Source organism: Sphingomonas pruni NBRC 15498, assembly GCF_001598455.1.
Taxonomy (GTDB): Bacteria; Pseudomonadota; Alphaproteobacteria; order Sphingomonadales; family Sphingomonadaceae; genus Sphingomonas; species Sphingomonas pruni.
In genome coordinates this window covers 1-46,823 of record NZ_BCYZ01000033.1, presented here as the reverse complement: position 1 = coordinate 46,823, position 46,823 = coordinate 1, and the positions used below count along the sequence as shown (strand labels likewise).

General features: G+C 64.9%; 48 protein-coding genes. 27 read left to right on the top strand and 21 right to left on the bottom strand.

The annotated features are described in order from the left end of the window. Positions 1-98: 98 nt before the first annotated feature. The gene (locus tag SPR01S_RS11610; RefSeq protein ID WP_369405271.1) at positions 99-1,451 is read right to left on the bottom strand and encodes an ATP-binding protein; all 1,353 of its coding nucleotides are present in this window, start codon (positions 1,449-1,451) and stop codon (positions 99-101) included. A 5-nt stretch (positions 1,452-1,456) separates the two neighbouring features. Further along, complete coding sequence (locus tag SPR01S_RS11605) at positions 1,457-2,134, bottom strand: response regulator (RefSeq protein ID WP_066589771.1); 678 nt, start codon at positions 2,132-2,134, stop codon at positions 1,457-1,459. A 125-nt stretch (positions 2,135-2,259) separates the two neighbouring features. Here SPR01S_RS11605 and SPR01S_RS11600 point away from each other — a divergent pair, with 125 nt between their 5' ends. Beyond that, the gene (locus SPR01S_RS11600; RefSeq protein ID WP_066589769.1) at positions 2,260-2,814 is read left to right on the top strand and encodes a hypothetical protein; all 555 of its coding nucleotides are present in this window, start codon (positions 2,260-2,262) and stop codon (positions 2,812-2,814) included. 34 nt (positions 2,815-2,848) lie between these two features. On the opposite strand, the gene SPR01S_RS11595 is transcribed toward SPR01S_RS11600, so the two are convergent. Continuing rightward, positions 2,849-5,488 (bottom strand): putative bifunctional diguanylate cyclase/phosphodiesterase, encoded by a 2,640-nt coding sequence (locus SPR01S_RS11595; protein WP_369405270.1) that lies wholly within the window; start codon positions 5,486-5,488, stop codon positions 2,849-2,851. An 83-nt stretch (positions 5,489-5,571) separates the two neighbouring features. Then, positions 5,572-6,471, bottom strand: a complete 900-nt coding sequence (locus tag SPR01S_RS11590; RefSeq protein WP_066589768.1) for a LysR family transcriptional regulator — start codon at positions 6,469-6,471, stop codon at positions 5,572-5,574. Between the two features lie 93 nt (positions 6,472-6,564). Here SPR01S_RS11590 and SPR01S_RS11585 point away from each other — a divergent pair, with 93 nt between their 5' ends. Next, a complete protein-coding gene (locus SPR01S_RS11585; protein WP_066589765.1) occupies positions 6,565-7,563 on the top strand; it encodes an aldo/keto reductase in 999 nt (332 codons plus the stop codon). 8 nt (positions 7,564-7,571) lie between these two features. Here SPR01S_RS11585 and SPR01S_RS11580 read toward each other — a convergent pair whose 3' ends face one another. Both SPR01S_RS11580 and SPR01S_RS11575 read right to left on the bottom strand, forming a co-directional pair. Next, positions 7,572-8,756 carry a serine hydrolase domain-containing protein gene (locus SPR01S_RS11580; RefSeq protein ID WP_084251127.1) on the bottom strand — a complete coding sequence of 395 codons (1,185 nt, stop codon included), beginning with the start codon at positions 8,754-8,756 and terminating at the stop codon, positions 7,572-7,574. A 17-nt stretch (positions 8,757-8,773) separates the two neighbouring features. Further along, the gene (locus tag SPR01S_RS11575; protein WP_066589762.1) at positions 8,774-9,268 is read right to left on the bottom strand and encodes a winged helix-turn-helix transcriptional regulator; all 495 of its coding nucleotides are present in this window, start codon (positions 9,266-9,268) and stop codon (positions 8,774-8,776) included. A gap of 98 nt (positions 9,269-9,366) precedes the next feature. Here SPR01S_RS11575 and SPR01S_RS11570 point away from each other — a divergent pair, with 98 nt between their 5' ends. Genes SPR01S_RS11570 through SPR01S_RS11555 form a run of 4 tightly spaced genes read left to right on the top strand, consistent with a single transcriptional unit; the run spans position 9,367 to position 11,621 of the window. Continuing rightward, a complete protein-coding gene (locus SPR01S_RS11570) occupies positions 9,367-9,741 on the top strand; it encodes a YciI family protein (RefSeq protein ID WP_169803424.1) in 375 nt (124 codons plus the stop codon). Between the two features lie 14 nt (positions 9,742-9,755). Continuing rightward, entirely contained in the window at positions 9,756-10,403 is a 648-nt protein-coding gene (locus SPR01S_RS11565) for a dihydrofolate reductase family protein (RefSeq protein ID WP_066589780.1), read from the top strand. A 1-nt stretch (position 10,404) separates the two neighbouring features. Further along, positions 10,405-11,064 carry a glutathione S-transferase family protein gene (locus SPR01S_RS11560; RefSeq protein ID WP_066589754.1) on the top strand — a complete coding sequence of 220 codons (660 nt, stop codon included), beginning with the start codon at positions 10,405-10,407 and terminating at the stop codon, positions 11,062-11,064. Between the two features lie 23 nt (positions 11,065-11,087). Continuing rightward, positions 11,088-11,621: a DUF1993 domain-containing protein gene (locus tag SPR01S_RS11555; RefSeq protein ID WP_066589747.1), complete on the top strand. Its 534-nt coding sequence runs from the start codon at positions 11,088-11,090 to the stop codon at positions 11,619-11,621. Between the two features lie 178 nt (positions 11,622-11,799). On the opposite strand, the gene SPR01S_RS11550 is transcribed toward SPR01S_RS11555, so the two are convergent. Then, on the bottom strand, positions 11,800-12,516 hold the full coding sequence (locus SPR01S_RS11550) for a haloacid dehalogenase type II (protein WP_066589779.1): 717 nt from the start codon (positions 12,514-12,516) through the stop codon (positions 11,800-11,802). A gap of 47 nt (positions 12,517-12,563) precedes the next feature. Here SPR01S_RS11550 and SPR01S_RS11545 point away from each other — a divergent pair, with 47 nt between their 5' ends. From SPR01S_RS11545 to SPR01S_RS11515, 7 genes are all read left to right on the top strand, one after another. Next, a complete protein-coding gene (locus tag SPR01S_RS11545) occupies positions 12,564-14,087 on the top strand; it encodes a fumarate hydratase (RefSeq protein WP_066589739.1) in 1,524 nt (507 codons plus the stop codon). Further along, positions 14,017-14,634 carry an endonuclease domain-containing protein gene (locus SPR01S_RS11540; protein WP_369405269.1) on the top strand — a complete coding sequence of 206 codons (618 nt, stop codon included), beginning with the start codon at positions 14,017-14,019 and terminating at the stop codon, positions 14,632-14,634. Before SPR01S_RS11545 ends, SPR01S_RS11540 begins: the two co-directional genes overlap by 71 nt. Next, complete coding sequence (locus SPR01S_RS11535) at positions 14,635-15,117, top strand: hypothetical protein (protein WP_066589734.1); 483 nt, start codon at positions 14,635-14,637, stop codon at positions 15,115-15,117. Then, positions 15,114-16,031 (top strand): EamA family transporter, encoded by a 918-nt coding sequence (locus SPR01S_RS11530; RefSeq protein WP_066589731.1) that lies wholly within the window; start codon positions 15,114-15,116, stop codon positions 16,029-16,031. The genes SPR01S_RS11535 and SPR01S_RS11530 overlap by 4 nt, the downstream gene beginning before the upstream one ends. Before the next feature lie 9 nt (positions 16,032-16,040). Next, positions 16,041-16,505 carry an SAM-dependent methyltransferase gene (locus tag SPR01S_RS11525; RefSeq protein ID WP_066589729.1) on the top strand — a complete coding sequence of 155 codons (465 nt, stop codon included), beginning with the start codon at positions 16,041-16,043 and terminating at the stop codon, positions 16,503-16,505. Next, positions 16,502-17,866: an MFS transporter gene (locus SPR01S_RS11520; protein ID WP_066589727.1), complete on the top strand. Its 1,365-nt coding sequence runs from the start codon at positions 16,502-16,504 to the stop codon at positions 17,864-17,866. The genes SPR01S_RS11525 and SPR01S_RS11520 overlap by 4 nt, the downstream gene beginning before the upstream one ends. A gap of 95 nt (positions 17,867-17,961) precedes the next feature. Continuing rightward, positions 17,962-19,308, top strand: coding sequence for a methyl-accepting chemotaxis protein (locus SPR01S_RS11515; RefSeq protein WP_066589724.1), 1,347 nt, complete (start codon positions 17,962-17,964; stop codon positions 19,306-19,308). 1 nt (position 19,309) lies between these two features. On the opposite strand, the gene SPR01S_RS11510 is transcribed toward SPR01S_RS11515, so the two are convergent. Both SPR01S_RS11510 and SPR01S_RS11505 read right to left on the bottom strand, forming a co-directional pair. Continuing rightward, positions 19,310-19,816, bottom strand: a complete 507-nt coding sequence (locus tag SPR01S_RS11510; protein ID WP_066589721.1) for a hypothetical protein — start codon at positions 19,814-19,816, stop codon at positions 19,310-19,312. Beyond that, positions 19,813-20,055, bottom strand: a complete 243-nt coding sequence (locus SPR01S_RS11505; RefSeq protein WP_066589719.1) for a helix-turn-helix transcriptional regulator — start codon at positions 20,053-20,055, stop codon at positions 19,813-19,815. Before SPR01S_RS11505 ends, SPR01S_RS11510 begins: the two co-directional genes overlap by 4 nt. A gap of 100 nt (positions 20,056-20,155) precedes the next feature. Here SPR01S_RS11505 and SPR01S_RS11500 point away from each other — a divergent pair, with 100 nt between their 5' ends. Together SPR01S_RS11500 and SPR01S_RS11495 are read left to right on the top strand one after the other, a co-directional pair. Beyond that, positions 20,156-21,313 (top strand): MBL fold metallo-hydrolase, encoded by a 1,158-nt coding sequence (locus SPR01S_RS11500; protein WP_066589714.1) that lies wholly within the window; start codon positions 20,156-20,158, stop codon positions 21,311-21,313. Positions 21,314-21,391: 78 nt separating this feature from the next. Continuing rightward, positions 21,392-21,850 carry a hypothetical protein gene (locus SPR01S_RS11495; RefSeq protein ID WP_245661966.1) on the top strand — a complete coding sequence of 153 codons (459 nt, stop codon included), beginning with the start codon at positions 21,392-21,394 and terminating at the stop codon, positions 21,848-21,850. A 66-nt stretch (positions 21,851-21,916) separates the two neighbouring features. On the opposite strand, the gene SPR01S_RS11490 is transcribed toward SPR01S_RS11495, so the two are convergent. Further along, entirely contained in the window at positions 21,917-22,462 is a 546-nt protein-coding gene (locus SPR01S_RS11490; RefSeq protein WP_066589708.1) for a DUF3617 domain-containing protein, read from the bottom strand. 82 nt (positions 22,463-22,544) lie between these two features. Between SPR01S_RS11490 and uvrB the strand changes: the two genes are divergently transcribed. Next, a complete protein-coding gene (gene uvrB / locus SPR01S_RS11485; RefSeq protein ID WP_066589705.1) occupies positions 22,545-24,740 on the top strand; it encodes an excinuclease ABC subunit UvrB in 2,196 nt (731 codons plus the stop codon). A 187-nt stretch (positions 24,741-24,927) separates the two neighbouring features. After that, a complete protein-coding gene (locus SPR01S_RS11480; RefSeq protein WP_157082176.1) occupies positions 24,928-25,653 on the top strand; it encodes a hypothetical protein in 726 nt (241 codons plus the stop codon). A 1-nt stretch (position 25,654) separates the two neighbouring features. Here SPR01S_RS11480 and SPR01S_RS11475 read toward each other — a convergent pair whose 3' ends face one another. Continuing rightward, the gene (locus SPR01S_RS11475) at positions 25,655-26,023 is read right to left on the bottom strand and encodes a PRC-barrel domain-containing protein (RefSeq protein WP_066589699.1); all 369 of its coding nucleotides are present in this window, start codon (positions 26,021-26,023) and stop codon (positions 25,655-25,657) included. 115 nt (positions 26,024-26,138) lie between these two features. On the opposite strand from SPR01S_RS11475, the gene SPR01S_RS11470 reads away from it, so the two are divergent. From SPR01S_RS11470 to SPR01S_RS11465, 3 genes are all read left to right on the top strand, one after another. Continuing rightward, complete coding sequence (locus SPR01S_RS11470) at positions 26,139-26,675, top strand: hypothetical protein (protein ID WP_066589696.1); 537 nt, start codon at positions 26,139-26,141, stop codon at positions 26,673-26,675. A 100-nt stretch (positions 26,676-26,775) separates the two neighbouring features. Next, complete coding sequence (locus SPR01S_RS21565) at positions 26,776-26,925, top strand: hypothetical protein (RefSeq protein ID WP_157082174.1); 150 nt, start codon at positions 26,776-26,778, stop codon at positions 26,923-26,925. Between the two features lie 3 nt (positions 26,926-26,928). Continuing rightward, complete coding sequence (locus tag SPR01S_RS11465) at positions 26,929-27,204, top strand: DUF3175 domain-containing protein (protein ID WP_066589684.1); 276 nt, start codon at positions 26,929-26,931, stop codon at positions 27,202-27,204. Positions 27,205-27,568: 364 nt separating this feature from the next. Here the strand turns inward: SPR01S_RS11465 and SPR01S_RS11460 are convergent, their stop codons facing one another. Further along, on the bottom strand, positions 27,569-29,026 hold the full coding sequence (locus SPR01S_RS11460) for a flavin-containing monooxygenase (protein WP_066589681.1): 1,458 nt from the start codon (positions 29,024-29,026) through the stop codon (positions 27,569-27,571). 51 nt (positions 29,027-29,077) lie between these two features. Between SPR01S_RS11460 and SPR01S_RS11455 the strand changes: the two genes are divergently transcribed. Further along, positions 29,078-30,691 (top strand): amidase, encoded by a 1,614-nt coding sequence (locus SPR01S_RS11455; protein WP_439646731.1) that lies wholly within the window; start codon positions 29,078-29,080, stop codon positions 30,689-30,691. A gap of 12 nt (positions 30,692-30,703) precedes the next feature. On the opposite strand, the gene SPR01S_RS11450 is transcribed toward SPR01S_RS11455, so the two are convergent. Continuing rightward, the gene (locus tag SPR01S_RS11450; RefSeq protein ID WP_066589678.1) at positions 30,704-31,162 is read right to left on the bottom strand and encodes a DUF2721 domain-containing protein; all 459 of its coding nucleotides are present in this window, start codon (positions 31,160-31,162) and stop codon (positions 30,704-30,706) included. A gap of 54 nt (positions 31,163-31,216) precedes the next feature. Here SPR01S_RS11450 and SPR01S_RS11445 point away from each other — a divergent pair, with 54 nt between their 5' ends. After that, positions 31,217-31,576 carry a SpoIIAA family protein gene (locus SPR01S_RS11445; protein ID WP_066589675.1) on the top strand — a complete coding sequence of 120 codons (360 nt, stop codon included), beginning with the start codon at positions 31,217-31,219 and terminating at the stop codon, positions 31,574-31,576. 50 nt (positions 31,577-31,626) lie between these two features. After that, the gene (locus SPR01S_RS11440) at positions 31,627-32,754 is read left to right on the top strand and encodes a GNAT family N-acetyltransferase (protein WP_066589673.1); all 1,128 of its coding nucleotides are present in this window, start codon (positions 31,627-31,629) and stop codon (positions 32,752-32,754) included. On the opposite strand, the gene SPR01S_RS11435 is transcribed toward SPR01S_RS11440, so the two are convergent. After that, a complete protein-coding gene (locus tag SPR01S_RS11435) occupies positions 32,751-33,809 on the bottom strand; it encodes a ParB/RepB/Spo0J family partition protein (RefSeq protein ID WP_084251125.1) in 1,059 nt (352 codons plus the stop codon). The two genes, SPR01S_RS11440 and SPR01S_RS11435, sit on opposite strands and share 4 nt — an antisense overlap. 257 nt (positions 33,810-34,066) lie before the next feature. On the opposite strand from SPR01S_RS11435, the gene SPR01S_RS11430 reads away from it, so the two are divergent. Continuing rightward, complete coding sequence (locus SPR01S_RS11430; protein ID WP_066589670.1) at positions 34,067-35,260, top strand: acyltransferase family protein; 1,194 nt, start codon at positions 34,067-34,069, stop codon at positions 35,258-35,260. 11 nt (positions 35,261-35,271) lie between these two features. Here SPR01S_RS11430 and trmB read toward each other — a convergent pair whose 3' ends face one another. From trmB to lnt, 4 genes are all read right to left on the bottom strand, one after another. Then, positions 35,272-35,952, bottom strand: coding sequence for a tRNA (guanosine(46)-N7)-methyltransferase TrmB (trmB, locus tag SPR01S_RS11425; RefSeq protein WP_066589668.1), 681 nt, complete (start codon positions 35,950-35,952; stop codon positions 35,272-35,274). Between the two features lie 54 nt (positions 35,953-36,006). After that, complete coding sequence (locus tag SPR01S_RS11420) at positions 36,007-37,050, bottom strand: hypothetical protein (RefSeq protein ID WP_066589666.1); 1,044 nt, start codon at positions 37,048-37,050, stop codon at positions 36,007-36,009. A 114-nt stretch (positions 37,051-37,164) separates the two neighbouring features. Beyond that, complete coding sequence (gene metK / locus SPR01S_RS11415) at positions 37,165-38,376, bottom strand: methionine adenosyltransferase (RefSeq protein ID WP_066589664.1); 1,212 nt, start codon at positions 38,374-38,376, stop codon at positions 37,165-37,167. 80 nt (positions 38,377-38,456) lie between these two features. Then, the gene (gene lnt / locus SPR01S_RS11410; protein WP_369405268.1) at positions 38,457-40,004 is read right to left on the bottom strand and encodes an apolipoprotein N-acyltransferase; all 1,548 of its coding nucleotides are present in this window, start codon (positions 40,002-40,004) and stop codon (positions 38,457-38,459) included. A gap of 151 nt (positions 40,005-40,155) precedes the next feature. Here lnt and SPR01S_RS11405 point away from each other — a divergent pair, with 151 nt between their 5' ends. Next, a complete protein-coding gene (locus SPR01S_RS11405; RefSeq protein WP_066589661.1) occupies positions 40,156-40,572 on the top strand; it encodes a VOC family protein in 417 nt (138 codons plus the stop codon). Between the two features lie 22 nt (positions 40,573-40,594). After that, positions 40,595-40,897 carry a polyhydroxyalkanoic acid system family protein gene (locus tag SPR01S_RS11400; RefSeq protein ID WP_066589658.1) on the top strand — a complete coding sequence of 101 codons (303 nt, stop codon included), beginning with the start codon at positions 40,595-40,597 and terminating at the stop codon, positions 40,895-40,897. A gap of 38 nt (positions 40,898-40,935) precedes the next feature. Here SPR01S_RS11400 and SPR01S_RS11395 read toward each other — a convergent pair whose 3' ends face one another. From SPR01S_RS11395 to katG, 3 genes are all read right to left on the bottom strand, one after another. Continuing rightward, on the bottom strand, positions 40,936-41,364 hold the full coding sequence (locus SPR01S_RS11395; RefSeq protein ID WP_169803423.1) for a helix-turn-helix domain-containing protein: 429 nt from the start codon (positions 41,362-41,364) through the stop codon (positions 40,936-40,938). A 258-nt stretch (positions 41,365-41,622) separates the two neighbouring features. Then, complete coding sequence (locus SPR01S_RS11390; protein WP_066589655.1) at positions 41,623-43,008, bottom strand: PQQ-dependent sugar dehydrogenase; 1,386 nt, start codon at positions 43,006-43,008, stop codon at positions 41,623-41,625. Between the two features lie 291 nt (positions 43,009-43,299). Further along, a complete protein-coding gene (katG, locus tag SPR01S_RS11385; protein WP_066589650.1) occupies positions 43,300-45,510 on the bottom strand; it encodes a catalase/peroxidase HPI in 2,211 nt (736 codons plus the stop codon). 255 nt (positions 45,511-45,765) lie between these two features. Here katG and nagZ point away from each other — a divergent pair, with 255 nt between their 5' ends. Then, positions 45,766-46,773, top strand: a complete 1,008-nt coding sequence (gene nagZ, locus SPR01S_RS11380; protein WP_066589646.1) for a beta-N-acetylhexosaminidase — start codon at positions 45,766-45,768, stop codon at positions 46,771-46,773. Positions 46,774-46,823: the final 50 nt, after the last annotated feature.

Sequence of the window (46,823 nt, the reverse complement as noted above, 5' to 3'; positions counted from 1 at the left end):
GGTCGACGACCAACTGGCCGCCTTGCTTCCTCCCCCTCCGTCAGGCTGCGCCTGACACCTCCCCCTGGCGGGGGAGGATTGGTAAAAGTCGATCCAAGTTACTGCTGGATTGAGCGCGCAAGCGGCAAGGTGAGCGTCGCCGTCAGGCCGCCGCCGGGCGCATCGCCCAGGGTCAGGTCGCCGCCATAGAGGATCGCCAGTTCGTGCGCGATCGCCAGCCCGAAGCCATGTCCTTCGCCGCGCTCGTCGAGCCGGGCCCCTTTGGCCAGCGCCCGCTCGCGCTCGATCGCCGGAATACCCGGGCCATCGTCCGAGATCGTGACGATCGCCGAGCTCGACGCGACGCGGGCACCGATTACGACCCGCGATCGTGCCCATCGCATGGCATTGTCGGCCAGATTGCCGATCATCTCGTCCAGGTCGGTGCGGTCGACCGCGACCGCCAGGTCGGCCGAAACCGCGACCTCAATCACGACGCCATGCTCGGCATGGATGCGGCGCAAGGCGGTGGCGAGACCCTCGGCGACCGCGGCGACCGGGGTCACGACCCGCGCACTCGCAATGCCGGCGCGCGCGCGGCCGAGGTGATGGCGCACCGTCGCGTCCAGTCGCGCGACCAACGCCGCCAGCCGCCCGTCGGGATCGCGCCCGGGCTCGCCGGCGACCAAGGCGAGCGTGGCGATCGGCGTCTTCAGCCCATGCGCCAAATTGGCCGCGCTCCCCCGCGCCGCTGCGAGCGCCGCCTGGTTATCGGCGACCAGCGCATTGAGTTCGCTGGCGAGCGGGGCGAGTTCGGCGGGCTGGTCGTCCGGAAGCCGCTCGGCACGGCCATTGCGCACCGCAGCGATATCGTCGCGCAACCGGTCGAGCGGGCGCAGGCCGATGCGTAGTTGCACCAGTGTCGCAATGGCGAGCAGGACGCCCAGCGCGAGCAACGACAGGATGAGCGGCGCCATAGCGCCGAGGATCGGGCGCGTGATCGTCTCGCGCGGCGTGGCGACCGCGACCATTGCGGGTCCGGCGTCGGTCAGCACGGTGCGCCAGCGGCCATGCACCGGCGCGCCGTCGGTCAGGTCGCTATCGAACGGCCGCCAGGGCGACACACCGTGATCGTGCCTGCGGTCGGGACGGGGCGGCGGCAGGCGATCGAGCGTCGCCTCGGTCAACGGAGGCAGCCCTCCGCGCGACAGCGAACCGGTCGGCGTATCGATCCGCCAGACGTCGCCCGGCGCAAATCCGGCCTCGATCTCGGTGGCGCGGGCGCGATCTATCCCGCCATCGCGCTTCACTAGGCTGGCGAGAACGAAGCCTTCATTATCCAGCCGCTGATCGGCGCCGTGGACGACGAACCGTTCGAGGATGCCGCCGATCGCGACGCCAGCGACGACCAGCGCGAGCAGGGTGGCGACGGCGGACAGCGCTAGCAGTCGTCCGCGGATCGATCGCGGCATCAGCCTCATTGCGGCGCCGCCGGCGCGTCGGCGGTCAGCCGATAGCCGCGTCCGCGCACCGTCTCGATCAAGTCGCGCCCGATCTTCCGCCGCAGCCGGGCAATGATCACCTCGAGCGAGTTCGAATCGGGGTCGGCGTCATTCTCATAGACGCGGTCGAGCAATTCGAGCCGCTCGATGACGCTTTCCTTGCGCAGGACCAGCGCCGACAAGACGCGCCATTCGAGCGCGGTCAGGCGAAGCGGCAGCCCATCGAGCTCGAACTGGCCGGTCTGCGCGTCGTAACTGAGCGGTCCGCAGATGACGCGCGGCGCGGCGTGCCCCGCGGCACGGCGCGCGAGCGCGCGCAGCCGCATCACCAATTCCTCGACGCGGAACGGCTTGGTCAGATAATCGTCGGCGCCGGCACGGAATCCCTCGACCTTGTCCGACCATCCGTCGCGTGCGGTCAGGATCAGCACCGGCAACGTACGGCCCGCGGCGCGCCATTCGTTGAGCACGGCGATCCCCGATTTGATCGGCAGGCCCAGGTCGAGCACCGCCGCGTCATATTGGCCGGTATCGCCGAGATGCGCGCCGTCCTCGCCGTTCGTCGCGTGGTCGACGGCGAAGTTCTCCGCCCTCAGCGCGCGCAGGATCGCGGCGGCCAGATCGGCATCGTCCTCGACCAGCAGGATGCGCATCGTCTTCCTTTCGCCGGCGGAGCTACGCCATCCGCTTAAACCGAAACTGAACGCCGGGGTTCAGCGCGGCGTGTCGACGTATCGCTACGACTCGCGACCATCGCAATCACGAAGGAGATCGAACGATGACCGATGTAAAGAACCTGATGAGCCGCCCGGCGATGCTGTGGATCGGCGGTGCGGCGTTGCTCGCGGCCGGCGCCGCAGCCGGGGCAGGAGCGGTCGGACTGACGCGGCCCGGGATCGAAGTGGCGCCGATCCGGCCGGTCGCCATCGCCTCGCTGGCACGAGGTGGCGACGGGCTGGTGACGGTGCGCGGCAAGGTCGCCGAAATCTATGGCGACCGCTTCACGATCGCCGACGGCAGCGGCAAGACGATGGTCGATGCCGGCCGCGACGGCGACAATGCGGTCACGGCGGGACAGGACCTGCTGGTCCAGGGCCGCTATGATGATGGTCAGTTGCATGCGTCCTTCCTGGTCGATGGCAATGGACGCGTGCGCGCTGTCGGGCCGTTCTTCGCCCATGGGCCGCGCCGGGGCGGGCCCAGGGAGCGGCACGGTCCCGGTGACGTCGGTCCGGGTCATGACGGTCCGCCGCCGCCCGGATGCGATGCGCCGCCTCCGCCTCCGCCTCCGCCGGCATCGGTATCGCCGCCGCCCGTTGCTCCGAAGCAATAGCCATTGCGCGCGGTCACCTCGGTGGCCGCGTCGCTCAACTCGCCTTGCGGATTTTGCTCACAGGGACCGGAGCGTTGAGCCGCTCCAGGTTGAAATTCTGGGCAAATTCCAGGCCTGCGCGGCCATGTTTGGCCCAGCGCACGGTGGCCGGGAACATCTGCCCTTCGAGCAACTCGATCTGGACGTCGACGCCCGACGGGTCGACCGGGAATTCGATGCCGTCGATCAGCGCACCGGTCGACGAGATGTTGCGGATGCGCACCTCGCCCTTGGCAATGCCGAGGTCGAGTATCGCGGACCGCAGCATCGTGGACCGGGGGCTGCGGCTGGCCTTGTAGCCCAACGGGGTGGCATGGCCGCCGGCGGCTTGCAACTGGCGGACGACCTCTTCGCTCCGCGCCGGCTTGCCATAGACGTAGCCCTGGATGTGGCTGCAGCCGAGTTCGCGGATCAGTTCGACTTCATCCTGAAGCTCGACGCCTTCGGCGGTGGTTTCCATGTAGAGTGTGTTGGCCAGCGTCACGATCGCCTTGATGATCGCGGCGTTGCGGTTGCCCGGCACCGCGGCCCCACGCACGAAGCTCTGGTCGATCTTGATCTTGTCGAACGGCGCCTTTTTCAGATAGCCGAGCGACGAATAGCCGGTGCCGAAATCGTCGAGCGCCAGGCGGACGCCGATCCCCTTGAGCGATTTGAACATCTGTTCCGAGCTGGCGGTTTCGTTGACGAACACGCCTTCGGTGATCTCGAGTTCGAGCCGGTGCGGCGCCAGGCCCGAATTGGCGAGGGCCGAGGTGACGATCGCGGGCAAGGCCGGATTGGCGAACTGGATCGGGGAGACGTTGACCGCGACGCGGACATGGTTGGGCCAGCCCGCCGCCTCACGGCAAGCGGTCCGCAATACCCATTCGCCGATCGTTTCGATCATCCCGCATTCCTCGGCGATCGGGATGAATTCGGCCGGGCTGATCGCGCCGCGCGTCGGGTGATCCCATCGGATCAGCGCTTCATAGCCGACGATCTGCTCGCCCTGGGTCGAGACGACGGGCTGGTAGGCGACGTAGAATTGGTTGCCGACCAAGGCGTGCCGCAGATCGTCTTCGAGCTGTTTCTTGGATTGAGCGCCGGCGAGCAACTCGCCGCGGAAGAAGCGGTGGACACCGCGGCCGTCGCCTTTCGCTTCATACAGCGCGAGGTCGGCGTTGCGGATCAACGTCTCGGAGTCATTGCCGTCTTCGGGCGAGATCGCGATGCCGATCGAACAGCCGATGGTGATCGACGATCCTTCGATGAAATAAGGCTGAGAAAGCGATCCGATCACTGCTCGCGCCAGCTCGCTCAGCCGGTCGCGATTGCCTTCGCCCGGCAGCACGACCTTGAATTCGTCGCCCCCCAAACGGCCGACCAGACCGGCCTCGCCGACCGCCCGCTGCAGCCGCTGCCCAACCTGCTTCAACAGCGCGTCGCCCATCTGGTGGCCGAGCGTGTCGTTGACCGCCTTGAAGCGATCGAGGTCGAGCAGGAACAGCGACGTGATGGCATGGCCCGATTGCGGCGCCAGCGTCTTGTCGAGCGAGGCGCGCATGCGCTGACGGTTGGCAAGGCCGGTCAGGCCGTCGAACAGCGCCAGCCGCGTGATCTCGGCTTCGGACCGGCGCTTTTCGGTGAGATCGCGGCCCGATCCGACAAAGCCCTGGAATCGCCCGAGTTCGTCGATCATCGGCCGGCCGGAAATCGACCACCAGCGCTCACTGTCCTCGTCGGCGGTAGGGCAGACCGAATAGTCGGAAAAGCTGGTGCGCGAGGAAAGGTGGAAACTCAACGTGCGTTCGGTGTCCCCGGCTTCGGTATCCATGCGGAAGATGTCGTTGAGCCGGCCCCCGACCGGTTCGACGCCGAGCCGCGCGAATTCGCGCCCAACCTTGGCCGACAGATAAGTGATCTGGCCGTAGCGATCGGTCTGCCAGAACCAGCCGTCGCCATGATCCTCGACTTCGCGCACCAATTGCGCGGCAAGGCGGCCCGAACTGTTCTCGGCCTCGTCGAGCCGGTTGCGTTCGACATCGTTGCGGGCAAGTCGCACGGTCGAGATCGCCAGGCTGGCGAGCGCCAGGAAAGCGATCGCCGTCGGCAGGCCGAGTCCGGTATGGAGGAGCACCATGCCGGCGAGCGCGGCAGCGAATGCCAGGGTCGCCGCCCGCAGCGGATGGATGGCGACCGCGGTAATCGTCACGCCGGCAAATACCGCGATGAACCCGGCGAGATGATATTCGCCGACCGGAAATCCTGCGACCAACGGCAGCAGCGACAACAGGCCGACGCCGAGCGCGCCCGAACAGAGCGTCAGGGTGCGGATCTGGACATGAGTCGGCCAGAAACGCGCGAACTTCAGCTTGAGCTGGGCTAAAGCGGCGAGCGACGCCGCGGCGATCACGCCGCCGCGGAGCACCGCGAGGCCGATCAGATCGTCGCGCCCGAAATAATGTGCGATCAGGCCGACCGCGAACGGCGCGAGCAATTGGGCGAACAGCACGAACGGCCAAACCGCGCCCAATTCGCCGATGCGCTGCAACCGCGCCTCGATCGTCTCCGGCGTAGCATCGGCGTCAAGCGCCAGTGCGCCCCAGGTGGAACGCGTCGCATTGACTACAGATCGGCTCGGACGAACGGACATGGCCATGCCCGTAATGCGAAGATGTTAGGAAGTGCTTTCAGCGAAACCTAAAATAGCTGGCCAGGTCGAGGCGAACAGTGCGGTCAGCTGGCGTCGTCCGTGCGAATGAAGTCGATGAATGCGCGCAGCGGGGCCGGCATCAAGCGGCGGCTGTGATAATAAAGCGAGGGTCCGGGAAACGGCTCCATCCAGTCGGCCAGTATCTCGACCAGAGACCCGCGCGCCAGTTCGGCGGCAAAGAATTCGTGGAATCCCGTGGCGATGCCCAGTCCGGCGACAGCAGCGGCGGTCGCCATTTCGATCGAATTGGAAACCAGCGGGCCTTCCGGCGCGAGGCGATACCGTCGGCCGCCGCGCTCGAAGTCCCAAACGATCATGCGCCCGCTGGCGAAACGATGGCCGATCCGCTGATGCGCGGAGAGATCGCGCGGGTGCCGCGGCGTGCCGTGACGCTCGAGATAGGCGGGGGCAGCGACGCAGACGAAGCGCTGGCGGCGCGGTCCGATCGGGACCGCGATCATGTCGCGGTCGATACTCTCCTCATAGCGTATGCCCGCGTCGAACCCGGCGGCGAGAATGTCGACGAAATCGTCCTGCGCGGAGATTTCCAGGCGAACGCCCGGGTGCGCGGCGAGGAAACGTGCGGCGATTGGCGGCAGGACGTGGCGCGCGACGATGCCGGGGACATTGAGCCGTAACGTGCCGGTGGTTCGGCCGCTTTCCGCCGCCAGCTCGTCGGCGGCATGCGCCAATTCTGCCAGCGCAGGCGTCAATCGATCGAGCAACCGCCGGCCGGCCTCGGTCGGGGTGACGCTGCGCGTCGTGCGGTTGAGCAGACGGACGCCGAGATCGCCTTCCAGGCGGCGCACCGCCTCGGAAAGGGACGAGGCGGAAAGATTGCGCGCCTGCGCGGCAGCGCGAAACCCGCCCGCCTCGGCCACCGCGGCGAATTGCGCGAAATCGTCGAGATTGGGCGAAGCCATTGTACGGAATTTCGCACGGGCCGTTCCCGTTGTCACGGCTTATCGTACGATATTCGCCGTCGCATATACGCCCTGCGAACAGGAGTTTGAGTCATGGAACAAAGAAAGCTTGGCGATACCGGCCCGATGACCTCGGCGATCGGATTGGGCTGCATGGGTATGTCCGGCACATATGGTCCTGCCGACCGCGACGAGGCGATCGCGACGATCCATGCTGCGCTCGACGCCGGTGTTACGTTGCTCGATACCGGGGATTTCTACGGTCAGGGCCATAACGAGATGCTGATCGCGGAGGCGGTCGCCGGCCTGCCGCGCGACGCCTATCAACTCAGTGTCAAATATGGCGGCCTGCGCGATCCTGCTGGGGCGTTTATCGGCTTCGATGCGAGCCCGCGCTCGACGAAGAACTTCCTTCACTACACGCTGCAACGGCTGCGGGTCGACCATATCGACATCTACCGCCCCGCACGGCTCGACCCCGACGTGCCGATCGAGGAGACGATCGGCGCGATCGCCGAGATGGTGCAGGCTGGGTATGTCCGCCATATCGGCTTGTCGGAAGTCGGGTCGGAGACGATCCGCCGCGCCGCCGCCGTGCACCCAATCGTCGATCTGCAGATCGAATATGCCCTGGTCAGCCGCGGACCGGAGGACAGCATCTTGCCGACGCTGCGCGAGCTCGGGATCGGCGTTACGGCTTATGGCGTGCTGTCGCGCGGGTTGATCAGCGGACATTGGCAAGCGTCGAGCGAGGCGCGGCAGGACGATTTCCGCGCGCATTCGCCGCGTTTCCAGGCGGGCAATGTCGAGACGAATCTGCAGATCACCGACCGGCTCAAGGCGATTGCCGACGCCAAGGGCATCACCACCGCGCAACTCGCCATCGCCTGGGTCGCGGCACAAGGGCAGGACATCGTGCCGCTGGTCGGAGCCAAGACGCTCACGCGGCTCGGGGAAGCCCTGGGCGCGCTCGACGTGGAGCTCAGCGCCGACGATCTCGCGGCGATCGAGGCGGCGGTGCCGCGCGACGCGGTGCGCGGCGACCGTTATCCGGCGCAGGGCATGGCCTCGCTCGACAGCGAGCGCGGCTGAATTAGACGCTAGGGTCGGTAGCCTTCCCATTCGGCGGGGAGGCCGACCGGCCCGAGCAATTGGTCGGTCAATGGGACGAAGATCGCCGCCGCGCGATTATCGTTGGCCATCAGCAGGATGCAGCTCTGCCGTTTGTCGACGCACATCGCGTAATTCTCGGTGCCGTCGTCATGCCCTTCCTTGAAATAAGCGTGGCCGAACCGGCTTTCGAACGTGCCCCAGCCGACGCCATAGCCCAGCTTCATGCCTTTCCAGCGATCGGTGCGATCGTCGCGCAGCGTCGGAAACTGGGTCGGGCTGTCGATCAAGATGGTGGGGCGGACCATCGCCGTATGCGCGGCCAGCCCCAGCCCGTCACTGCGCGAGACCGCGGCGAGAAAACGCGCCCAGTCGGCCAGCGTCGTATCCATCGATCCCGCGACGTCGACCTTGCGCCGACGCGCAAAAGGCTGGCGCTGGCCGTTCGCGGTGTAGCCATAGGCAAAGCGGCCGTCATAATTGTCGCGCCAGGTCATCGACGTGTCGCCCATCCGGAAGCGGTCGAATATGCGCGCCTGCATTTCCTTGCCGACGTCGATCCCCAGACCCTTTTCGAGCACGAACTGAGCCAATTGGACGCCTTCGCCCGAATAGCCGTAGCGAGCGCCCGGATCGCGATGGAAACGCAGCTTCTTGTCGTCTTCGAAGAAGCGGAAATTGGCGAAGCCGCTGCTATGGTTCATCAGTATCCGCAGGGTTAGCTTGCGCCAGCGCTCGTCACCCTTGAGATCGGCATAAGCGGCATAGTCGGGCAGCGGCTTGGCCAGATATTGGTCGATCGGCTTGTCGAGATCGACTTTCCCTTCGACGACCAATTGCATCAGCGTCCAGGCGAAGGTTGCCTTGGTCAGCGACGCGCCGGGCATGATCGTCGCCGGCGTCATCGGCGTCTTGTTCTCGGCGATCGCGTAGCCATAGCTCTTGATGAAGACGATCTTGCCCTTGCGGATTATCGCGACGCCAAGTCCGGTGACCTGATGGCTGGTCATCATCCGCTGGACCAGCCCGTCGACGGCACTTTCCGACAGCCGCCGGTTGTCGAGTGTGTCGAACACGCGCTGCGGTCGATCGGCGGCCCCGATCGCGAATAGCGCCAAAGCGGCGGTCAATAGTCGCAACGATCGGCCGGACGGCATGTGAGTCTCCCAGAACATCGGCGCTCTATCGCCGCTCAGGCGCGATTAGCCAATTCTTCGTATGCGGCGGTCAGGCGCGGCAGCACCGGTTCGTGCTTCGGCGGCAATGGCGCGCCGAGATGTTCATGGCGCAGCTCGGCCATGAAGGCCTCCCACAAAGGCGGTCCCCCTTCTTCGAGCAATTGCGCGCGGATCGCGAGTTCGGGTGTGGTCGGCAAATGTCGCCGCCCCCAGGCGCCGATCTGGGCGAGTACCGGCAGCAACTGAATCGCTGGCTCGGTCAGGCTGTAGATCGCTTTTTGCTTGTGGCTGGGGTCGTCGCGCTTGGTCAGCAATCCGCGCTCGACCAGCTTTTTCAGGCGATCGGCCAGGATGTTGGAAGCGATCCGTTCCTGAGAATGAAAGAGCAGCTCGCGATAATGGCGGCGGTTGCCGAACATGATGTCGCGGATCACGATCAGGCTCCAGCGATCGCCCACTATCTCCATCGTCAGGTTGATCGGACAGCCCGATCGTTTCGCTTCCGCCATGGCGGCAATTTAGGAAACTGCTTGCAATATGCAACTGCTTAATTTAGCCGATGCAGATACCGCTTGCGAAATGCAAGCGGTATTGCGAGGAGGATGCGATGAAGTTCTTGTGCTTGTGCCACTATGAATCGGCGCGTTTCGCCGAGCTGAAGCCTGCCGATTTCGAGGAGATCGGCGCGATCTGTGCGCCGCACGACGCGGCGCTGAAAGCGAGCGGGAAGGTCGAACTGATCGGTGCGCTGGGCATGCCGGAACAATCGCGGACCTTGCGTGTCGAGAATGGCGCCGTGGTCGCAAAGGCCGGCCCTTATGCCGTGACGCCGGAGCCGTTCGGTGCCTTCTTCGTCGTCGAGGCCGATGATATCGACGACGCAGTCGAGATCGCGAAACTGCATCCGGAAACGCGTCTCGGCGACAAATTCGGACGCGGCGGAATCGAAGTGCGCCCGATCGATTTCATCGAGCGGCCGTGAGTGGGAGAGAGATGATGGGTAAGGTACGTGTCGGTGCGTTTTCGGTATCGGTTGATGGCTTCGGTGCCGGACCCGAGCAGAGCCTCGACGATCCGCTCGGCAAGAACGGCCGCGAGGTGCACGGCTGGTTCTTCCCGACGCGCTTCTTCCAGACCATGATCGGGAAAGGGGACGGCGAGACTGGGATCGACAACGATTTCGGCGAGCGGGCGATGACCGGGTTTGGCGCGTTCATCCTGGGCCGCAACATGTACGGGCCGATCCGCGGCGAGTGGAACGGCACCGATTGGAAAGGCTGGTGGGGCGACAACCCGCCTTATCATGCGCCGACCTATATTCTGACCCATCACCCGCATCCGCCGATCGAGATGGAAGGCGGCACCACCTTCATCTTCGTCACCGACGGAATCGAAAGCGCCCTCGAACAGGCGCGCGCCGCGGCAGGCGATCTAGACGTCAAGATCGGCGGCGGGGTGTCCACCGTGCGGCAATATCTGCAGGCGGGGTTGATCGACGAACTCCATTACGCCGTGTCGCCGGTCGTGCTGGGGCAGGGCGAGGCGATGTTCGAGGGGATCGACCTGCGCGCGCTCGGCTACGCCCCGACCGAGCAGGTAATGGGCGAGCGCGCTCTCCACATCGTGCTGGCGAAGGGAAAGTGACGTGACACTGAAGCTCTACGCGCATCCCTTCTCGTCCTACTGCCAAAAAGCCAAGACGGCGTTCTATGAAAAGGGCGTGGCGTTCGAGGAAGTGATGCTCGACGGCAGCGAGCCGGCGGCAAGCGAGTTCGCCGCGCTGTGGCCGATCGGGCGGTTTCCGGTACTGACCGATGGAGCCGATGAAAATGACAGGCGAGTGGTGTTCGAGACCACCACGATCATCGAATATCTCGACGCAAAATATCCCGACAAGCCGTTGATCCCCGGCGATCCCATCGCTGCTGTCGAGGCGCGGATGTGGGACCGCTTCTTCGACAATTATGTCAGCTATCCGCAGCAACGTCTTGTCTATGGCGCACTTGGCCGCGAGGCGAAAGACGATGCCAGATGGCACGGCGCGCTCGACACAGCCTATGCCGTGCTCGACAAGCACCTGGCGGGGCGCGAATGGGTGGCGGGCGATGCGTTCAGCCTGGCCGATTGCGCGGCGGCGCCAGCATTGCTCTACGCCGATTGGAGCCATGCGATCCCCAAGTCGTTCGCCAACGTCTGGGCCTATCGCGACCGACTGCTCGCGCGGCCGAGCTACGCCCGCGCGCTCGATGAGGCGCGGCCCTATCGCCACTATTTCCCGCTCGGCGCACCGGAGGGACGCGACTAGCTCGCCCGACGAGAGAGAAACTGATGGCGACTTCACTCTACGACCTCAGCGTGCCGACCTTTCTGCAGACGGTGAGCGCCGTCGCGGGATTCCTCGATCGCGCGGTCAGTCACTGCGAACGGAACGGCGCCGACCCCGACGATTTCGTCGAGGCTCGTCTCTATCCCGACATGGCCCCGTTTCATTTTCAGATCGAGGCGCTGTCGCATCACGCCGCCTGGGGGGTGGAAACGCTGAAGACCGGTGTGTTCGATCCGCCCGGGCTGATCGGCTCGATGCCGTTCGCCGATCTTCAGGCGATGGTCGGGCGCGCGGAAACCATGCTGCGGGCATTCACGCGCGAGGAGATCGATGCCTGCGCCGGCAGGGATCTCGACCTCCAGATCGGCCCGCGCCAGCTTGCCTTCACGGCGGAGGAGTTCATCCTCTCCTTCTCGCTACCGAACTTCCATTTTCACGCCGTCACCGCTTACGACATATTGCGCTCGCGCGGCGTGCCGATCGGCAAGCGGGACTATGAGGGGCGGTTGCGAACTTCGGCGGTCGGCGAGTTTTAGCGGCACCCGCTTGACCCTATCGTCACCCCGGCGAAGGCCGGGGCCGTTGTGTTTCACGCAACGCCTTCGCCTGACAACCCGGCGGCCCCGGCCTTCGCCGGGGCGACGAACTGGTGGTGGCGCGGTCGAAAGTTGATCATGTCAGATCAGGCGCGGCAGACCTCGCCGCGCGGTTCGACTAGGCGCCGAGCAAGTCCGCCAACTCGATCAGGCTCCCAACGCTCCATTCCCAATTCTGCGCGAAATGCCGGTCGGGCGCTGGTCGCCCGCCATATTCCATCGGGCGATCGACATAAGCGGTCATCAGACCGCAATCGCGGGCCGCGGCGAGATCGCTATGGTGCGCGGCGACGAGACAGAGTTCATCGGGCTGGATGCCGAGTTGCCGAGCGGTCGCGAGATAGGCCTCGGGGTCCGGCTTGTAATGCCCGCTGACTTCCGCGCCCAGGATCGCGTCCCAGGGCAGTCCGGCGCGGCGGGCCATGTCGAGCATCAGGGCGATGTTGCCGTTGGACAGGGTGACGATCGGGAATCGCGCCTTGAGCCGCGTCAGTCCGGCAACCGCATCGGGCCACGGATCGAGCCGGTGCCAGGCGAGCGTCAGCCCGTGCAATCGCGCGTCGCCGACCGCGGCGGAGTCGATATCGAGACTGATCAGCAAATCTTCCAGTGTCTCGCGATGAAGCGTGTCGAGGATCACGAACGGACGTTCGCCCGACCGCACGCACGCCATCGCAGGCTGATACCGCGCGCGCCAGCCGTCGGCGAATGCTTCGGGCGTGATGTCGGTGCGGCCCAGCAGATCGAGCAACGGCGCGGCCTCGCGAGCTATTCCGCCACGCCAGTCCACCACCGTGCCGAACACGTCGAAGGCAAGGGCCTTGGGGAGTTTCATCGCGCCTTCTTGTTTCATCGCCGCGCTCGGCGCTAGAGGGCCCGTTCATGACCACGACCATCCGCGCAGCCGATCTGATCGAGAGCGTCGCCGACGCGCTCCAGTTCATCTCCTACTACCACCCGATGGATTATATCCGCGCGCTCGGCGTGGCGTACGAAGCGGAGCAATCGCCCGCGGCCAAGGATGCGATCGCGCAGATCCTGACCAACAGCCGGATGTGCGCGGAGGGGCACCGGCCGATCTGCCAAGATACCGGCATCGTCAATGTGTTCGTCAAATGGGGCATGGATTGCCGCCTCGACGACACGTCCCGCTCGATGCAGGAGGTCGTCGATGAGGGCGTGCGGCTCGCATACCTCAATCCCGAGAACAAGTTGCGCGCGTCGGTGCTGGCCGACCCGGCGTTCACGCGGCGCAACACCAAGGACAATACACCGTGCGTGCTCCATGTCGAAATGGTGCCCGGCAGCCGGGTGTCGGTCGACGTAGCGGCCAAGGGCGGCGGTTCGGAGAACAAGTCCAAGTTCAAGATGATGAACCCGTCCGATTCGATCGTCGACTGGGTGCTCGAGATGTTGCCGCAAATGGGCGCCGGCTGGTGCCCGCCGGGCATGCTCGGCATCGGCATCGGCGGGACGGCGGAACATTGCGTGCTGCTCGCCAAGAAGGCGCTGATGGAACAGATCGACATGGCGACGTTGAAAGAGCGCGGGCCGAAGACCGATATCGAGGCGCTACGCATCGAAATTTTCGACAAGGTCAACGCGCTCGGCATCGGCGCGCAGGGACTGGGCGGCCTATCCACCATCCTCGACGTCAAGATCATGGACGCGCCGTGCCATGCCGCGGGCAAGCCGGTGGCGATGATCCCCAATTGTGCCGCGACGCGCCACGCGCATTTCACGCTCGACGGGTCGGGCCCGGCTTTTCTCGAAGCGCCCAAGCTTGACGAATGGCCCGACGTCAATTGGACGCCGGACAAGGCGGCGATCCGCGTCGACCTCGACACGCTGACGCCGGAAGTGGTGCAGTCGTGGAAGCAGGGCGATCGCTTGTTGCTCAACGGCAAGATGCTGACCGGCCGCGATGCCGCGCACAAGCGCATCGCCGACATGCTGGCCAAGGGCGAGGAACTGCCGGTGAGCTTCAAGGGCCGGGTGATCTATTATGTCGGCCCGGTCGATCCGGTCGGCGAGGAGATTGTCGGCCCGGCGGGCCCGACCACCGCGACCCGGATGGACAAATTCATGCGCATGATGCTCGATCAGGGCCTGTTGGCGTGCGTCGGCAAGGCCGAGCGCGGCCCCGCCGCGACTGAGGCGATAAAGGACGCCAAGTCGGCCTATCTGATGGCGGTCGGCGGCGCGGCCTATCTGGTGGCGCGGGCGATCAAGGGATCGAAGGTCGTCGGGTTCGAGGATCTGGGGATGGAAGCGATCTACGAATTCGAGGTGGTCGATTTCCCGGTGACGGTCGCGGTGGATAGCGAAGGCAACAATGTCCACCAGCTGGCGCCGTTGGTGTGGCGCGAGAAGATCGCGAAAGAGAAGCTGTTGGAGCGGGTATAAGGGAAGGGTGGGGATTATTCCCCTCCACCATTCGCTTCGCGAACGGTCCCCCTCCCCACGCGCTTCGCGCGCAGGGAGGATTGGTCTAAATCCTCCCCATCGCAGATGGGGAGGGGGACCGCGCGAAGCGCGGTGGAGGGGAATGCCGGCACCTAGAAAAACGGTCGAACGGGCGAGAAAGCTTCGCCGTGAAATGACGTTGCCAGAGATCATTATGTGGCAGTGGATGCGCGGCCGGCCCGACGGATTGCGCTTCAGGCACCAACATCCAATCGGCTTGTACTCGCTCGATTTCTACTGCCCGTCGGCCAAGCTTGCCATTGAGGTCGACGGCGAAGCACATGAACGCGGCGACCAACCACAGCGGGACGCCGAACGTGACGCCTGGGTGGCTGATCAAGGAATCCGTACGCTTCGTGTTGCGGCAGCGGATGTGTTGAGCGACCTGGACTCCGTAACGCGTCTGATCGTTGCGGAGTGCGGGACATTTCCCCTCCACCAGCCTTCGGCTGGTCCCCCTCCCCATGCTGCGCATAGGGAGGATTGAATGAGCCGGAAAATCGTCCTCCACTCTCCGCTCGCCCCAATCGCACTGGCAACCAGGCTGCGCGACGTCCTGGGTGACGAGAAGGCCAAGCCCAAAAAGGGCGTGACCGGGCATGGCAGCGAGCAGGACATGATGCTGTTCGTCTATCGCCCCAACGTGCAGACCAACATGAATGTCCGACTGACTGCGACAATGCAGCCCGACGGCACCGGCACCCGGATCGAGGGAAAGATCGGGCAGGCGAGCAACGTTACCTGCTTCATGATCTTCTGGTTCGGCTTCCTGTCGATCTTCCTCGTGGTCGCCGGAATTTCCGCGATCAACGGCGCTCCGTTCGAATTCTGGGGCCCGTTCGGCGGCATTCCGTTGACGATGATGGTGTTCGGAGCCGCGCTGGTCCGCGTCGGGCGCGGCCCCAAGGGCAAGGACGAAAAGGCGATCCTCGAGTTCCTCGCGCGCACCGTTCAGGCTCGCGAGGCGTGAGTTTCCCGATCTGGCTGCCCGCGACCCTGCTCGCGGGAGCACTCCAGGCATGGCGGACTGCGGTGCAGCGGCGCATGTCGCGGACCTTGTCGGTCAATGCGGCGGGGCTGGTCCGCTATCTCTATGGCCTGCCGGTCGCGGCCGCGATGATGCTCGCCTATCAGTTTCTGATCGCGCCTGCGGCGTTCCCGGCGCTGGGGCATTGGTTCGTCCTGTTCTGTGCGGCGGGCGGGCTGGCGCAGATCATCGCGACCAACTTGCTGTTGATGGCGTTCAGCGAGCGCAACTTCGTCGTCGGTACGGCCTATTCGAAGACCGAAGCGGTTCAGAGCGCGGTCCTGTCGGTGGTGCTGCTCGGCGACCATCTGAGCGTTCTCACCTGGCTAGGGATCGGTTTCGGCGTGGTGGGCGTGATGGTGTTGTCGACAGGCGGCAAAAGGACGGGGCCGGGCGAATTGTTGCGGTCGCTCGGCCAGCCCGCGGCACGTTACGGCATTGCCTCGGGCTTCGTGTTCGCGCTGACGACGATCGCGATCCGCCGCGCGACGATGGAAGTCGCGACGGCCGATCATGTCCGCGCCGCGCTGATCGTCTTGGCGATGACGGTTGCGCTGCAGACGCTGATGCAGGGCAGCTATCTGTTCTGGCGCGAGCGTGACCAGGTGGCGAAGGTGTTCGCCGAATGGCGGACCGCGGGACAGGTGGGGCTGATGTCGTCGGTCGCCTCGGCCTGCTGGTTCACCGGCTTCGCCTCGGCGCCGGTCGCGCTGGTGCGGATCGTCGGCCAGGTGGAGGTCGCCTTCACCATGGCGTTCGCGCATTTCTATCTGGGCGAGAAGACCGCCAAAAGCGAAGTCGCGGGGTTGCTGCTGGTCGCGATCGGCGTAGTGCTCGCGCTTGCCGGCGCATGGTAGGAGACGGGCATGGCCTTCGAGATCGAGCAGATCGCCTATGTTCGCGGCGGCCGCGCGGAAGCGGTCGACGACGATTGGGATCGCGAGACCGCGGTGATCGAGCTCGAACCGCGCTTCGGGCCCGAAGCGCTGGCCGGGCTCGATGCCTTCAGCCATGCCGAGATCGCCTTCGTGTTCGATCGCGTCCCGCCGGACAGGATCGAGACCGGCGCGCGCCACCCGCGCAACCGCGCCGACTGGCCGCTAGTCGGCATCTTCGCGCAGCGCGGCAAGAACCGGCCCAACCGGATCGGCATCACCATCTGCCGGATCGAGAAGGTCGAGGGCACGCGGCTCCACGTTCGCGGGCTCGACGCGATCGACGGCACGCCGGTGATCGACATCAAACCGGTGCTGCGCGAATTCCTGCCGCGCGGCGATTTGCGCCAGCCCGATTGGGCGAGCGAGTTGATGGCGGGATATTGGCAGGCATGACCGCCCGCGCCCCAGGCAGTGCCGGAGTAGGTGCGCTGTGGGCGACGGTGCTGGGGTCGAGCGTCGCGATGATCGACGGGTCGGTGGTCAATGTCGCCTTGCCGGCGATGGCGAAGGCGCTCGACGCCGACGCCGCCGGCATTCAGTGGATCGTCAACGGTTACATGTTGCCGCTGTCGGCCCTGGTGTTGCTTGGCGGTGCGCTGGCCGATTCACTCGGGCGAAAGCGCGTGTTCCTGGCGGGATTGTTGCTGTTCGCGATGGCTTCGATCGGGTGCATGGCGGCGCCGACGCTCGGCTGGCTGATCGCGGCGCGCATCGCGCAAGGGATCGGCGCGGCGCTGCTGACGCCGGCGAGCCTGGCGATCCTGGGTGCCGATTTCGAGGGCGAAGCGCGCGCCAAGGCGATCGGGACTTGGGCGGCGGCGGGCGCGATCGGCGCGGCGATCGGCCCGATCGTCGGCGGCTGGCTGGTCGACGCGGCCGGCTGGCGCTGGGTGTTCGGCCTGATCGTGCCGATCGCGGTTGCCGCCGCCATCCTCGCGGTGGTCGCGGTCGAGGGTGGTCATGACCCCGAGGCGGCGAAACCCGACTGGCCGGGCGGAGCTTTCGCGACGATCGGGCTCGGCCTGCTCGTCTGGGGGCTGACGATCGCCACGTCCGGCGGGCAGGGGGCAATATATTATATCGCGGGCGGCGTAGTCGCGTCGGCGGCGTTCCTGTGGTGGGAAAGCCGATGCGGCGCGCGCGCGATGGTGCCGCTGGGCTTGTTCGCCACGCGAAGCTTCAGCGCGATTACCGTGCTGACCTTCCTGCTCTACGCGGCGCTGAGTGGGGTATTGCTGTTGCTTCCCTATTTGTTGATCTCGACCGGGTGGAGAGCGACCGCGGCGGGAGCGGCGATCCTGCCGTTGCCATTGATCATGGGCGTGGGATCGCGCGCGGCCGGAGCGCTGGCCGAGCGGATCGGCGCGCGCTGGATGCTGGCGGCGGGGCCGGTGCTGGTCGCGGCCGGGTTTGCCGCGATGCGGATCATTCCCGGCACGGCGATCGCGTTCATCCCCCATATCCTGCCGTCGATGCTGTTGATCGGCATCGGCATGACCGCGGCGGTCGCGCCGTTGACCACGGCGGTTATGGCTTCGGTCGACCGCCACCATGCCGGCGCCGCGTCGGGCGTGAACAACGCGACCGCCAGGATCGGCGGCATGGTCGCGGTCGCACTGATAGGACTGGTGCTGACGGGCGGCGGACGCGGCGTATCGATCGAGGCTTTCCATGCCGCATTGTGGCTGGCCGCGGCAGTGGCGGTGATCGCCGGCGCGGCCGGCTGGTATTCGGCCCCCGCCAAACAGCCCTAAAGCTTCCTTAACCCTAGCCGTTTAGTCGCTGGAAGCGGGGGAATTCAGGGGGCACGCGGTTGGACATCGCAGCAACGGTACGGAAGGCGGCCAAGATGTCGGGCGAGCTCGGCATCCGGACGCTCGACTTGCAAGCGGACATTACCGAACTGGCCGAGCGCGTGACCGCTCAGGCAGCGACGATCGACACGATCGGTGGCGAAGCCGTGCGGCTGGCCGACGACGGCACCGATGTCGCGCGCGCAGCCGAGGAAGCACGGCGCAGCACCGCGGCGGCGCGGCTGGTGATCGAGGATTCGACGCGCCAGCTGTCCGATGCCTCGACCAATGTCGTCGACCTGATCGACCAGGTCAGCCGCATCCACGCCAGCCTGGGCGCGTTCAACGAAGCGCTCGCCTCGGTCAGCCACGTAACGCAAGTGATCAGCGGGATCGCCAGCCAGACCAATCTGCTCGCGCTCAACGCGACGATCGAAGCGGCGCGCGCGGGTGATGCCGGGCGCGGCTTCGCGGTGGTCGCCGGCGAGGTCAAGAAACTGGCGCAGGAAACCGCCGCGGCGACGCAGACGATCGAACGCTCGATCGGCGCGCTGGCGGGCGAGGCGGCAGGCATGCTCGATCGTGTCGCGCATGGCGTCGAAACCGCCAAGACCGCTCACCAGGGCAGCAAGGATATCGAGGAACTGGTCGACCGGCTCGGCGCACTGATGCGCGATTTGTCGATGTCGAGCGAGCGCGTCAGCGACCGCATCGGATCGATGGTCGAATCGGTCGGCAACATCCGCACCGGACTGGGCGCGTTGTCGACCACGTCGGGCGCCAATGCCGACGGATTGCAGCGTCTGTCGGGCCGCGTGACCACGGTCAGCGATGATACCAACACTCTGCTCCAGCATTTCGCCGAGAGTGGGGTGGAGATGGTCGATTCGCCATATATCGCGTTCGGCCTCGATGTCGCGAAGCAGGTATCGGACGCGCTCGCTCGCGCAGTGGCCGAAGGCAGGATTTCGATGGCCGATCTGTTTCGCGACACCTACGACCAGATTCCCGGGACCAATCCGCCGCTGTTCAGCCATCCGGTCCAGCCGTTCATCATCCCCGCGGCGCGGCCGCATCAGGAACGGGCGCGGAGTTACAAGGGCTTTTTCGGGATGAGCTTCAGCGACCGTAACGGCTTCGGCGCGGTGGCGATGCCCGAGCGATCCCATGCGCAGCGACCGGGCGACGATGCCTGGAACACGGAATATGCACGCTGCGGGATGATGTTCGAATTCACCGAGACCCAGCAACAGTGCAAGATCACCGACCCGTTCTGCCTCAAGGCCTACCGACGCCAGGTCGCCGACGGCAGTGTATTGCTGCTCAAGCAGGTGATCGCCTCGATCGCCGTCAAGGGCCGCCACTGGGGCATCCTGCAATTCGCCTATGAGGATCAGGGCTGAGTTAGTCGTCTTGCTCCTCGATCGGCTGGCTTCGCCAGCTGGCATGGAGCGTCGGTACCGCATTCCACAGGATCAGGAGATACATTGCGGCGAACCCGCCCAACGCAACCATCTCGGCCGACGGGCGCGGCTGCATCCAAGCGAGTATCGGTAGGCCGACCAATCCACACACCGCGGCGAACAGGATGATAGGCAGTGCGGTCAGATAAGCTTTGGCGCGGATTTGCGCGTCCAGCTCGTCGACACGCTCGGTGAACGACATCCACGGCTTGATCGGGCCCATGAGCGGGAGCCAGCCGGACAGCACGAAGCCCGCCAGCAATATTCCATCGCCGATCAACAGGACGCGACCACCGAGCAAGGTGACCGCCATCCCCACCGTCCCGAGCACGAGGGCGAAGAGCGCCAATCCCCTCAACGGTCGCCGCCGCGGTGGCCGTCTGGCCAGGTCCGGGATACCGGTCAGTTTGGCGACGTCGTCGAGGCGCTGCATCAGCGGCTTGGTCATGCGGAGTCTCCCGCCCGGCGCAGGACTGCCGCCACGGGCTCGAAGGGTTTGAACGAAAACAGATGCTCGATCGCGACGTCGAACTCGGCGGCGATCTTCATCGCGAGCTCGAGGCTGGGTTTGTAGTCGCCGCGCTCGAGATAGCCGATCGTCTGCGGGTTGACGCCGACGGATTCGGCCAGCGCCTTGCGCGAAATGCCGCGTTCGGCACGGAACAGCGCAATCCGGTTGTAGAGCATTACGAGTCGGTCTGCATGATCATATGTTGTGTTTACACAACGAAATGTCGAGATGGTCAATAGGGCTTGTTCAGCGCGCCGCATAGGATAGAGGGCGCAGATGCGGTGGGTGAAACGTGTCGGTGCCGGGCTGCTTTGGCTGGTCGTGCTCTTGTGCCTTGCCATCGCCGTCGTCCCCGACTTCCTCGATGCGCGTTATTATCGCGGACCGGTAAGCGGCCATTTCGATGGCGAGCATTTCTTCAACCCTGACGGCAGCGACGATGCGTTGTCGCCGCGGGGCGGGATGGGCACGATGCTGCGCTACGTGACGGCGCGCGACAATCGCCCCGTTTGGCCTGATCGCGTAGCGGTGACCCCGACCCGGCCGCCAGTACGAGTCGACGGGGATCGGATGCTTGCGACCTGGGTCGGGCATGCGACCGTGCTGGTGCAGACTCAGGGACTCAACATCCTGACCGATCCGGTGTGGAGCACAAATGCCGGGCCGTTCGGGATCGGGCCGACCCGCGTCGCCGAGCCGGGCATCCGGTTCGCGGATCTGCCCAGGATCGATCTCGTGTTGGTCAGCCACGATCATTACGATCACATGGACCTCGCGACGCTCAAGAAGCTGTGGGAACGCGACCGTCCGCTGATCGTCACCAGCCTGGGCAATGACAGCGTGATCGGCCAGGCGGGCGTGCCCGCGCGTGCGCTCGATTGGGGCGGCGAGGTCGTGGTGCGGTCCGGTGTGAGCGTCATCGTCAATCGCAGCCATCATTGGGACAGCCGCTGGTTCGCCGACCGCAATCGCGCGCTCTGGTCGGGGTTCGTCGTGCGGCTGCCAGGGGGCAATCTATTCTTCGCCGGCGATACCGGCGCGGGCGATCTCAAATGGGCGGACCAGGCGGCGTCCTACGGTCCGATCCGGCTCGCGCTCATTCCGATCGGGGCATTCCGCTTCACCGCCGGTCAGATGGCGGCGGGCAGCCACGTCGGTCCGATCGATGCCGTCGAGGTCTATCGTCGTCTGGGCGCGGCGCAGGCGATCGCGATTCATTGGGGGACGTTTCGCCTGTCCTATGAAGGCTGGGACACGCCGCCGCGCCTGCTGGCGGCGGCAGAGGCATGCACCGGGCAACGCGGCTTCTCCGCGGTGCGGATCGGCCGGACGATGGAGGTGCCGGCCTTTGCGCCCCAGTCCGCGCGGCCGACAATGACGCGCGGCGACCTGTTGCGCTGCCTCGATACGCCGGCGGTTTCGGCGCTGCGCTAATGTACCGCAAATGGATCGTGTGACCGCTTGGGGTCGGTCGCGCCCGATGCTATGAGCCGCCGCGGAGGGGGTGTCGCAATGTCCCAAACAATGGCGCAACGACGCCGCTACGAGACGTCGCTCGATCGGATTGGGCTCGCGATCGGCGCTGGTGGGCTGATGGGCGGCGCGATCACGGTCCTGCTGATGCTGTTCGGCGGCACCTTCACGATCGGCACGCTGGCCATGGCTTTGATCATCGGGTCGGTGCTGACCGCGCTTGCCATCACCGCGCTTGCCGCTTTCCCCTGGATGCTGCTCCACGCCGCGGGACGGCGCGGACCGGTCAGCGCGGCGTTGCTCGGGGCGGCGATCGGCTTCGTCGTGTTTCTCGGCGGACAGACCTGGATCTACGGCTTGGTCGAAATGCCCGCGATGGATGCGCGCACCTTGCTGTTCCGCTGGGCGAGCGGCATCGCTACCGCGTTGGTCATGGGCATGATGTCGGCCGGCATCGCCGTGGTGATGTGGCGCATAGCGTACCGGCGGGCGGATTAGCGTTCCCGAGCGGGGCGTGGCCGTGGCGACGCGGAAGAGCGCGCCGCCACGGGTGATGCAATCGGATCAGCTGCATTCTCCGATGCGGCGGGAGACGGTATGCGTCTTGGTCGTTGAACTGACCGGCCCGGCGCTGATCGCCGCTTCGGTATCATAGGTGACTTCGGTCGGGCTGTACGACCCCGTCGTGTTCATGGTCATGGTGCCGTTGGGCAGCTTGCACGACGCCTCAGATGCGATCCTGCCGCCGGTGAAGGTACTGTTCTTGATCGTGCAGTCGACCTTTGCGTTCTTGAGCATCTCACCCGGGCCCTTGGTCGCCTGTTCGGGAGTCACGCACGCCGTGATCGTTTGGGGCGCCGGTTTGGGCGGCGTCATGCCCGCCGGCATTCCCGCAGGCAGGCCGCTGGTTTTGGTTTCGAGCGTCGTGATCGTGGTCTCCCACTTGCCCGGCTGCATCCTCAGTGACGCGACAGTGGGCGGCGCGTCGCCGGTAGTGGTGACGGTGCCGGTCGCGGAATTGGTCGTGATCGTCGTCGAACTCGTTTTCTCTCCGCAAGCAGCCAGCGCGAGCGTGGCGGTAGCGGCGAGGACCAAGGGGGTGGTGCGCATTTTTTTCTCTCCATCATGGATTTCGGCGCGACCGTTCCCGCTTTGTTGCGGGTGGGCGCTAAAGTCACCATATTCGCGAACTATGGCAATCCAGATTCGCACCAGCCTGGCTGAACCGGAAACCGGTCAGTCCTTCGTCCCCCACCGCCCAGAACGGCCGGAGAAGGTCGAGGGCGGCAAGGCGTTCAAGCTGGTCAGCGACTATGAACCGTCGGGCGATCAGCCGAGTGCGATCAAGGAACTGACCGAAGCGGCGCTGGCGGGCGAGCGTGACCAGGTGCTGCTCGGCGTGACGGGGTCGGGCAAGACCTTCACCATGGCCAAGGTGATCGAGACGTTGCAGCGCCCCGCGCTGATCCTCGCGCCCAACAAGATCCTCGCCGCCCAGCTCTATGGCGAGTTCAAGAGCTTCTTTCCCGATAATGCGGTCGAATATTTCGTCAGCTATTACGACTATTACCAGCCCGAGGCGTACGTGCCGCGGTCCGATACCTATATCGAGAAAGAAAGCTCGGTTAACGAGTCGATCGACCGCATGCGCCACTCGGCGACGCGGTCGCTGCTCGAACGCGACGATGTGATCATCGTCGCCTCGGTCAGCTGCCTCTACGGTATCGGCTCGGTCGAGACCTATTCGGCAATGATCTTCGACCTCAAGAAGGGTCAGACCGTCGACCAGCGCGAGATCGTGCGCAAGCTCGTCGCGCTCCAATACAAGCGTAACGACGCGGCGTTCCAGCGCGGCAATTTCCGGGTGAAGGGCGACACGCTGGAAATTTTCCCGTCGCACTATGAGGATACCGCCTGGCGTGTGTCGTTCTTCGGCGACGACATCGAGGACATTACCGAATTCGATCCGCTGACCGGCAAGAAGGTCGCCAGCCTGAACTATGTCCGCGTGTTCGCCAATTCGCACTACGTGACGCCCGGCCCGACGCTCAAACAGGCGATGGAAGCGATCAAGCACGAGCTCGCCGAGCGGCTCAAGGAATTGCAGATCGAGGGTAAGTTGCTCGAGGCGCAACGGCTCGAACAGCGTACCAACTTCGACCTGGAAATGATTGCGGCGACAGGATCTTGTGCCGGAATCGAGAATTATTCGCGCTTCCTGACCGGGCGCCTGCCGGGCGAGCCGCCGCCCACCTTGTTCGAATATCTGCCCGAAAATGCCCTGCTGTTCGTCGACGAAAGCCACCAGACGATCGGGCAGATCAACGGCATGGCGCGCGGCGACCATCGCCGGAAGATCACGCTCGCCGAATATGGCTTTCGCCTGCCGTCGTGCATCGACAACCGGCCGCTCAGGTTCAACGAATGGGATGCGATGCGTCCGCAGACGACCTATGTCTCGGCGACGCCCGGCGGCTGGGAGATGGAGCAGACCGGCGGCGTCTTTGCCGAACAGGTCATCCGCCCGACCGGCCTGATCGACCCGCCGGTCGAGATCCGTCCGGTCGAGGAGCAGGTCCAGGACGTGATCCAGGAATGCAACAAGACCACGGCGATGGGCTATCGCACGCTGATCACCACGCTGACCAAGCGGATGGCCGAGGACCTGACCGAGTATATGCATGAAGCGGGGGTCAAGGTCCGCTACATGCATTCGGACGTCGAGACGCTGGAGAGAATCGAGTTGATCCGCGATCTTAGGCTTGGTGTCTATGATGTGCTGATAGGGATCAACCTGTTGCGCGAAGGGCTCGACATTCCCGAATGCGGATTGGTCGCGATCCTCGACGCGGACAAGGAAGGCTTCTTGCGGTCGGAGACCTCGCTGATCCAGACGATCGGCCGCGCCGCGCGCAACGTCGAGGGACGGGTGATCCTCTATGCCGATCGCATGACCGGCAGCATGGAGCGCGCGCTAAACGAGACCAACCGCCGCCGCGAGAAGCAGGAAGCCTATAATCTCGAGCACGGCATCACGCCGACCACGATCAAGCGCAACATCGGCGACATCATCGCGCATGTCGCCTCGAAGGATCAGGTCACCGTCCCGATCGACGAGGACCGTCCGCACATGGTCGGGCACAATCTGCGCGCCTATATCGAGGAGCTCGAGAAGAAGATGCGCAAGGCCGCGTCCGACCTCGAGTTCGAGGAAGCCGGGCGCCTGCGCGACGAGATCCGCGCGCTGGAAGCGGAGGAGCTGGGGCTGCCCGCGGACGACCGCGTGCTGCCGCCGGTGATGGGCCGATCGAACGAGGGCAAGCCCGGCACGCGCAAGACGCGATATGGCAAGGTGCAGAAGAAATTCGGGAGTGGAAGCCGGCGGTAAGCCCGATCGCTATCTCCTCGCTCCGTCAGCCCCGCTTGGGCGGATGACGATTCGGGGAAACTCTGCCCCGCCGTAATATTCTGCGTTTTATAGGCTTTTTAGCTCGAACTGCGCTCCGGTGTCGTTTTTATCCTATAGTTTTCCCGTTCGAATCCTCGACCTTCTCGGCAAAATGGGGGATATCGGCATGGCTACTGTCGCGGGGCGTGTTGGCGGACGGTTGAGCAACGAACGGCGGTTTTTCGCCGGCATGGCGGTGGCAATGATCGTCGCCACGTTCGTCGGATTTGCACCGTCTTATTATCTGTCGAGTGTGTTCGCGGGCCCGCGTCTGTCGATGCTGGTCCATGTTCACGGCGCGGTGTTCACTCTCTGGATGCTGCTCTACGCTCTTCAGACCGGGCTGGTCTCGGCGGGCCGCACCGACGTGCATCGCGTCATCGGACCAGTTGCGGTAGCGGTCGCCGTGGCGATGGTGCCACTGGGGATCGCCACGGCGATCATCACCAAACAGGTCACCGCTGCCGCGCATCTGCCTCCGCAGGGACCCCCGCTGATCTTTCCGCTGGGGGCGATCCTGACCTTCGCCATCCTGACCGCCTGGGCGGTCGCGATGCGCAAGCGCGCTGCCTGGCACAAGCGGCTGATGCTGCTCGGCACGCTTGCGCTGCTGACGACGCCGTTGGCGCGGGTGACGCGCATGACGCATTTGCCGCTCACGCCGGCGCTGGGCGGGATCATCCTTACAGACCTGATATTGCTGGTGCTCGTCGCCTATGACCTGCGTACGACCGGCAGGCTGCACGCCGCGACCAAATGGGGCGGGGCAGTCTTCCTGCTAACCCAGGCCATCCGCATCGTGCTCAACATGATGCCCGCTTGGCAGGCATTCGCGAAGAGCTTGACCGGATGAGCTATCCGATGGTCAGATCCTGCTTGTCCGCCCCGTAATAGCTCGCCAGCCGGTCAGCATAGGCCTGGTCGAAATCGGGCGCCGTGCCGGACCAATTGGGGCCGCCCTCCAGCGTCTTGGGCTCGACGCTCGCGACATAGGCGTCGGCGGCGAGGTCATAAGCGAGCAACTGGATCGGCACCGCGTAGAAATGTTTGCCGACGCCCAGGAAGCCGCCCAAGCTCAGCACCGCATACATCGCGCGGCCCGATCTTTTGTGCACCATGAACGCGTGGAGCGTGCCGATCGTCTTGCCGCCGTCGCGGCCCCTAACTTTCATCGTCGTGTCCAGGGTCGCCGCCACCAGGGGCTGGATGCTCGTTTCGGCCACTTTTGCCCTTTCACGGTTAAATGCGAAACGATCGTAGCGCGGCGTACGTCGCCGATCCACGCCCGAATGGCGCTTTGGGGTTGAGGCGCGTAGCGCTGGCGGCCATGGTCGGTCGATGCGCTACAAGTTCGCCGCCATTGCAACGTCCGTCGCCCTCTTGCTCGCCGGCTGCGTCCCGCCGCCCGCGCCTCCGCCGGTCGCGCGGCCCGCTCCGCCACCCGTCGTGCGGCCGAGCCCGCCGCCGGTCGTCACGCCGCCACTCGCGTCCGACTGGAATCAATGGCCGTTCACGCCGGGCGACTGGGCCTATCGCAAGGACGGCGTGGGTTCGATCGCCCTGTTCGGGCCGGTTGGCGCCAATGCGCTGCTCACCCTGCGCTGCGATCGCACGCGCGGATCGCTGTATCTGTCGGTACAGGGGGCCGGCGACGCCGCGACTATCCGTACGACGACGTTGACGCGATCGATCCCGCTGCGCGCGACGGGCGGCGATGCCGGTTATGTCGCGAGCCAGCTCGCGCCGAGCGATGCGATGCTCGATGCGATGGCGTTCAGTCGCGGGCGGTTCGTGATCGACCGCTCCGGCGCGGCGCCTCTGGTGGTGCCGCCTTATGCCGAAATCGGCCGCGTGATCGAGGATTGCCGAGGATAAGATCGCCGTCTCGCGCGTTGTGCCTTTGTTGTCGCATCGCCGTTGCGGAAAACCGGTTCCCACTTTTCCGCGCGATGCTCCGATCGCGAGGAGACGACACATGATCCGCAAGCTCAAATCCGGCGAATACCGGCTCTATTCGCGCAAGGTCGACCCCAAGACGCATAAGCGCCGCAACCTCGGCACGTTCGACACGCGCGAAGGTGCCGAGAAGCACGAACGCGAAGTGCAATATTTCAAGCGGCATTGAGCGATGGCGGCCGCACATAAATGGTCGCAGGACGTGACCGAGCATTCGGACGCGCTCGACCTCGAAAAGGATGTCTTCACGCGCGACGATCCGAAATCGATCGCGCTCTCGCTGAAGCGCTCCGCCGAGCACAGCCACCGTCGCAAAGGCACGCCGTTCCAGTCGGCAATGTCGATGCTGACCTTCTATATCAATCGCGCGGGCAAGGATCTGTCGCCGAAACAGAAAAAGGTGCTGGAAAAGGCAAAAGAAGAGCTGCGCGCCGCATTCGGGCGCTGACAAGCAACAGGCGAAAGAGAATCGTCGATTTTACCGAACATTACAAGACTTGAATTGCGATCCAGGACGATTCACATTGAGCTCGTGGCCAGTTCTGGTCACGGTGTTTCAACAAGCGAAAGGAGGTGATCCGATGTCTCATGGTTCAGCAGTGGGGTCGGTTCAGTTCGTTCGGGGGACGCGCCGCTAAGTCCGCCGATCCTTTGCGGGGGGTATCCTCCCTCAATCAACGCTTAGGATCACAGGAATAGCGGTCCGCATGGTCCTCCGGGCTGGAGCTTCCGGCCGCTGACCATGTTAGGAGGTTGCCGGGGATGGGAGTCCCCGGCAGCCTCTTTTCATTTTTGCATTCCGCGCGCCTGGGTCAGGCGATCTCGTACGCTTCCGCGTCGAAGCGTTTCATCATCCGCGCGAATTCGGCGGTGTTGCCGGCCCAGTTGTTGGGCATCACTCCGTTGTCGGTCTTGTACCAGCTGCCGCACCCGGCGGCCCAGGAGGTTGTCGCCAGCCGCGCCTGCAATGTCCGGTTATAGGCCTGTTGCGCTTCGGGCCTGATCGCGATCCTGCGGGCTTCTCCGCGCGCCACTTTGAGGATCGCGGGCAGCGCATATTCCATTTGCCGCTCGACCATGAAGATGATCGAATTGTGCCCGAGATTGGTGTTGGGGCCATAGAGCAGGAACAGGTTCGGAAAGCCGGCGACGGTGGTGCCGCGATAGGCACGGGCGCCATTCGCCCAAGCCTGTGCCAGGCTTCCGGCCGGTCCGTTGATCGCGATCGGGGCGACGAAGCCGTGCGTTTCGAACCCGGTCGCCCAGATTATCGTGTCGAGCTCGGCCAGCGCGCCGTCGGCAAGCCGCACGCCGCCCGGTTCGATCCGGTCGATCGCGCGCGTTTCGAGCGTGACATTGTCGCTCGCGAGCGCCGGATAGTAATCGTCGGACACGAGCGTCCGCTTGCAGCCGATCGGGAAATCGGGAGTCAGCGCCTGGCGCAATGCCGGGTCGGCTATGGTTGCTGCGAGATAGTCGAGCGCCATCTTCTCCATCTCACGCGCCTTGACGCCACCCGGCTCGGCGATTGCCGGATGCGTCGCTTCCAGCCGCCTCCAGATCAGCGCGCGGAACGCCTTTCTCAGCAGCGGCACGCTCGCGAACAGCCGCTTCATCGCCGGAGAGATCGGCGCATCCATGCGCGGGATGATCCAATGCGGCGACCGCTGGAACACGGTGAGATGTCCGGCTTCCCGCGCGACTTCGGGCACAACCTGGATCGCGCTGGCGCCGGTGCCGATCACGCCCACGCGCTTGCCGGCGATCGGAGCATCGGCGTGCCAGCGCGCGGTGTGGATCTGCGCACCGGCAAAGCTTTCACGGCCGGGCAGATCGGGCGTGCGCGGCCGATTGAGCTGGCCGGTCGCCACGATCAACGCAGGTGCGCGCCAGCGATTGCCGTCGGCCGAAGTGACTGTCCAGCGGGTGCTTGCCTCGTCCCAATCGGCGCTCGCCACCTCGACGCCGAGGCATAGGTGCGGCCGGAGGCGGAATCGGTTCGCCTGGTCGCGGAAATATTCGAGGATCTCTGGCTGCCGCGCGAACAGCCGCGACCAGTGCGGATTGCCTGCGAAACTGTAGCTATAGAGATGGCTCGGAACGTCGCAGCCGGATCCCGGATAGCAATTGTCGAGCCAGGTCCCGCCGACCTCCAGGCTCTTTTCGAGCACGACGAAATCGACCCCGGCCTGCTTCATGCGGATCGCTGCGAGCAGGCCCGACATGCCGGCACCGATGATGATCACCTGGGTTTCGAGCGGAACAGTCATGTCGATACCATAACGTTCGCATCGCGCTTGTCGAAGGGAAGGAGTTGGACGATGAAGGCGGGCCATAAAATGGGGACCGCTATGCGCCGCTTCGCCGCTCTGATCCTGCTCGCCACACCCTTGCCCGCCATCGCGCAGAATGCGTCCGCGCAGAATTCCGTTACCGAGGTCTCGATCGACCAATTGCGATCGCGGATGGACAAGGGGCAGGACAGCAGTGTCGACATCACGCGCGCCTATCTCGATCGCATCGCTGCCATGGACCGCAAGGGACCGACGTTGCGCGCGGTCATCGCGGTCAATCCCGATGCGGTCGCCCAGGCCAAAGCGAGCGACGCTCGGCGCAAGGCCAAGAAGCTGCTGGGTCCGCTCGACGGCATTCCGATCCTGATCAAGGACAATATCGAAACCAGGGACCCGCTCCCGACCACCGCGGGCAGCCTGGCGCTCAAGGACAATCTCACCCATCGCGACGCGCCCGTCGTTGCGTTGCTGCGCGCGCAGGGCGCGGTCATCCTGGGCAAGACCAACCTCAGCGAATGGGCCAATATCCGCTCGACCAAGGCGATGAGCGGATGGAGCGCGATCGGTGGGCTGGTGCGCAATCCCTACGGGCTCGATCGCACTTCTTGCGGTTCGTCGAGTGGGACCGGGGCTGCGGTAGCGGCGAGTTTCGCGGCGGCGGGACTGGGGACGGAAACCGACGGGTCGGTGGTCTGTCCCTCATCGATCAACGGCCTAGTCGGGCTCAAGCCTACGTTAGGGCTGGTCAGCCGCACTTATGTCGTACCGATCAGCCATAGCCAGGATACACCGGGACCGATGGCGCGCAGCGTTCGCGACGTCGCGACCCTGTTCTCGGCGATGGTCGGCAGCGACCCGGGCGACGCGGCGACCAGGGATGCGGGCAAATACCGCAAGGACTTCACGGCGGGTTTGGCTGGCGCGTCGCTCAAAGGCGTCCGCATCGCGGTCTATCGCCCCGATATGTCGCCGCTGATCGCCACGCGCTTCGACCAGGCGCTGGCCGTGCTCAGGGCGCAGGGCGCGGTGCTCGTCGACGTCCAGCGGCCCAAGACCGACGGCATGGGCGACGCCGAATTCGACGTGCTCAAGTTCGAGCTGAAGACCGATCTCGACAAATATCTCGCCTCGACGCCGCCCAGCGTGAAGACGCGCACGATCGACGATGTGATCGCGTTCGACACTGCCAATGCCGATGCCGAAATGCCCTATTTCGCGCAGGAGATTTTCGACATGGCGGCCAAGTCGAAAGGCACTGGCGAGGCGAGCTATCAGGCGCAGCGCGACAAGTCGCTGAGCCTGGCCAAAGGCGCGATCGACGGCATGCTCAAACAGGCCGATGCGACGATCCTGGTTCAGCCGACTTACGGTCCGGCCTGGCTGAGCGACCCGATCTATGGCGATCAATATAACGGCCCGAGCTCGTCCGAGCTGCCCGCGATTTCTGGCTATCCCAATCTGACCGTGCCGATGGGGCTAGTGCGTGGCTTGCCGACCGGCCTGTCGTTCATCGGCCCGGCCTATAGCGACGGCAAACTCCTCGAGGCCGGCTATGTCTATGAGCAAGCGTCGAAGGCGCGGGTCGCGCCCACCTACGCGCCGACGGCCGATGCGGGCGCCGGAGTGGAGGGTAAGCCTTAGGGAGTACGGACCCTAGCCCTGCCGCTCTTCGAGCAACTCCTCGCGCACCTTGACCGCCAGCAGCGAGGTGCGGACCTCGACGATGAAGCTGACCAGCGCCGCGATCAACAGCAGCATCGCCGTGGTGAAGGTGAGTGCTACGATCGTCGCGATGTGCAGCCCGATCAGGTCGCCGACGAATAATTGGGCGACCACCAGGCATGTCATCACCGCGCTCGACACCGCCAGGAACAGCCCGAAATTGATCACCCGGATGCGGCGGTCGAGGATGCGCAGTTCCGCAACGAAACGATCGCGGTCGGGGCCGCTGGACAAGGGATGGAGCTTCTCCAGGTCGCGTACGCGGTCGACCACGCGCGCCATCCGGCCGACCAGCACGTTGAGCAAGGCGCCGATACCGGTGAGCATGAACACCGGCGACAGCGAGAGCTGGATGGTCTGGGCGATCGTCGAGACGGTATTGGGCTGCATCGCCGGACATCATGGCGGCCCTTCGGCGTTTATGAAAGCGGAAGGAGACGGACCATGCTCAACTACACGGTCGATGAAGCGACGGGCGTGATCGATCTAATCGTCGATGGCGCGATCACGCGGGCCGATTACGAAGCGCTCATCCCTGTGCTGGACGCGCAGATCGCCAAATACGGCAAGCTGCGCGTCGTCGAGACGGTGCGTGAGCTGGGGCCGATCGATCCGTCTTTGTGGTGGGAGGATCTGAAATGGGTCATCCAGCACCGCAAGGCGATCGGGCGCGCCGCGGTGGTGACCGACCACGGCTGGATCGGGCCGATCACGCGCGCGGCCGCCGCCCTGTTTTCCGGAGAAATGCGCGTGTTTCCGGAAAGCCAGGGCGAGGCCGCGCGCACCTGGGTTCGCGAGGGCTAATCGCCGTATCAAAACGGCTTGGTAACAGCTGGCCGGTATAGCCGGCGATCATGACCAAGCCGATGTTGCTCAGCGAGTTCAAGCGCCTTCCTCCGACGATGCGCGCCACCGCGTTCGACGGACTGTCGGCGCTGATCGACGTGGTGGCGGAGGCAGCGGACGAGAGGTATCGGTTCCTCCGCTATCAATGGTTCGCCGCTGCGATCGCCGCTTATGGCGGCCGAGCGCGGACGCTGATCGTCGAGCGCGACGGCTATCCGGTCATCGCCCTACCGCTCGCGGGATTCGGACCCGAAGCGGCGAGGCTCGCTGCGATCCCGGGCTGCTATTGGCCCTTTCGCGGCTTTCCAGCCTGCGCCGACGCCTCGGACGAAGCGTTCGGCATCCTGGTCGATCGGCTGGGACAAGAGGTCAACGGGCTGCGCGTCGGGCCATCCTATGACGGCGACCCGGCAGTGGTCGGCCTGATCGCGGCGGCCAGGCGCCGGCACTGGATGGTGCTCGATCGCTTCGTCGCCGATTCTTATCTGCTCGACATGGTCGCCGCGCAAAGCCACGGCTCATGGCCGCGCGCGTCGACACTCAAGAAGAACCGCTTCCACGAAAAGCATCTGGCCGAGCACGGCGCGCTCGACTGGCGCTTCCTGAGCGGCAGCGATCTCGCGGCGGGCGGCTTCGATCAGCTCGCGGCGATCGAGCAGAAGAGCTGGATCGCTGCGCGCACCGACGGCAGCGATGCCAAGTTCACGCGCAAGGGCCATGGCGCGTTCTGGCGCCAGGCCACTGCCGATCCGGTGATCGCCGAGATGATGTCGGCCGCGTTGTTGACGGTCGATGGAGCTCCCGCCGCCTTTTCGTTCGACCTCGACCTGGGCTCGTTCAAATATGCCATCGCCAACAGCTATGACCCGGCCTTTGCCAAGCATTCGCCAGGCAGGCTGCTTTACTATCGCAATCTCGTCCGGGCGCTCGAGAAGGGGATGACAAAGGTCGATTGGGGCGCAGGCGATAGCGGCTATAAAAGCGCGATCGGCGCCGAACCTGGGCCGGCGATCCGCGATTGGCTGCTCCTGCGCCCCGGCACGCCATCGATGCTCGGCCGCGTGCTGAAGGGGATGTGGCGGCGGAGCGGGCAGGCGCCGGACCAGCCGTCCGGGCCTGCTGATGCCCGAAGCTAGTTGCTCTCGTCGTCCCGCGCCGAAAGGCCGAGCGAGAATCCCTTTGCCTCCGCGGCATCGAGTGCGGCGCGGACGGCCTCGGTAATCGCCTTGCGCGTGACGCCGGACCCGGCGTGCAGCTTCACGGTCAGGGTATTCTTGTTGGCGTTCGCGCTCATCGCCAGCCGGCCGGTCGGGCCGCGCAGTTCGGCAGGGTGTTCGGATGCGGGGGTCGACGCCTCGTTCAACTGGCGCAGCACTTCCGCAGCCGGGTATGGAGAAAGGCCATCCGCGCGCCGCGCCATCTGTGCGCGGGCGATCTGGATCGCGGTCGCCATGATCACCGGCCCGGCGGGTCCGTCGAGCTTCTGCGCCAGAGTATAGGCCGGCTTGAGGTGAAGATCGCTCGGCGACCCGAATGCCGCGAGCAGTTGATCGGGCAGCGCCGAAACCCGGATCATCTTGGACAGCCAGGACTTTGACAGCGCCAGCCGCTCTGCCATCCGCGTCAAATGGCCGTCATAATGGTCGTGCAGCGCTGCCGCGTAATTACGCGCGCGTTCGATGTCGGAGACGTCCTTGCGCGCCCGGTTCTCCAGGTCGGCAAGGCGAAAGGCGGCCTCGTCGTCGAGGATTTCGACCTGGATGAGGAAGCGCAGCGACGGCATGCTGGTCGCGCGCAGATGCGACACCGCGTAATGGCGCCGCGTGCCGGCAATCACCTCATATTCGTACAACGCGTCGTCGAATACCGGGCGGACGATCGCGGCGACCTTCTGCATCCCCTCGGTCGCGATCGACTGGATCAGGTCACGGCAATTGTCGGGATCCAGGTCTTCGTAGATGCGGGCATTGCCCGGCCAGATGCGCACGCGCGCCGGATCGACCAGGAATTGCATCGCTTCATACGCCCATTCGTCGCGGCGGCGCGGGTCGGCGGGCGGCGGCACCTCCGCCGATTGATCGCGCGCCGGTTCAGCGGTGGCGGCGGGAGAAATAGACGCCTTCCCCTCCGCATCGGCGCGCGCGCGGTTGAACAGGCTGGCAAAGCTGGGCTTGTCGCGACGCTCGGTCATTGCCGGCCACGATAGTCCGGGTTTGACGTTGCCGCCAGCGTTCCAGACGGTCCGCGACCGTCAGGCAAAGAAAATCGTCGGATATCCGATTTCACCCATCGGCGCGGACAAGGACCAGAGGGAAAATCCAATACCGCGACTGCGTCAGCCGAGGGGTCCGTGCCACCGCCATAGTCGGGGCAATTAGGTCCATTTTGAGCGTAATATGTTCTTTTTGTGTAGCTTTTTCATAAGGAATTCTGCGTACCAGAGGCGGCATGTCCAGCTTCGGCGGCCGAACCAGGCTCGACGGGATCGAGCAGATGCGCGGTTTGGCCGCACTAGGAGTGGTCGTCGCGCATGTCGTAGATTCTGTCACAAAGCTGGGTGCGCGGGTCGATGGCCTCTTCCTGCCCTCGGTTCCCGCAGCCAACGATTTCGGCGCCTGTGGGGTCGACCTGTTTTTCGTCATCAGCGGGTTTGTGATGACCTACTCCATTTCGCAGGGTCCTCCGATCTCTGCAACGCGGTTCGCGTGGAATCGCTTCAAGCGCATCGTTCCCGCTTTTTGGATGGCAAGTATCGGCTACGCCCTACTTCTTCTGTCGTATGGCGAGCCCATCGATCCGCGAACCTTCCTCACGACCGCGTCGATCGTGCCGCTGGCGGACCAAGGCGAATATGTCTTTCCGACGCTCTATGTCGGTTGGACGCTCGCCTTTGAACTGTGTTTTTATTTGTTGGTGGCGATCGTTGTGGCCACGGGCCGCAGATCCGTCAGCCTTGGTATTCTGTCATTGGTCGCTGCGACGGCCCTTTTGGGGATAATGTGGCGCCCTTCGGCCATAACGGTCCGCTTTCTCGTTAATCCAATCTATCTCGAATTCGCATGCGGTATCGTCGGGTATCTGCTTTTCGTCCGCGGCTTCCATGGCGTCCGTGCGAGGTGCGCGCTTATCTGCCTCGTGGCTTGTTTTCTGGCGGCGATCACCATGCTGCCTATTGATCTCGGCGTTTCCCTACATCCGGTCGCGATCATCGGCGGCGATGCCAGCCTGAAGCGCGCGCTGATGTTCGGCCCGGCCTTTACATTGCTTCTGCTCGGCTCGATCGAGCCGGCCCGGCGAGCCGGCAGGATCGGACGGTTCCTGCTCATCATTGGCCGAGCGTCCTATTCGGTCTACCTTACGCACGCATTCGTAATGTTGGGCGCGGAGCACGCCTGGTTCGGGGCGTGGCGACCCAATGTTTACTGGGTCGTGGCGGTACTCGTGATGAGTTCGACCACACTCGGGGTGGTGGTTCACCGCTATGTGGAGCGCCCTCTACTCGACCTGCTCGGTCGCTCGCGCAGCGTCGATCGCCGCGGGATCGCTATGGCGTCGCGAAGCGGGGATCCGTCACAGGTCGCCGCACGATCTTCGGTAACTGTCGGCGACCAATCGTTGCCATCGCATCGATGCTCCATTTAGACCGGGTCGCACTACAACTTGGTATAAGTGAAATACCACACCTCGTGTCCCTGGCGCCGCGCCTTGCGCTCGTAACGCGTTTCGGGCCAGTCGTCGGGGCGGGTGAGGAAATCGTGTGGCGTCCGCGCGGTCCACTCGAAGTCGCGGCGGCGGTTCATTACCATCATCGACCAGCGGCAATAGGTCGGATCGTCGGTGCCGAGACGAAATTCATGACCGGGCTTGAGCTTGGCGGCGATCAGGTCGAGCGGCCCGTCGTTGACCATGCGGCGCTTGGCATGCCGCGCCTTGGGCCAGGGATCGGGGTGGAGCAAATAGACGCGGTCGAGGCTGGCATCGGGTAGCCGCTCAAGCACGTCGAGCGCGTCGCCCATGTGCAGGCGGACATTCTCCAATCCCCGATCGCGAATATGGCCGAGTGCGCCGACCACGCCATTGAGGAATGGCTCGCAGCCGATAAAGCCGTGATCGGGCCTTGCCGCGGCCTGACCGGCGAGATGCTCGCCGGCACCGAAGCCGATCTCGAGCTCGAGGGGGCGATCACGGCCGAACAAGGTCCGCGCATCGAGCGGACCGGTTGCCGGCACTTCTACGGCGGGCAGCAATTCCTCGACCAAGGCCGACTGGCCTTGGCGCAATTTATGTCCCTGGCGCCGGCCGTACAGGCGCCGGATAGTCGTCGGATCGTTCATCGTGCGACCGCCTAGAGCGAGATGCGCCGAAAGCCAATCGCCTGCGATCCTACCCTATTTGTCCTTCAACCCTCCGGCCTCGATAGTAATGTTCTTGCCGCCCCGCGCCGCCGACGACACCGGGCGGTTCTTCATCACCGCGTCGATCGCGACGTCGGGCGTGGGCAGCTTGTCGAACGACGGATAGACCAAGGTCTGGTCGAGCAGGCCGAGGCTCAGCTGATAGCCTGGATTGTTCGAATCGAGCGTAAGGCCGGGAAACACGTTGATGACGCGGCCCGCGTCGCCCATCGCAATCGTGTACCCCGTGTCGTTGCCGACCGCGCGATAGACGCCATATTCCTGCTTCGCCGCTCCCTCGCGGCACCAAGTGACGGGGACTGCCTTCGCTTTCTCCTCGTCGGTCGGCTTGATTGTCGCGAGCGTCGCGCCGAGCAACGCGTCCATCATGCTGGGTGGTTTGAGCTTCGCTCGCTTCGGATAAGTCAGCGGCGTCGCGCAGGCGGCAATGGGAACGGCGGCGCCGGCGTCGGTAACTCCGCCTGGCCAACCGAGCGTCCGGATCAGCTCGTCCAGCTTGGCATCCAGCGTCGTTGCGTCGAATTCCTGCGAGCTGATTCGCACCGCTACCAGCCACTCGCCTACCGGCATGATCGCTAGCCCAGTCGACTTATATTCTCCCTTGCCCGGCAGGTAGATACGACGAAGCGCCGAGGTCGCCTTGCTGCCGGGCGGCGCGAATGCCGCCGTAGGCGTCGCGGGCGTCGCGTTACCGTAGACGTCGCGCATCAATATCTGCGTTTCGGAGCGGTCGAACCAAATCGGGACGCTCGCGAGCGCGGGGCGGAAGACGTAGAGCGTGACTATCGTCGCCTGGCGCTCGCCATAACTCGCGAAGACGTCGATCTCGCTGCTGCTGTTGTCGCCGATCGAGTCGCGGGCGATTCCGAGCACGCTCGACGGGAGCGTGATGCCGGTCTGGGCGTGTTTCCAAGAGGCATCGGCGGGCGCTTCGATCTGCCTCTTGGTCTGTGCCTGGGCAGGGAGGACCACCGCCGCCGCCATGAGGCCCGCGACGACCAAAGATCCGATCCGCATCGTAATTCCCCCACTTTCCCGTGGAGGAGACTGCCAATATTGTCGCAAGGCCGCCAGCAAAAAGGGCCGGGGATCGCTCCCCGGCCCTTCGTCATTTCATCCGATCTCGATGGATCAGGCCAAGGCGGCCTTGAGGTCCTCGACCAAGTCGGTGCGCTCCCAAGGGAAGAAGTCGCCTTCGGGCTTGCGGCCGAAGTGACCATAAGCCGCGGTGGGGGCGTAGATCGGCTTGTTGAGGCCGAGATGCGTGCGGATGCCGCGCGGGGTCAGGCCGCCCAGCTTCTCGATCTTGCCGATCGCCGCTTCCAGCTTGTCGTCCTCGACCGTGCCGGTGCCGTGCGTATCGACATAGAGCGACAGTGGCTTCGACACGCCGATCGCATAGGCCAGCTGGATCGTTACGCGCTGGGCGAGACCGGCCGCGACGATGTTCTTTGCCAGATAGCGGGTGATATAGGCCGCCGAACGGTCGACCTTGGTCGGGTCCTTGCCGCTGAACGCGCCACCGCCGTGCGGCGACGCGCCGCCATAGGTGTCGACGATGATCTTGCGGCCGGTCAGGCCGGCGTCGCCATCGGGGCCGCCGATCTCGAAGCTGCCGGTCGGGTTGATGTGATAGACGGTCTCGTCGCTGAGCAGGCCCGAGGGGATCACGTCGGCGACGACCTGCTTCACATAAGCGTGAAGCTCGGCTTCCTTCTCGCCCTCGTCATAGCCCTTGCCATGCTGGGTCGAGACGACGATCGCGGTGGCCGCGACCGGCTTGCTGCCCTCATAGCGCAGGGTGACCTGGCTCTTGGCGTCAGGCTCCAGGAACGGCGCCTTGCCGGAGTGGCGGTCGGCGGCCATCTGCTCGAGGATCTTGTGGCTGTAATACAGCGTCGCCGGCATCAGGTCGGGCGTGTCGTTGGCGGCATAACCGAACATGATGCCCTGGTCGCCGGCGCCTTCGTCCTTGTTTCCGCTGGCGTCCACGCCCTGCGCGATATGCGCCGACTGCGGGTGCAGATTGTTCTCGAAGCGGAAGGTTTCCCAGTGGAAGCCGTCCTGCTCGTAGCCGATCCGTTTCACGGTATCGCGCACCGCTTTCTCGACTTCGTCGCGGACGCCGGGCGCCCAATTGCCGGCCTCGTCCATGATGCCCTTGCCGCGGATTTCACCGGCCAGCACGACGAGCTGCGTGGTGGTCAGCGTCTCGCAGGCGATGCGCGCTTCGGGATCTTTCGACAGGAACAGGTCGACGATGGCGTCGGAAATCTGGTCCGCGACCTTGTCGGGATGGCCTTCGGAGACCGATTCGGACGTGAAGAGATAATTGGAACGCATTGAGTTTCCTCTGGGGTCTGGCGGAAAGCCGGGCCGTTGCCATGCCCATATAAAGCTTTCCTTATATGAGGCTGCGGGTCCTAGCGAGCGAGCCGCCGAATGGCAATCGCGCAAATCAGCAGAATCGCCGAGACGATCAGCGCCATCCAATTGCCGAGGCGCGAGAACAGCGTGGGGGCGCCCCGCATTACCGGCCCCTCTATCGCGCCGGCGCGTCCCATCGGGATGCTCTGGCGAATGTCGCCGTCGGGGTCGATGATCGCCGAGATGCCGGTCGGCGTCGCACGCACGATCGACAGGCCTTCCTCGATCGCGCGCAAGCGCGCCTGGGCGAGATGCGCGGGCGGGCCCAGCGTGCCGAACCAGGCATCGTTCGAGGGGTTGAAGATGAAGTCGGGGCGATGGGCCGGGTCGACGACCTGGCCGGAGAAGATCACTTCATAGCAGATCAGCATGCCGATCTTGCCGAAGCCGGGGATGACCATGGTGCGAGGGCCGGGACCGGGAATGAAATCCACGTCGCCGGGAACGAGACGCGACAAGCCGATCGCTTCCAGGACCGGGCGCATCGGCAGATATTCGCCATAGGGGACCAGATGCGCCTTGTCGTAGCGGCCGTGGAGTTGGGCATCGGGGCCGATCACCGCGATCGAATTGGTCGCGGCGATCATATTCTCGGTGCGCTTGTCGAAATACATGCCCTGCGTGCCGGTCAGGATCGCGTCATGGTCGCCGAGCAGCGAGGCCATCCGGATCCGCGCGGTCTGCGCGCTGCCCAGCATGTCATAGACGTAGCGCGGATAGCCGTCTTCGACCGGAAAGCGGATCGCGCCTTCGGGCCACAGGATCAGGCGCGGATGGTCGGGATCGGGTCTTCCGGACAGACGGGCGAGCGCCTGGAAATTAGCCTCGGCATAGTCCGCGGTCGGCTTCGCTTCTTCGGCCAGATTGGGCTGAACGATCCGAACATAAGTGGACCCGACACGGGGTTGATGGTGATGGGCGAGGGGCGCCAGCGCTATCGCCGCCAGTATCGCTATTGCAGGATAGCGGTGGCGACCCCCGATGGCGATCAACAGGCAGCCGCTCGTCAGCACGACGAGGCCCGACAAGGCATAGGTGCCGATCGACGCCGCAAGCATGGCGAGCGGAGTGGGGACCAGGCTCGCTGCGAGCGGGTCCCAAGGATAGCCCGTAAACAGGGTGCCGCGCAGATATTCGGTGGCGATCCATCCTGCCGCTGCGACCAGGACGAACGGCAGGTCGATACGCGGTGCCGGATCGCCTTTGGCGGCCGGACTGGCCAGCCGCCACGTCAGGCTGGCCGCCAGCATCGGAAAAATCGCGAGATAGACCGCGACCAGGATCACTGCGAAATAGCCGAGCCAGGATGGCATCGCATCCTGAAATTCGAACGGCTGCTGGATCCACAGATTGGCGACTATGAAATGGCCGAGCCCGAACAGCCAGCCGATGCCAAGCGCGGCGCGCAGCGAACCCGCTTGGTGGACCAGGAAGAGCCAGGCGGCGAAGCCGACCATGGTCAGCGGCCACCAGTCCCATGGTGCGAAACCGAGCGCGGCGATCGCGCCGAGCGCGAGCGGAAGAAGCCGACGTAACCAGATCACGATGCGAGTGCTGCCCAATCCACAATCGTCATGCCGGGCTCGTCCCGGCATCCACCGCGCAGCAAGCGCCGCGCCCGGTGCGTATGCGGAACGGTGGACCCCGGAACAAGTCCGGGGTGACGTTTGGTCCGTGGAACGGTAGCAGGACAAGATGCTCAGACCATTCCATCTCGCGTTTCCGGTCCACGATCTCGCCGCCGCGCGCGCCTTTTACGGCGGCACGCTGGGCTGTCCGGAAGGACGCAGTTCGGACAGCTGGATCGACTTCGACCTGTTCGGCCACCAGATCGTCGCGCATCTCGATCCCCAGGCGAAGGCCGTGGCGGTTTCCAACCCCGTGGACGGTCACGACGTGCCCGTGCCGCATTTCGGCGTCGTGCTGACCATGGATGCGTGGCAGTCGCTGGCCGACGGGTTGAAAGCGGCCGGGACCGTCTTCGGCATCGAGCCGCATATCCGCTTCGTTGGCCAGCCGGGCGAGCAGGCGACGATGTTCTTCTACGATCCATCGGGGAACGCGCTGGAGTTCAAGGCGTTCGCCGACGACGCGCAATTGTTCGCGACCTGATTCCCATAAGGCTACTCACAACATGAGCGATCCGATCACCGTCGATGTGCCGCACAAGCTCGGGCTGGCGGAGGCCCGGCGGCGAGTCGATGCAGGCATCGGCAAATTGGCGGGCTGGTTTCCCGGTGGTGCCGAGGTCGAGCATCATTGGACGGCCGACGTGCTCCATTTCACCGTCGCCGCAATGGGGCAGCGCGTCGCCTCCAGCCTCGACGTGCGCGATGACCGCGTGGTCGCGACGGTCGACCTGCCGCCGTTCCTGGCGCCGTTCGCCGACCGTATCCGCGCGAAGCTCGCCAAGGAAGCGCCCAAATTGCTCGAATAGCAGGTACTGCAACCGTTTCAGTCGCGCCGAAACGAACTCTAGGACGTCTGGACTTCGATCACCCCGGCACGCAGCAGCGCATCCGCGGCGCGCGAGAATTCCGTGAGCAGCGTCTCCAGCAGCGGCTCGAGCGCGCGGGACTGGATGTTGCCGATCGCTACCGTTACGCCGCCGCGAGGATCTTCGATCAACAGCCCCGCCTCGATCATCTGCGCAACATGCCGGCGCACCGTTTCCCTTGCCAGCCCGGTTGCGGCAGCGATCGCGCTGCGCGACATCGGCACGACCCATTCCCGCGGCAATATCGCGGTCCCGGTGAACTCGCGAGGCACGTTGCGTTCGCGCATCAGCTTCTGGATATTGCCGACCGATACCGTGCAATAAATCAGCACGGAGGTCGGACTTTCGCCGTCATGATTGGTGAAGGTCCTGTGCATCGACAGGAACAGATTTGTCAGGGCGAACATGGCTGTGCGCCAGTGATCGCGCATTCCTTCCGGAACCGTAGCGACGCGGTCGCCAGCAGCCATATGACTCACTCCCGCCCCCGCAGTGACCCAATTTGGGCAGTCGAGACGCAATCGTCAACGCAAGAATCGAGCAACTTGGTGTAAAGTCGTGGAATCGAGGGAAAAGATACGCGTCGAAGCGTAGACCCTTCGGTGTCGTACGGTGTGCGGGCTGCGCGGTCGGGGGGCCGGTCGCAGTCCGCCCCTTACCGACCCTTAGCGAGACGCCTTCGGAGTCGCCGCCGCGCTGGGCGACGGGGCGGGGGCGGGAACCGGCGTCGCCGAGCTCACCCGCCAAATGACGTTGCCGACATCGTCCGCCACCAGCAGCGAACCGGTGGCATCGAACGTGACCCCGACCGGACGGCCGCGCGCGTTGCCCTTGGCATCCAGGAATCCCGACAGCACGTCGATCGCTTTCGCTCCTTTGGCTGGAAAGCCATTGTCGCCGAACGGCACATAGATGACGCGATAGCCCGATACCGGCAGGCGGTTCCACGATCCGTGTTCGCCGATAAAGGCGCCATTGCCGAATTGCGCGCCAAGCCGCGCTTCATTGGCGAACGCCAGGCCTAGCGCCGCGACATGCGGGCCCAAGGCGTAATCGGGACGCTTCACATATTCCTGTAGCCCGGGATTTTGCGGTTTCACGCGATGATCGGGATAACCGCCCCAATAGAACCACGGCCAGCCGAAATTGTCGCCGGCTTCGACCGCGCTCAAATAATCGGGCGGCGTGTCTGAGCCGAGCATGTCGCGCTCATTGACCACCGTCCACAATGCCTTGGTCTTGGGTTCGAGCGCCATGCCATTGGCGTTGCGTATGCCAGCGGCGTAGATGCGGAAGGTCTTGGTGTCGGGGTAGACCTGAAGGATGTTGGCGCGGAATTTCTCTGCGTCCAGGCCGTTGTCGGCGATGTTGGTCGACGATCCGACCGCCAAATACAGCGTCTTGCCGTCCTCGGCGACGATGATGTTGCGCGCCCAATGATTGCCGCCACCGGGATATTTGATCACCGTCTCCGGCTTGGCGTCGATTCTGGTCTGGCCCAGAGTGAAGGGGTAGCGCACCAGCGCATCGGTATTGGCGACATAGAGATACGAACCGAGCAGCGCCATGCCATATGGCGAGTTGAGCCCGGTCAGGAACGGTTGCTTGACCTCGGCCACGCCGTCGCCATTCGCGTCGCGCAGCAGGGTGATGCGGTTGGCCGAGGGCACCCCGGCGCCGCCCTTGTTCAGCAGGTACGTCATCACCCAGTCGGCGATGCCGCTGCCGTGGCGAGGCGGTGAATTGGTCTCGGCGACCAGCACGTCGCCATTGGGCAAACGGTAGAGCCAGCGCGGATGGTCGAGTCCGGAGGCGAAGGCGTTCACCTTGAGCCCGACGGCCGCGGTCGGCATCTCCCCCTGTTTCCATCCCACCGCGTCGGCGACCTTGATCGTCGGCCAGATCTGCGCCCGCGCCGGCGTGATGTCGGGCCGGCTGCCGCTGACCGCCGCGACGCTGAGCCGCGCCTCATCGGGCTGGGCAAAATAGAGATAGAGGCCGCCCACCAGAATGAGGACGAGGGCAAGACCGATCAGGATTCGCTGGCGCATGGCGGCAGGATAATGGCGGCGGGGGGCGGGGGCAATGTTATCCCATCGCGTGGCGAGACAGGTTGCCGCGGCTGCACAAGCGGTCCTTGGGCGCCGCCAAGTAGAGCTGTATTTCCCATCAAAAAACTATGAATTAGAAGGATGGTGTCCGCTCCCTGGACACAAACTGCGGCCCGGCCGTCCCCTAGCAGCCGGGCCGCTTCCCTTTCTGGGCAGCGGCGGCAAAGCCATGCGATCACAAAATTAGAGCGGAGCGCCTGTTAGAAATCAGGCACTCCGCTCCGGACGACCTCAAGCGAGGTCGTAGCGATCGGCGTTCATGACCTTGGTCCAGGCCTTGACGAAATCGTCGACGAACTGATCGCCGGCATCCGCCGAGGCATAGACTTCGGACAAGGCGCGCAGCTCCGAATTGGAGCCGAACACCAGGTCGGTACGCGTGCCGGTCCATTTATGCTCGCCGGTGCCGCGATCGGTGCCGACGAACTCCTCGTCCGCTTTGTCGTCGACCTGCTTCCAGGCCGTGCGCATATCGAGCAGATTGACGAAGAAGTCGTTGGTCAATTGACCCGGGCGATCGGTGAACACGCCATGTTTCGATCCGGCATGATTGGCGCCGATCACCCGCAGGCCGCCGACCAGCACGGTCATTTCCGGCGCCGAAAGGCCAAGCAACTGGGCGCGATCGATCATCAGCTCCTCGGTCGGCACGTTGAACCTGACCTGCAGGTAATTGCGGAAACCGTCCGCGCGCGGTTCGAGCACCGCGAAGCCCTCGGCATCGGTCTGCTCGGCGCTGGCATCGCCGCGGCCGCCGGTGAACGGCACCGTGACGTTGCGGCCGGCTGCCTTCGCTGCCTGTTCCACCCCGACATTGCCGCCCAGCACGATCAGGTCGGCGATGCTCACCCTGGTCGCACCGCCGAAATCGGCCTGGATGCCCTCATAGACCTTGAGCACCTTGGCGAGCTCGGCCGGTTCGTTGACCTCCCAGTCCTTTTGCGGCGCGAGGCGGATGCGCCCGCCATTGGCGCCGCCGCGATGGTCCGAACCGCGATAGGTCGCGGCCGACGCCCAGGCGGTCTTGACCAGCTGCACGACCGATAGGCCGGAATTCGCGATTTTGCCCTTGAGCGTCGCGACGTCGCCATCGCTCAGCTTGGGGCCCGCGGGAATCGGATCCTGCCAGATCAGATCTTCCGCCGGCACGTCGGGGCCGAGGTAGCGCGCCTTTGGACCCATGTCGCGATGGCACAATTTGAACCACGCCCGTGCGAACGTATCGGCGAAATAGGCCGGATCGGCGCGGAACTTCTCCATCACCTTGCGGTATTCGGGGTCCATCTTGAGCGCCATGTCGGCGGTGGTCATCATCGTCGGCACCTTGACGCCGGGCGTGTGCGCCTTGGGCGCGAGCGTCTCGGCCGGGTCACCGACTGGATGCCATTGCTTGGCGCCGGCGGGACTGCGCGTCAGTTCGTATTCGTGGTCGAGCAGCATGTCGAAATAGAGCATGGTCCATTCGGTCGGCTTGGGCGTCCACGACCCCTCGATGCCCGAGGTGATGGTGTGGTCGCCGATGCCGCTCTCATGCCCCGACTGCCAGCCGAAACCCTGTTGCGCGATGTCGGCGCCTTCCGGCGCGGCGCCGACCAAGCTGGCATCGCCCGCGCCATGCGCCTTGCCGAACGTGTGCCCCCCGGCGGTGAGCGCCGCGGTCTCTTCGTCGTTCATGCCCATGCGGTAGAAGGTCTCGCGAATGTCGCGCGCCGACTTCAGAGGGTCGGGCACGCCGCCCGGGCCTTCCGGATTGACGTAGATCAGACCCATCTGGATGGCGGCGAGCGGGCTTTCCAGCGCGCGACCTTCCTCGTCGTCGATCCGGGTCTTGCTGTTGGCGCTACCGACCCATTCCTCTTCGGTGCCCCAGTAGATATCGCGCTCGGGCTCCCACACGTCCGCGCGGCCGCCGCCGAAACCGAAGACAGGTCCGCCCATCGACTCGATCGCGACATTGCCGGCCAGGATCATCAGGTCGGCCCAGCTGAGCTTTCGGCCATATTTCTGCTTGATTGGCCAGAGCAGGCGGCGCGCCTTGTCGAGATTGCCGTTGTCCGGCCAGGAATTGAGCGGGGCGAAACGCTGCTGCCCGGCATTGGCGCCGCCGCGGCCATCGCCGGTGCGATAGGTGCCGGCCGAATGCCATGCCATGCGGATGAAGAACGGACCGTAATGCCCATAATCGGCCGGCCACCATGGCTGGCTGTCGGTCATCAGCGCGGTCAGGTCGCGTTTGACCGCGGCGAGATCGAGCGACTTGAATTCCTTCGCGTAATCGAAGTCGTCGCCCATCGGATTGCCGCTGATCCCCTTCTGGCGAAGGATGTCGAGCGAGAGCTGATTGGGCCACCAGTCGCGATTGGTTCGGCCGAGCAAGCTGCGCAGCGCCGCGGGTTCCTTGTTCGGATCGCTCAGCGGACTACCTTCGGTAACAGCATCCATCTCGTTCTTCCTCTCGTTCGCGCCTGTGTGACCGGCGCCGGGATCTATCGGATCGGGTACGCGGCCGGATCAAGGCGCGCCCATTGGTTGTGACTCGTGCGGCGACGCGCCGCAATCATTTATGCGATGAGTTAAACTGATCTGAGCGAGCGGAAAAATCGATCAGTGAATTTCCGTTCTGGCCGAAGTGGATATCGGCGCCGATCGGGCTGACCAGCCTTGAACGTCGGGCGCGTGCGAGTAGAAGCACCCGCCATGAAGCCTGTGATCTTCGGCCTGTCCGGCCTGACCCTCACCGATGACGAACGCGCCTTCTACAAGGACGCCGACGCCGCCGGGTACATATTGTTCAAGCGCAACATCGAGAATCGCGAGCAGGTGCGCGCGCTGACGGACAGCCTACGCGAACTGACGGGGCGGGACGAACTGCCGATCCTGATCGACCAGGAAGGGGGCAGGGTACAGCGGATGCAGCCCCCCGAATGGCCGCAATTCCCGGCCGGGCCTGATTTCGACAGGCTCTATGATGTCGCCCCGATGAGCGCGATCGAGGCGGCGCGGGTCAATGCCCAGGCGACCGCGTTGATGCTTGCCGAGGTCGGGGTGAACGTCGACTGCTGGCCCTTGCTCGACGTCAGCCAGCGCGACACGACCGAGGCGATCACGATCCGCGCATTGGGGCACGAGCCGATGCGCGTCGCCGCGATGGGCAAGGCAATCATCGAGGGCTTGCGCACCGGCGGGGTGGTCGGTGTTGTCAAGCACATGCCCGGCCACGGCCGCGCGGTGGTCGACACGCATTTCCATCTGCCGACCGTCACCGCGTCCGAGGAGGAACTGGAGATCGACCTCGAGCCGTTCCGCCGCCTGGCCGACGCGCCGATGGGGATGACCAGTCATATCGTGTTCCAGACCTGGGACCCCGAACGCCCCGCCACCATGTCGCCGGTGGTCGTCGAGCAGGTGATCCGCGGCAAGATCGGCTTCAACGGGCTGCTGATGACCGACGATATCGACATGAAGGCATTGTCGGGGACCGCAGGGGAAAAGGCCGCCGGGGCGATCGCCGCCGGGTGCGATATCGTGCTCGATTGCTGGGGCCGGATGGACGAAATGCGGGAGATCGCCACCCTGCTGAACGACATGCCGGCCAAGTCGCTGGAGCGGCTCGACCGTGCGATGGCGACGGTCCGGGGCGTCAAACCGCAAGGCGACTTCGCGGAGCTGATCGCCAAGCGGGATGAGTTGCTGGCGCTGGCCTAAACCCGTTCGTCATGCCGGACTTGTGTGTTGGATTTGTGGTTAGAGTGATA

Coding starts and splice junctions, on each gene's coding strand:
- SPR01S_RS11610 (WP_369405271.1), bottom strand. CDS start 1,451: ATGCCGCGATCGATCCGCGGACGACTGCTAGCGCTGTCCGCCGTCGCC.
- SPR01S_RS11605 (WP_066589771.1), bottom strand. CDS start 2,134: ATGCGCATCCTGCTGGTCGAGGACGATGCCGATCTGGCCGCCGCGATC.
- SPR01S_RS11600 (WP_066589769.1), top strand. CDS start 2,260: ATGACCGATGTAAAGAACCTGATGAGCCGCCCGGCGATGCTGTGGATC.
- SPR01S_RS11595 (WP_369405270.1), bottom strand. CDS start 5,488: ATGTCCGTTCGTCCGAGCCGATCTGTAGTCAATGCGACGCGTTCCACC.
- SPR01S_RS11590 (WP_066589768.1), bottom strand. CDS start 6,471: ATGGCTTCGCCCAATCTCGACGATTTCGCGCAATTCGCCGCGGTGGCC.
- SPR01S_RS11585 (WP_066589765.1), top strand. CDS start 6,565: ATGGAACAAAGAAAGCTTGGCGATACCGGCCCGATGACCTCGGCGATC.
- SPR01S_RS11580 (WP_084251127.1), bottom strand. CDS start 8,756: ATGTTCTGGGAGACTCACATGCCGTCCGGCCGATCGTTGCGACTATTG.
- SPR01S_RS11575 (WP_066589762.1), bottom strand. CDS start 9,268: ATGGCGGAAGCGAAACGATCGGGCTGTCCGATCAACCTGACGATGGAG.
- SPR01S_RS11570 (WP_169803424.1), top strand. CDS start 9,367: ATGAAGTTCTTGTGCTTGTGCCACTATGAATCGGCGCGTTTCGCCGAG.
- SPR01S_RS11565 (WP_066589780.1), top strand. CDS start 9,756: ATGGGTAAGGTACGTGTCGGTGCGTTTTCGGTATCGGTTGATGGCTTC.
- SPR01S_RS11555 (WP_066589747.1), top strand. CDS start 11,088: ATGGCGACTTCACTCTACGACCTCAGCGTGCCGACCTTTCTGCAGACG.
- SPR01S_RS11550 (WP_066589779.1), bottom strand. CDS start 12,516: ATGAAACTCCCCAAGGCCCTTGCCTTCGACGTGTTCGGCACGGTGGTG.
- SPR01S_RS11545 (WP_066589739.1), top strand. CDS start 12,564: ATGACCACGACCATCCGCGCAGCCGATCTGATCGAGAGCGTCGCCGAC.
- SPR01S_RS11540 (WP_369405269.1), top strand. CDS start 14,017: ATGTCCACCAGCTGGCGCCGTTGGTGTGGCGCGAGAAGATCGCGAAAG.
- SPR01S_RS11535 (WP_066589734.1), top strand. CDS start 14,635: ATGAGCCGGAAAATCGTCCTCCACTCTCCGCTCGCCCCAATCGCACTG.
- SPR01S_RS11525 (WP_066589729.1), top strand. CDS start 16,041: ATGGCCTTCGAGATCGAGCAGATCGCCTATGTTCGCGGCGGCCGCGCG.
- SPR01S_RS11520 (WP_066589727.1), top strand. CDS start 16,502: ATGACCGCCCGCGCCCCAGGCAGTGCCGGAGTAGGTGCGCTGTGGGCG.
- SPR01S_RS11515 (WP_066589724.1), top strand. CDS start 17,962: ATGTCGGGCGAGCTCGGCATCCGGACGCTCGACTTGCAAGCGGACATT.
- SPR01S_RS11510 (WP_066589721.1), bottom strand. CDS start 19,816: ATGACCAAGCCGCTGATGCAGCGCCTCGACGACGTCGCCAAACTGACC.
- SPR01S_RS11505 (WP_066589719.1), bottom strand. CDS start 20,055: ATGCTCTACAACCGGATTGCGCTGTTCCGTGCCGAACGCGGCATTTCG.
- SPR01S_RS11500 (WP_066589714.1), top strand. CDS start 20,156: ATGCGGTGGGTGAAACGTGTCGGTGCCGGGCTGCTTTGGCTGGTCGTG.
- SPR01S_RS11495 (WP_245661966.1), top strand. CDS start 21,392: ATGTCCCAAACAATGGCGCAACGACGCCGCTACGAGACGTCGCTCGAT.
- SPR01S_RS11490 (WP_066589708.1), bottom strand. CDS start 22,462: ATGCGCACCACCCCCTTGGTCCTCGCCGCTACCGCCACGCTCGCGCTG.
- uvrB (WP_066589705.1), top strand. CDS start 22,545: ATGGCAATCCAGATTCGCACCAGCCTGGCTGAACCGGAAACCGGTCAG.
- SPR01S_RS11480 (WP_157082176.1), top strand. CDS start 24,928: ATGGCTACTGTCGCGGGGCGTGTTGGCGGACGGTTGAGCAACGAACGG.
- SPR01S_RS11470 (WP_066589696.1), top strand. CDS start 26,139: ATGCGCTACAAGTTCGCCGCCATTGCAACGTCCGTCGCCCTCTTGCTC.
- SPR01S_RS21565 (WP_157082174.1), top strand. CDS start 26,776: ATGATCCGCAAGCTCAAATCCGGCGAATACCGGCTCTATTCGCGCAAG.
- SPR01S_RS11465 (WP_066589684.1), top strand. CDS start 26,929: ATGGCGGCCGCACATAAATGGTCGCAGGACGTGACCGAGCATTCGGAC.
- SPR01S_RS11460 (WP_066589681.1), bottom strand. CDS start 29,026: ATGACTGTTCCGCTCGAAACCCAGGTGATCATCATCGGTGCCGGCATG.
- SPR01S_RS11455 (WP_439646731.1), top strand. CDS start 29,078: ATGAAGGCGGGCCATAAAATGGGGACCGCTATGCGCCGCTTCGCCGCT.
- SPR01S_RS11450 (WP_066589678.1), bottom strand. CDS start 31,162: ATGCAGCCCAATACCGTCTCGACGATCGCCCAGACCATCCAGCTCTCG.
- SPR01S_RS11445 (WP_066589675.1), top strand. CDS start 31,217: ATGCTCAACTACACGGTCGATGAAGCGACGGGCGTGATCGATCTAATC.
- SPR01S_RS11440 (WP_066589673.1), top strand. CDS start 31,627: ATGACCAAGCCGATGTTGCTCAGCGAGTTCAAGCGCCTTCCTCCGACG.
- SPR01S_RS11435 (WP_084251125.1), bottom strand. CDS start 33,809: ATGACCGAGCGTCGCGACAAGCCCAGCTTTGCCAGCCTGTTCAACCGC.
- SPR01S_RS11430 (WP_066589670.1), top strand. CDS start 34,067: ATGTCCAGCTTCGGCGGCCGAACCAGGCTCGACGGGATCGAGCAGATG.
- trmB (WP_066589668.1), bottom strand. CDS start 35,952: ATGAACGATCCGACGACTATCCGGCGCCTGTACGGCCGGCGCCAGGGA.
- SPR01S_RS11420 (WP_066589666.1), bottom strand. CDS start 37,050: ATGCGGATCGGATCTTTGGTCGTCGCGGGCCTCATGGCGGCGGCGGTG.
- metK (WP_066589664.1), bottom strand. CDS start 38,376: ATGCGTTCCAATTATCTCTTCACGTCCGAATCGGTCTCCGAAGGCCAT.
- SPR01S_RS11405 (WP_066589661.1), top strand. CDS start 40,156: ATGCTCAGACCATTCCATCTCGCGTTTCCGGTCCACGATCTCGCCGCC.
- SPR01S_RS11400 (WP_066589658.1), top strand. CDS start 40,595: ATGAGCGATCCGATCACCGTCGATGTGCCGCACAAGCTCGGGCTGGCG.
- SPR01S_RS11395 (WP_169803423.1), bottom strand. CDS start 41,364: ATGTTCGCCCTGACAAATCTGTTCCTGTCGATGCACAGGACCTTCACC.
- SPR01S_RS11390 (WP_066589655.1), bottom strand. CDS start 43,008: ATGCGCCAGCGAATCCTGATCGGTCTTGCCCTCGTCCTCATTCTGGTG.
- katG (WP_066589650.1), bottom strand. CDS start 45,510: ATGGATGCTGTTACCGAAGGTAGTCCGCTGAGCGATCCGAACAAGGAA.
- nagZ (WP_066589646.1), top strand. CDS start 45,766: ATGAAGCCTGTGATCTTCGGCCTGTCCGGCCTGACCCTCACCGATGAC.